57 protein-coding genes and 2 pseudogenes (1 of these 59 only partly in view) are annotated in these 53,601 nt (G+C 73.4%); 26 read left to right on the forward strand and 33 right to left on the reverse strand.

What is annotated here, in order from left to right; all coding sequences use genetic code 11:
- The first annotated feature begins 130 nt into the window (after window positions 1-130).
- The 6 genes from ACFW1I_RS14160 (at window position 131) to ACFW1I_RS14185 (ending at window position 7,537) form a co-directional block, all read left to right on the forward strand.
- Window positions 131-1,636, forward strand: coding sequence for an ABC transporter substrate-binding protein (locus ACFW1I_RS14160; protein WP_384669723.1), 1,506 nt, complete (start codon window positions 131-133; stop codon window positions 1,634-1,636).
- A 795-nt stretch (window positions 1,637-2,431) separates the two neighbouring features.
- A complete protein-coding gene (locus tag ACFW1I_RS14165) occupies window positions 2,432-3,607 on the forward strand; it encodes an ABC transporter permease subunit (RefSeq protein ID WP_384669624.1) in 1,176 nt (391 codons plus the stop codon).
- Window positions 3,564-4,493, forward strand: coding sequence for an ABC transporter ATP-binding protein (locus ACFW1I_RS14170; protein ID WP_384669626.1), 930 nt, complete (start codon window positions 3,564-3,566; stop codon window positions 4,491-4,493). Before ACFW1I_RS14165 ends, ACFW1I_RS14170 begins: the two co-directional genes overlap by 44 nt.
- On the forward strand, window positions 4,490-5,164 hold the full coding sequence (locus ACFW1I_RS14175; RefSeq protein ID WP_384669628.1) for an ABC transporter ATP-binding protein: 675 nt from the start codon (window positions 4,490-4,492) through the stop codon (window positions 5,162-5,164). Before ACFW1I_RS14170 ends, ACFW1I_RS14175 begins: the two co-directional genes overlap by 4 nt.
- Entirely contained in the window at window positions 5,161-6,387 is a 1,227-nt protein-coding gene (locus ACFW1I_RS14180; protein ID WP_384669630.1) for an MFS transporter, read from the forward strand. The genes ACFW1I_RS14175 and ACFW1I_RS14180 overlap by 4 nt, the downstream gene beginning before the upstream one ends.
- A 100-nt stretch (window positions 6,388-6,487) precedes the next feature.
- Window positions 6,488-7,537, forward strand: a complete 1,050-nt coding sequence (locus ACFW1I_RS14185) for a hypothetical protein (RefSeq protein ID WP_384669724.1) — start codon at window positions 6,488-6,490, stop codon at window positions 7,535-7,537.
- A 48-nt stretch (window positions 7,538-7,585) separates the two neighbouring features.
- On the opposite strand, the gene ACFW1I_RS14190 is transcribed toward ACFW1I_RS14185, so the two are convergent.
- Complete coding sequence (locus ACFW1I_RS14190; RefSeq protein ID WP_384669632.1) at window positions 7,586-8,410, reverse strand: class I SAM-dependent methyltransferase; 825 nt, start codon at window positions 8,408-8,410, stop codon at window positions 7,586-7,588.
- Between the two features lie 149 nt (window positions 8,411-8,559).
- On the opposite strand from ACFW1I_RS14190, the gene ACFW1I_RS14195 reads away from it, so the two are divergent.
- Window positions 8,560-9,174 carry a TetR/AcrR family transcriptional regulator gene (locus ACFW1I_RS14195; RefSeq protein ID WP_384669634.1) on the forward strand — a complete coding sequence of 205 codons (615 nt, stop codon included), beginning with the start codon at window positions 8,560-8,562 and terminating at the stop codon, window positions 9,172-9,174.
- Between the two features lie 22 nt (window positions 9,175-9,196).
- On the opposite strand, the gene ACFW1I_RS14200 is transcribed toward ACFW1I_RS14195, so the two are convergent.
- Window positions 9,197-10,474, reverse strand: a complete 1,278-nt coding sequence (locus ACFW1I_RS14200) for an FAD-dependent monooxygenase (RefSeq protein ID WP_384669636.1) — start codon at window positions 10,472-10,474, stop codon at window positions 9,197-9,199.
- A gap of 72 nt (window positions 10,475-10,546) precedes the next feature.
- Between ACFW1I_RS14200 and ACFW1I_RS14205 the strand changes: the two genes are divergently transcribed.
- Window positions 10,547-11,107, forward strand: a complete 561-nt coding sequence (locus ACFW1I_RS14205) for a TetR/AcrR family transcriptional regulator (RefSeq protein ID WP_384669637.1) — start codon at window positions 10,547-10,549, stop codon at window positions 11,105-11,107.
- A gap of 60 nt (window positions 11,108-11,167) precedes the next feature.
- Here the strand turns inward: ACFW1I_RS14205 and ACFW1I_RS14210 are convergent, their stop codons facing one another.
- From ACFW1I_RS14210 to ACFW1I_RS14220, 3 genes are all read right to left on the reverse strand, one after another.
- The gene (locus ACFW1I_RS14210) at window positions 11,168-11,455 is read right to left on the reverse strand and encodes a hypothetical protein (protein WP_384669638.1); all 288 of its coding nucleotides are present in this window, start codon (window positions 11,453-11,455) and stop codon (window positions 11,168-11,170) included.
- Between the two features lie 89 nt (window positions 11,456-11,544).
- On the reverse strand, window positions 11,545-12,096 hold the full coding sequence (locus tag ACFW1I_RS14215) for a YciI family protein (protein ID WP_384669639.1): 552 nt from the start codon (window positions 12,094-12,096) through the stop codon (window positions 11,545-11,547).
- Window positions 12,097-12,212: 116 nt separating this feature from the next.
- Entirely contained in the window at window positions 12,213-12,506 is a 294-nt protein-coding gene (locus ACFW1I_RS14220) for a hypothetical protein (protein ID WP_384669640.1), read from the reverse strand.
- A gap of 304 nt (window positions 12,507-12,810) precedes the next feature.
- Between ACFW1I_RS14220 and ACFW1I_RS14225 the strand changes: the two genes are divergently transcribed.
- The 3 genes from ACFW1I_RS14225 (at window position 12,811) to ACFW1I_RS14235 (ending at window position 15,251) form a co-directional block, all read left to right on the forward strand.
- Window positions 12,811-13,482 carry a DUF4097 family beta strand repeat-containing protein gene (locus ACFW1I_RS14225; RefSeq protein WP_384669641.1) on the forward strand — a complete coding sequence of 224 codons (672 nt, stop codon included), beginning with the start codon at window positions 12,811-12,813 and terminating at the stop codon, window positions 13,480-13,482.
- 84 nt (window positions 13,483-13,566) lie between these two features.
- Window positions 13,567-13,947 (forward strand): hypothetical protein, encoded by a 381-nt coding sequence (locus tag ACFW1I_RS14230; RefSeq protein ID WP_384669642.1) that lies wholly within the window; start codon window positions 13,567-13,569, stop codon window positions 13,945-13,947.
- Between the two features lie 107 nt (window positions 13,948-14,054).
- Window positions 14,055-15,251 (forward strand): S8 family peptidase, encoded by a 1,197-nt coding sequence (locus tag ACFW1I_RS14235; RefSeq protein WP_384669643.1) that lies wholly within the window; start codon window positions 14,055-14,057, stop codon window positions 15,249-15,251.
- Window positions 15,252-15,545: 294 nt separating this feature from the next.
- Here ACFW1I_RS14235 and ACFW1I_RS14240 read toward each other — a convergent pair whose 3' ends face one another.
- Both ACFW1I_RS14240 and ACFW1I_RS14245 read right to left on the reverse strand, forming a co-directional pair.
- Window positions 15,546-16,964 carry a protein kinase gene (locus ACFW1I_RS14240; protein WP_384669645.1) on the reverse strand — a complete coding sequence of 473 codons (1,419 nt, stop codon included), beginning with the start codon at window positions 16,962-16,964 and terminating at the stop codon, window positions 15,546-15,548.
- Window positions 16,965-17,099: 135 nt separating this feature from the next.
- The gene (locus ACFW1I_RS14245) at window positions 17,100-17,984 is read right to left on the reverse strand and encodes a DUF1963 domain-containing protein (protein WP_384669646.1); all 885 of its coding nucleotides are present in this window, start codon (window positions 17,982-17,984) and stop codon (window positions 17,100-17,102) included.
- Window positions 17,985-18,093: 109 nt separating this feature from the next.
- Between ACFW1I_RS14245 and ACFW1I_RS14250 the strand changes: the two genes are divergently transcribed.
- Window positions 18,094-18,615 carry a GNAT family N-acetyltransferase gene (locus tag ACFW1I_RS14250; RefSeq protein WP_384669648.1) on the forward strand — a complete coding sequence of 174 codons (522 nt, stop codon included), beginning with the start codon at window positions 18,094-18,096 and terminating at the stop codon, window positions 18,613-18,615.
- Window positions 18,616-18,644: 29 nt separating this feature from the next.
- On the opposite strand, the gene ACFW1I_RS14255 is transcribed toward ACFW1I_RS14250, so the two are convergent.
- A complete protein-coding gene (locus ACFW1I_RS14255; RefSeq protein ID WP_384669650.1) occupies window positions 18,645-19,928 on the reverse strand; it encodes an MFS transporter in 1,284 nt (427 codons plus the stop codon).
- Entirely contained in the window at window positions 19,925-20,545 is a 621-nt protein-coding gene (locus tag ACFW1I_RS14260) for an ArsR/SmtB family transcription factor (RefSeq protein ID WP_384669651.1), read from the reverse strand. The genes ACFW1I_RS14255 and ACFW1I_RS14260 overlap by 4 nt, the downstream gene beginning before the upstream one ends.
- A gap of 151 nt (window positions 20,546-20,696) precedes the next feature.
- Here ACFW1I_RS14260 and ACFW1I_RS14265 point away from each other — a divergent pair, with 151 nt between their 5' ends.
- On the forward strand, window positions 20,697-21,398 hold the full coding sequence (locus ACFW1I_RS14265; protein ID WP_384669652.1) for a hypothetical protein: 702 nt from the start codon (window positions 20,697-20,699) through the stop codon (window positions 21,396-21,398).
- A gap of 149 nt (window positions 21,399-21,547) precedes the next feature.
- Here the strand turns inward: ACFW1I_RS14265 and ACFW1I_RS14270 are convergent, their stop codons facing one another.
- Window positions 21,548-22,504, reverse strand: a complete 957-nt coding sequence (locus ACFW1I_RS14270) for a GlxA family transcriptional regulator (protein WP_384669654.1) — start codon at window positions 22,502-22,504, stop codon at window positions 21,548-21,550.
- Between the two features lie 128 nt (window positions 22,505-22,632).
- Here ACFW1I_RS14270 and ACFW1I_RS14275 point away from each other — a divergent pair, with 128 nt between their 5' ends.
- A complete protein-coding gene (locus tag ACFW1I_RS14275) occupies window positions 22,633-23,565 on the forward strand; it encodes an NADP-dependent oxidoreductase (RefSeq protein WP_384669725.1) in 933 nt (310 codons plus the stop codon).
- Window positions 23,566-23,726: 161 nt separating this feature from the next.
- Here the strand turns inward: ACFW1I_RS14275 and ACFW1I_RS14280 are convergent, their stop codons facing one another.
- Window positions 23,727-24,179, reverse strand: a complete 453-nt coding sequence (locus ACFW1I_RS14280; protein WP_384669656.1) for an Lrp/AsnC family transcriptional regulator — start codon at window positions 24,177-24,179, stop codon at window positions 23,727-23,729.
- A 136-nt stretch (window positions 24,180-24,315) separates the two neighbouring features.
- Here ACFW1I_RS14280 and ACFW1I_RS14285 point away from each other — a divergent pair, with 136 nt between their 5' ends.
- Complete coding sequence (locus ACFW1I_RS14285) at window positions 24,316-25,230, forward strand: SMP-30/gluconolactonase/LRE family protein (protein ID WP_384669726.1); 915 nt, start codon at window positions 24,316-24,318, stop codon at window positions 25,228-25,230.
- Between the two features lie 44 nt (window positions 25,231-25,274).
- Here ACFW1I_RS14285 and ACFW1I_RS14290 read toward each other — a convergent pair whose 3' ends face one another.
- Window positions 25,275-25,901, reverse strand: a complete 627-nt coding sequence (locus ACFW1I_RS14290) for a LysE family translocator (RefSeq protein ID WP_384669657.1) — start codon at window positions 25,899-25,901, stop codon at window positions 25,275-25,277.
- A 115-nt stretch (window positions 25,902-26,016) separates the two neighbouring features.
- Here ACFW1I_RS14290 and ACFW1I_RS14295 point away from each other — a divergent pair, with 115 nt between their 5' ends.
- The 3 genes and pseudogenes from ACFW1I_RS14295 (at window position 26,017) to ACFW1I_RS14305 (ending at window position 28,276) form a co-directional block, all read left to right on the forward strand.
- Window positions 26,017-26,472: an Lrp/AsnC family transcriptional regulator gene (locus ACFW1I_RS14295; RefSeq protein WP_384669660.1), complete on the forward strand. Its 456-nt coding sequence runs from the start codon at window positions 26,017-26,019 to the stop codon at window positions 26,470-26,472.
- 11 nt (window positions 26,473-26,483) lie between these two features.
- Window positions 26,484-26,915 (forward strand): annotated as a pseudogene (locus ACFW1I_RS14300) (RNA polymerase subunit sigma-24); the annotation flags it as partial.
- A gap of 230 nt (window positions 26,916-27,145) precedes the next feature.
- Window positions 27,146-28,276, forward strand: a complete 1,131-nt coding sequence (locus ACFW1I_RS14305) for a DUF3103 family protein (RefSeq protein WP_384669661.1) — start codon at window positions 27,146-27,148, stop codon at window positions 28,274-28,276.
- Between the two features lie 47 nt (window positions 28,277-28,323).
- On the opposite strand, the gene ACFW1I_RS14310 is transcribed toward ACFW1I_RS14305, so the two are convergent.
- The 7 genes from ACFW1I_RS14310 to ACFW1I_RS14340 all read right to left on the reverse strand — a co-directional run bounded on the left by ACFW1I_RS14310 (window position 28,324) and on the right by ACFW1I_RS14340 (window position 36,097).
- Window positions 28,324-28,716: a hypothetical protein gene (locus tag ACFW1I_RS14310; protein ID WP_384669662.1), complete on the reverse strand. Its 393-nt coding sequence runs from the start codon at window positions 28,714-28,716 to the stop codon at window positions 28,324-28,326.
- Between the two features lie 44 nt (window positions 28,717-28,760).
- A complete protein-coding gene (locus ACFW1I_RS14315; RefSeq protein WP_384669664.1) occupies window positions 28,761-30,284 on the reverse strand; it encodes an alpha/beta hydrolase in 1,524 nt (507 codons plus the stop codon).
- Between the two features lie 118 nt (window positions 30,285-30,402).
- Entirely contained in the window at window positions 30,403-30,921 is a 519-nt protein-coding gene (locus ACFW1I_RS14320) for a hypothetical protein (protein ID WP_384669665.1), read from the reverse strand.
- Window positions 30,922-31,035: 114 nt separating this feature from the next.
- Complete coding sequence (locus tag ACFW1I_RS14325; protein WP_384669667.1) at window positions 31,036-32,469, reverse strand: amidase; 1,434 nt, start codon at window positions 32,467-32,469, stop codon at window positions 31,036-31,038.
- A gap of 257 nt (window positions 32,470-32,726) precedes the next feature.
- Complete coding sequence (locus tag ACFW1I_RS14330) at window positions 32,727-34,256, reverse strand: flavin-containing monooxygenase (RefSeq protein ID WP_384669668.1); 1,530 nt, start codon at window positions 34,254-34,256, stop codon at window positions 32,727-32,729.
- A gap of 147 nt (window positions 34,257-34,403) precedes the next feature.
- Window positions 34,404-35,003 carry a hypothetical protein gene (locus tag ACFW1I_RS14335; RefSeq protein WP_384669670.1) on the reverse strand — a complete coding sequence of 200 codons (600 nt, stop codon included), beginning with the start codon at window positions 35,001-35,003 and terminating at the stop codon, window positions 34,404-34,406.
- A gap of 131 nt (window positions 35,004-35,134) precedes the next feature.
- Window positions 35,135-36,097 carry a contact-dependent growth inhibition system immunity protein gene (locus tag ACFW1I_RS14340; protein WP_384669672.1) on the reverse strand — a complete coding sequence of 321 codons (963 nt, stop codon included), beginning with the start codon at window positions 36,095-36,097 and terminating at the stop codon, window positions 35,135-35,137.
- A 253-nt stretch (window positions 36,098-36,350) separates the two neighbouring features.
- Between ACFW1I_RS14340 and ACFW1I_RS14345 the strand changes: the two genes are divergently transcribed.
- On the forward strand, window positions 36,351-36,860 hold the full coding sequence (locus ACFW1I_RS14345) for an SMI1/KNR4 family protein (RefSeq protein WP_384669673.1): 510 nt from the start codon (window positions 36,351-36,353) through the stop codon (window positions 36,858-36,860).
- A 114-nt stretch (window positions 36,861-36,974) separates the two neighbouring features.
- Here the strand turns inward: ACFW1I_RS14345 and ACFW1I_RS14350 are convergent, their stop codons facing one another.
- Window positions 36,975-37,556: a hypothetical protein gene (locus ACFW1I_RS14350; protein WP_384669675.1), complete on the reverse strand. Its 582-nt coding sequence runs from the start codon at window positions 37,554-37,556 to the stop codon at window positions 36,975-36,977.
- 145 nt (window positions 37,557-37,701) lie between these two features.
- Here ACFW1I_RS14350 and ACFW1I_RS14355 point away from each other — a divergent pair.
- Window positions 37,702-37,986: pseudogene (locus ACFW1I_RS14355) on the forward strand (transposase); the annotation flags it as partial.
- Between the two features lie 24 nt (window positions 37,987-38,010).
- On the opposite strand, the gene ACFW1I_RS14360 reads toward ACFW1I_RS14355, so the two are convergent.
- The gene (locus ACFW1I_RS14360; RefSeq protein ID WP_384669676.1) at window positions 38,011-38,517 is read right to left on the reverse strand and encodes a hypothetical protein; all 507 of its coding nucleotides are present in this window, start codon (window positions 38,515-38,517) and stop codon (window positions 38,011-38,013) included.
- Window positions 38,518-38,660: 143 nt separating this feature from the next.
- Here ACFW1I_RS14360 and ACFW1I_RS14365 point away from each other — a divergent pair, with 143 nt between their 5' ends.
- Both ACFW1I_RS14365 and ACFW1I_RS14370 read left to right on the forward strand, forming a co-directional pair.
- Window positions 38,661-39,296, forward strand: a complete 636-nt coding sequence (locus ACFW1I_RS14365) for a hypothetical protein (protein ID WP_384669678.1) — start codon at window positions 38,661-38,663, stop codon at window positions 39,294-39,296.
- Window positions 39,297-39,488: 192 nt separating this feature from the next.
- Window positions 39,489-40,181: a hypothetical protein gene (locus tag ACFW1I_RS14370; protein ID WP_384669679.1), complete on the forward strand. Its 693-nt coding sequence runs from the start codon at window positions 39,489-39,491 to the stop codon at window positions 40,179-40,181.
- A gap of 56 nt (window positions 40,182-40,237) precedes the next feature.
- Here ACFW1I_RS14370 and ACFW1I_RS14375 read toward each other — a convergent pair whose 3' ends face one another.
- Window positions 40,238-40,480 (reverse strand): DUF4253 domain-containing protein, encoded by a 243-nt coding sequence (locus ACFW1I_RS14375; protein ID WP_384669681.1) that lies wholly within the window; start codon window positions 40,478-40,480, stop codon window positions 40,238-40,240.
- A 400-nt stretch (window positions 40,481-40,880) separates the two neighbouring features.
- On the opposite strand from ACFW1I_RS14375, the gene ACFW1I_RS14380 reads away from it, so the two are divergent.
- On the forward strand, window positions 40,881-41,522 hold the full coding sequence (locus tag ACFW1I_RS14380; protein ID WP_384669683.1) for a hypothetical protein: 642 nt from the start codon (window positions 40,881-40,883) through the stop codon (window positions 41,520-41,522).
- A gap of 122 nt (window positions 41,523-41,644) precedes the next feature.
- Here the strand turns inward: ACFW1I_RS14380 and ACFW1I_RS14385 are convergent, their stop codons facing one another.
- From ACFW1I_RS14385 to ACFW1I_RS14410, 6 genes are all read right to left on the reverse strand, one after another.
- Entirely contained in the window at window positions 41,645-42,241 is a 597-nt protein-coding gene (locus ACFW1I_RS14385; RefSeq protein WP_384669685.1) for a hypothetical protein, read from the reverse strand.
- 77 nt (window positions 42,242-42,318) lie between these two features.
- Window positions 42,319-42,636: a DUF6221 family protein gene (locus ACFW1I_RS14390; RefSeq protein ID WP_384669686.1), complete on the reverse strand. Its 318-nt coding sequence runs from the start codon at window positions 42,634-42,636 to the stop codon at window positions 42,319-42,321.
- The gene (locus ACFW1I_RS14395) at window positions 42,633-43,766 is read right to left on the reverse strand and encodes an MFS transporter (RefSeq protein WP_384669727.1); all 1,134 of its coding nucleotides are present in this window, start codon (window positions 43,764-43,766) and stop codon (window positions 42,633-42,635) included. The genes ACFW1I_RS14390 and ACFW1I_RS14395 overlap by 4 nt, the downstream gene beginning before the upstream one ends.
- Window positions 43,767-44,044: 278 nt before the next feature.
- Window positions 44,045-44,605 (reverse strand): dihydrofolate reductase family protein, encoded by a 561-nt coding sequence (locus ACFW1I_RS14400; RefSeq protein WP_384669688.1) that lies wholly within the window; start codon window positions 44,603-44,605, stop codon window positions 44,045-44,047.
- Window positions 44,606-44,719: 114 nt separating this feature from the next.
- Entirely contained in the window at window positions 44,720-45,514 is a 795-nt protein-coding gene (locus tag ACFW1I_RS14405; protein ID WP_384669689.1) for a hypothetical protein, read from the reverse strand.
- Window positions 45,515-45,635: 121 nt separating this feature from the next.
- Window positions 45,636-45,998: a hypothetical protein gene (locus tag ACFW1I_RS14410; protein WP_384669690.1), complete on the reverse strand. Its 363-nt coding sequence runs from the start codon at window positions 45,996-45,998 to the stop codon at window positions 45,636-45,638.
- 332 nt (window positions 45,999-46,330) lie between these two features.
- On the opposite strand from ACFW1I_RS14410, the gene ACFW1I_RS14415 reads away from it, so the two are divergent.
- The gene (locus tag ACFW1I_RS14415) at window positions 46,331-46,729 is read left to right on the forward strand and encodes a hypothetical protein (RefSeq protein WP_384669691.1); all 399 of its coding nucleotides are present in this window, start codon (window positions 46,331-46,333) and stop codon (window positions 46,727-46,729) included.
- Between the two features lie 78 nt (window positions 46,730-46,807).
- On the opposite strand, the gene ACFW1I_RS14420 is transcribed toward ACFW1I_RS14415, so the two are convergent.
- From ACFW1I_RS14420 to ACFW1I_RS14435, 4 genes are all read right to left on the reverse strand, one after another.
- The gene (locus ACFW1I_RS14420; RefSeq protein WP_384669693.1) at window positions 46,808-48,409 is read right to left on the reverse strand and encodes a radical SAM protein; all 1,602 of its coding nucleotides are present in this window, start codon (window positions 48,407-48,409) and stop codon (window positions 46,808-46,810) included.
- Window positions 48,406-49,944, reverse strand: coding sequence for an AmmeMemoRadiSam system radical SAM enzyme (gene amrS / locus ACFW1I_RS14425; protein ID WP_384669694.1), 1,539 nt, complete (start codon window positions 49,942-49,944; stop codon window positions 48,406-48,408). The genes ACFW1I_RS14420 and amrS overlap by 4 nt, the downstream gene beginning before the upstream one ends.
- A gap of 228 nt (window positions 49,945-50,172) precedes the next feature.
- On the reverse strand, window positions 50,173-50,607 hold the full coding sequence (locus ACFW1I_RS14430) for a hypothetical protein (RefSeq protein ID WP_384669696.1): 435 nt from the start codon (window positions 50,605-50,607) through the stop codon (window positions 50,173-50,175).
- An 83-nt stretch (window positions 50,608-50,690) separates the two neighbouring features.
- Entirely contained in the window at window positions 50,691-51,086 is a 396-nt protein-coding gene (locus ACFW1I_RS14435) for a RidA family protein (protein WP_384669729.1), read from the reverse strand.
- Between the two features lie 170 nt (window positions 51,087-51,256).
- On the opposite strand from ACFW1I_RS14435, the gene ACFW1I_RS14440 reads away from it, so the two are divergent.
- On the forward strand, window positions 51,257-52,228 hold the full coding sequence (locus tag ACFW1I_RS14440; protein ID WP_384669697.1) for a helix-turn-helix transcriptional regulator: 972 nt from the start codon (window positions 51,257-51,259) through the stop codon (window positions 52,226-52,228).
- 10 nt (window positions 52,229-52,238) lie between these two features.
- On the opposite strand, the gene ACFW1I_RS14445 is transcribed toward ACFW1I_RS14440, so the two are convergent.
- Window positions 52,239-53,210 carry a DUF2332 domain-containing protein gene (locus ACFW1I_RS14445; RefSeq protein WP_384669699.1) on the reverse strand — a complete coding sequence of 324 codons (972 nt, stop codon included), beginning with the start codon at window positions 53,208-53,210 and terminating at the stop codon, window positions 52,239-52,241.
- Window positions 53,211-53,350: 140 nt separating this feature from the next.
- Between ACFW1I_RS14445 and ACFW1I_RS14450 the strand changes: the two genes are divergently transcribed.
- A protein-coding gene (locus ACFW1I_RS14450) for a GNAT family N-acetyltransferase (protein WP_384669701.1) crosses the window boundary here: on the forward strand, window positions 53,351-53,601 show its 5' portion. It continues 1,534 nt past the right edge of the window; the window shows 251 of its 1,785 coding nt (coding positions 1-251); its start codon is at window positions 53,351-53,353; the stop codon falls past the right edge of the window.

Genomic DNA, 53,601 nt, shown 5'->3' on the forward strand with positions numbered 1-53,601 from the left:
CGCCTCCGGTCGATCGGCCGATCGGGGTCCGCCGCACCCCACCCCCCCCCGCTTATCGGTAATGATTTTCATTCTGATAAAGTCCGGGGCCTCACTCCCCCGCACCACCCCGAGGACTCCCGTGTCTCCCCTGCCCACCAGCACCTCCGCCCTCCGCCGCCGCGTCCTCGCCCTCACCGCGGCCGCCACCGTCTCGGCGCTCCTCAGCGGCTGCTTCGCCGGCGGCGAGGAGGTGTCCGGTGAGGGCGGCGACGGGCGGATACGGGTCGCGATGATGCAGCCCCCTCGCTCGGGGCTCTCCCCGCTCTCCGACGACGCCTTCAAGCTGTCGCGCTGGTCCACCGCGGAGACCCTGGTCCGGCTGGACGGAGACGGCGACGCCCTCCCCTCCCTCGCCACGGACTGGCGGCAGCAGGGCCGGACCTGGACCTTCACGCTGCGCGACGGCGTCACCTTCCACGACGGCAGCCCGCTCACCGCCGCCGACGTCGTCCGCTCGCTCTCCACCGCCGCCACGGCCTCCCCCAAGCCGCGGATCCTCGACGGCGTCGAGCTCACCGTCCGGGCGGCCGGACCCCGCTCGGTCACCGTGACCACCGCGACGCCCGACCCCCTCGTCCCGCACCGGCTGAGCTCCCCCCAGCTGTCGATCCTCGCCGCCAAGGCCTACCGGGGCAGGACCGTCGACCCGGTCGGCGCCGGAACCGGGCCGTTCGTCCTCGTCCGCGCCGACGGCACCGCGTCCGCGGTCCTCGACCGGTACGACCGCTACTGGGGAGGCAGGGCCAAGGCCGCCGGCATCGACGTCCGCTACGTGCCCGACGGGACCGCCCGGGCCGCGGCGCTGCGCAGCGGCGAGGCCGACATCGTCGAGGCCGTGCCCGTCTCCCAGGCCGGGCTGCTCGACCCGGAGCTCGTCACCGAGGTCCCCATGCCCCGGACCAACACCCTGTACCTGAACACCGAACGCGGCGCCTTCCGCGATCCGGCGCTGCGGGCCGCCGCCCGTGCGGCCGTCGACACCCGAAGCCTCGTCTCGGGCGTGTACGAGGGCCGGGCGGACCGCGCCGACGGGCTGCTCGGACCCGCGCTGCCCTGGGCGGCGAAGCTGCGCACCCCCGTCCGGCACACTCCGGCGGCCGCCCCGAAGGGCGCCAGGATCACCATCGGCACGTTCACCGACCGCGCCGAACTGCCCGAGGTCGCCCAGCTGCTCCAACAGCAGCTGCGCAAGGCCGGGTTCGAGGTCGAGCTGGACGTACGCGAGTACGCGCACATCGAAGCCGACGCCCTGGCGGGGAAGTTCGACGCCTTCGTCCTCTCCCGCGCCACCGTCCTCGACTCCGGGGACCCCGCCGCCTACCTGTACAGCGACTTCGCGGGCGACGGCTCCTTCAACCTCTCCCAGCTCTCCGACCCCGCCGTCGACGCCGCGCTCACCACCGCCGCAGCGACGGCCACGGGCGAGGCCCGCAGGAAGGCCGTCGTCGCCGCGGAGGCCGCCGTGCTCGCCACCGACGCCGCCGTGCCGCTGCTGCACGAGCGGGTCATCCAGGGCGACGCCGCGAACGTCGTGGGCGCCGCGCACGACCCGCGCGAGCGCGAACTGGTCACCGCCGACACCTTCGTACGGTGAAGGGCCCCGCGCGGGTCGTGCCGCGCCCGTCGGCCGCCGCCCTGCGGGCCGGGGTCGTGCGGTTCGTCGCCCTGGCCGCCGTCGTGACCGCCGTCGGGCTGCTGCCGTGGCTCTCCGGCAAGGACCCGGCGCTCACCCTGCTGCGCGCCCGGTCCGCCGAACAGGCCCCGACGCCCGAGGCGCTCTCCGCCATCCGCGCCGATCTCGGCCTGGACGCCGGCCCGGTGGGCCTGCTCGGCGGGTGGCTGAACCGGCTGCTCCACGGCGACCTGGGGGTCTCGTGGGTGTCGGGCGCCGAGGTGCTGCCGGCCGTCGGCGCCGGGCTCGGCGTCTCGCTGACCCTGATGGGCGCGGCGCTGCTGACCGCCCTCGCCGTCGGAACGCTGCTCGCCGCCCCCGCGCTCCTGCGGGGCCGGGCCACCGGCGGCACGGTCGCGGCGGTGCTCGCGGCCGTGCCCGAGTTCCTGTTCGCCCTGGTGCTGCTGCTCACCGCCGGCGTATGGCTGGGGTGGCTGCCCACCTCGGGCTGGGCAGGCCCCGCCCATCTGGTGCTGCCGGCGGTGGCGCTCGGCGTTCCGGCCGGCGCGCTCCTCGGCCGGCTGGTCGCGGACGCCCTGCCGACCGTCCTCGGCGAACGGTGGGTCGAACTGTGGCGGGGCGGGGGCCCCGGCCGGGGGGGGGGGGGGCGGGCGCGCGCGCCCCCGCCCCGCCCCCCGGGCTCCCGGGGGGGCGCCTGGGGCGGGGGGGGCGGCCCCCGCCGGGGGGGCGACGCCGGGCGCGGCGCCCCCCCGGGCGATGCCCGCGCTCGCCGGACAGTTCGGCATGGTGGCCGTCGGCCTGACCGGCGGAGCGGTCGCCGTCGAGACCGTGTTCGCCGTGCCCGGGATCGGCCGTACGGCGCTGGGCGCCGCCACCTCCCAGGACCTGCCGCTGCTCCAGGGCTGCGTCCTGGCCCTGCTCGGGCTCGGCCTGCTCGCCGGGGCCGCCGCCGCGCTGGTGCGCCGCCGGCTGCTGGGCTCGACGGCACGGGAGGCCGGGCTCGGTCTGCCCGCGCCGGCTCCGCGGCGGATCCCGCTCGCCGTGCCGGTGGGACTCGCGGCGGTCCTCGCCGGGGTGATCGGCTGGGGGCTGCTGCGCGATCCGTACGCCGTGGACGTGGCGGCCCGGCTCGCCGCGCCGTCACCGGGGCATCCGCTCGGCGCGGACGCGCTCGGCCGTGACGTGCTCGCCCGGCTCGGGCACGGCGCGGCGACCACGGTGGGCACGGCCGCGGCCGTCACGTGCGTGAGCTGGCTCGTCGCGGTGGCGCTCGGCTTCGTGCCCGGTGTGGCGGCCGGGCTCGCGGACGTCGCCAACGCGCTGCCGCCCGTCCTCACCGGGCTGCTGGTCGCGGCCGTGGCCGGGCCGGGAAGCGGGGCGGCGGCGCTCGCCGTGACCCTGGTGTCCTGGCCGCCGCTCGCCGCGCACGCGGCGGCGCTGGTCCAGGAGATCCGGGCCTCCCGCTTCCTGCAGACCCAACGGGCCATCGGCGCGGGGCCGTTGTGGGTGTGGACGCGGCACGTCCTGCCGTCGGTGGCCGGGCCGGTCGCCCGGCACGCCGTCCTCCGGCTGCCCGGCATCGCGCTCGCGCTGGCCTCGCTCGGCTTCCTGGGGCTGGGCGCGCGGCCCCCGTCGCCCGAATGGGGGCTGCTGCTCGACGAGTCGGCCGACTACGTGGAGCGGGCGCCCGTCCCCGCCCTCGCCCCGGCGGTGGCGCTGGCCCTGCTCGCGGCGCTCGCGGTCTGCCTGTCGTCGTCCGTCGGCGGACCGCGCGCCCGCACGCACCCCCTTCTCCGCCCTCTCCGTCTTCGTCTCTCTTCTCCTGTCGCTTCGAGGAAAGTCCGGCCCCTTGTCCCGCCCCACGCAACTCCCCCTGCCCGAAGCCCCCATGCCCCTGCTGCGGGTGCGCGGACTGCGGATCGGCTTCCCTGACGGCGAGGCCGTGCGCGGCGTCTCCTTCGACGTGGCCGCCGGTGAGGTGTTCGCCCTCGTCGGCGAGTCCGGTGCGGGCAAGTCCCTCACCGCGCGGGCGCTGCTCGGGATGGTCCCGCGCGGGGCCGACGTCCACGGGCGGATCCTGCTGGACGGCGGCCCGGTCACCCCGGCCGATCTCGGCCGCCGTCTCGCCTGGATCCCGCAGGACGCGATGTCGGCCCTGTCGCCCGTGCACCGCGTCGAGGACCAACTCGCCTTCGCCGTGCGGTCCGTGACAGGTGCGGGGCGGCGCGAGGCGTCGGCCGTGGCGCGCCGTGCGCTCGCCGGGGTGGGTCTCGGGCCGGAGGCGGCCGGCGCGCTGCCGCACGCCCTGTCGGGCGGCATGCGGCAGCGTGCGGTGATCGCGATGGCCCTGGTCAACGGGCCGGCGCTGGTCGTCGCCGACGAGCCGACCACCGCGCTCGACCCGGAGCGCCAGGAGCAGGTGCTCACGCTGCTGCGGGAGCGCTGCGCGGCGACGGGCGCCGCCCTGCTGCTCGTCAGCCACGACCTCGCGGCGGTACGCCGGCACGCCGACCGGGTGGCCGTGACGTACGCGGGGAGGATCGCCGAACAGGGCGCGACGGAGCGGGTGTTGGGGCGCCCGGTGGCTCCGTACACGCGAGGGCTGCTGGCCTCGCTCCCGCGCACGGGGCTGCCCCGGCGTACGCGCCTGCCCGTCCTCGCCGGCGCTCCGCCCGCCCTGGGCGCGATCGGGACGGGGTGCGCCTTCGCGCCCCGCTGCCCGCACGCCGCCGGCGTCTGTCGGCGCGAGGAACCGGCGCTCCGCGAGGTGGACGGCCGCGCGGTGGCCTGCCACCACCCCGCCGGGGAGGCCGCGTGAACGCGCTCCTGGAGGTCCGCGACCTCGACGTACGGTACGGAGCGCGGCGGGTCGTCGACCGGGGGTCGTTCACCGTTGGCGCCGGGGAGGCGGTCGGGCTCGTCGGCCCCTCCGGCTGCGGCAAGTCGACGACGGCCCTGGCGGTCCTGGCGCTGCTGCGGCCGCACTCCGGTTCGGTGCGCTTCGCCGGGACCGAACTGACCGGCCTCGGCGAACGCGCGCTCCGCCCGATGCGCCGTCGCTTCCAGCCCGTCTTCCAGGACCCGTACGGCGCGCTCAGCCCGCGCCGCGAGGTACGGCAGCAGATCGCCGAGCCGCTGCGGGTCCACGGGCTGTCGTCGGCCGTGGACGGCCCGGCCCGGGTGGACGAACTCCTGGAACGCGTCGGCCTCTCGCCCGCCCACGGGCGGCGGCTGCCGCACGAGCTGTCCGGCGGCCAGTGCCAGCGCGTCGCCATCGCCCGCGCGCTCGCGACACGGCCCGAGCTGCTCGTCCTCGACGAACCGACCTCCGCCCTCGACCCCTCGCTGCGCGCCGGGATCCTCAACCTCCTCATGGACCTCCAGGACGGCCTGGGAGTCGGCTTCCTCCTGATCTCCCACGATCACGCGGCGGTCCGGCACGTCAGCGACCGCGTCCTGACCATGAAGGACGGCAGGCTCCTCCCGTGACGCCGCTCGCCCGCCTCCTGATCGGCAGTCAGTTCGCCTTCAACATCGGCTTCTTCGCCGTCCTCCCCTATCTCGCCGATCACCTGGCCGGGACTCTCGGACTGGGCGGCGCGATGGTCGGGCTCGTCCTCGGGCTGCGCACCTTCAGCCAGCAGGGACTGTTCGTCGTCGGCGGCCTGCTCACCGACCGGTACGGGCCCCGGCCCGTGGTCCTGGTCGGCTGCGCGCTGCGCGTCGCCGGCTTCTGCCGGCTCGCGGAGGCCGCGAGCGCCGGCGCCGTCATCGGGGCCGTCGTCCTCGTCGGCTTCGCGGCCGCGCTGTTCTCGCCGGCCGTCGAGTCCGAGATCACCCGGGAGGCGCTGCGGATCGAGGACGCGGGAGGCCACCGCCGTACGCGTACCCTCGCCCGCTTCTCGGCCGGCGGACAGGCCGGCGCCCTGCTCGGCCCGGTCGTCGGCACCGCCCTCCTCACCTGGGGCGGCGCCCACGCCTTCCGCCTGGCGTGTCTGACCGGGGCGGGGGTGTTCGTGCTGGTCCTCGCCGCCCACGCCCGGCTGATGCCGCGCACGCGGACGGCCGGCGCGGGCGGAGGCGTGGGGCCGGTGGCGGCGGGCCGGCTGGTCCTCGGCGAACGGCGCTTCCTGCGCGTGGCGGGCGCGTACGCGGTCTATCTGCTGGCGTACAACCAGCTCTATCTGGCGCTGCCGGCGGAACTCGACCGGTCGATGGGCTCGCAGACGGCGCTGGGCTGGCTGTTCGCGCTCTCGGCGGCGCTGGTCGTGGCCGGTTCGGGACCTCTGGAGAGGCTGGCCGTCGCACGCCTGGACCACTCGGGCATGGCGCGGGCAGGACTCCTGCTCGTGGCTGGGTCGTTCGCGACGGCGGCGCTGCTGCGGCCGGTGGGAGGCGTGGGGGCGGCCCTGGCATTCACGGTGCTGCTCACGCTCGGCCAGATGCTGATCCTCCCCGCGACCCGGGCCATGCTCCCCGAGCTGGTCGGCCACCGGCATCTGGGCCTGTTCACGGGAGCCCTCTCCTCACTCTCCGGCCTGGCCGTCCTGGCGGCGTCCGCCCCCGCCGGCGCCCTGCTCGACCACCCCGGGCCCCTTCCCTGGCTGATCCTGAGCACCCTCCCGCTCCTCGCCGTGGGCCTCGTCCCGGCCACGGGCGAACGGCGGCGCACGGCACGACGCCCGCGTGCCGCCGGCCGGACGGGCGCGTGACGGCCTCGGCGCCCGCCGCCGCCCGTGAAATCCGATGGAGCCCCGGGCTCCGACGAGGCACCATCACCCGGAACCGGGGTGAAGGGGAGCTTGTTTGGACGTGTTCGTGTGTGCCGGGTGCGGTACGGAGCTGACGGCGCCCCTGTCGCGGGTCGCCCTACCCGTGCACGCGCACCACGGCGGGTGGGAGGAGCTGCATCCGCCGCTGATGGAGCCCGCGACGTACGCCGTCGAGCCGCTGCCCACCGGGCCGCCCTGGCGGCCGTGGGAGGAGGTCGGCGAGGAGGAGGCGGCCCGGCAGGGGGTGTACGTGCCGGTGCCCCACGTCTCCTTCGGGACGCGGGACCGGATCGTCATCGCGCCGGGCGACTCCCGGTCCATGACGCTGATCCTCGACAAGTGCGACGGCTACTGCCGGGGCGTGGACGGCCGCAGCGGTCCCAACCTGGCATGCGACGGGTGCGGGCGCGCCGTCGCGACCCGCGTGGACGACTGCGGCGACTGGCAGGCGGTCTGGCTGGAGCCCGACAGGGTCGCGCGCCGCCCCTCGGGCCGTCCGGGCGGTCCGCCGCCCGGCTGGGACGACCTCACGCGCCCCGAGCACCGCGTCCCGCCCGTCGAGCCCGACGGGCGGTGGAGTCTGCGCTGGCACGCGGCGATCGGTGTCGCGCTCGCCCACCTCGTCGCGGCCGCCGAGGACCGCCCGGTGGCCCTCCCCGCCGGTCCTGTCGCCGAGTTGTTGGAGCACGCCGTACGGCAGTACCTCCCCACCGGCCCCGACGCCCTGTCCACGGCCCTGGCCGGTCCGGCCCTTCCGCCGCCCCGCCCCCGCCCCGACCTCCTGCTCGTCCCCCGCCACCCGCTCACCGGCGCGCCCTGGCGCCCGTCCCACGACGAGGGGCCCGTGGTGCCGCTGGACAGCGGGGTCTGGGCGTACCTGGCCCACCCGGGCGAGACCTCGCCGATCCCCGCGACCGGCGTGCTCCCGGAGGGCGTACTCCGCGACGACTACCCGCTTCCGCCGAGCCCCGCCTGCTTCCTGCCGGCCCATCACGGGGCCTTCGAGGCCACCCTGGTCGGACTGCCCGCCGCACGCGCCCTCCGGCAGCGCGGTGCCCGGTGGCCGGCTCGGATCCCGGACGCCCGGTGAGCGGCGTCGACGGGCCCCGAACTGGTGGACGCCGACGCCTGGTCGAGGTCAGCGGGTGCGCGTCGCGACGACCGCCAGGGTGGCGTACCGCATCGTGAAGCTGCCTCCTGCCGCGTCGATGGCGGCGCCGACGCCGGCCAGGACGGCGTCCAGGTCGGGCTGCGGGAGGCGGGTGAAGGCGCCCTGGGTGGGGAGCTGGTCCAGCCACTCGTCGCGGGTGTAGGTCCGCTCCCAGTCGAACCGCCACCGCTCGGCGTCGGCGAATGCGTCCACCTGCCGTATGCCGTCCGCCGCCTTGGCACAGAGGGCCGTGTAGCCGTCGACGGCCGGCACCGCGGACTGGCGGGCGGCGAGCGAGTCGGGCAGCACCCGGCGGTGGACCTCGGCGAAGGCGTCCGCGACGGCGGGCGAGGGCTCGCCCGCGTTCCAGAAGAGGGCCAGCGGGCCGCCGGGGCGCAGGACCTGTGCCGCCTTGGCGGCGCCGGCGACCGGGTCCACCCAGTGCCAGGTCTGTCCGGAGACGACGGCGTCGAAGGCCCGGCCGGCCGGTTCCCAGGCTTCGAACGCCGCCACCTCGACGTCGAGTCCGCGACGGCGGGCCAGCTCGGCCATCCGGGCGTCGACGTCGACGCCCAGGACGCGACAGCCGGCCGCCGCGAACTGCCGGGCCACGATGCCGGTGCCGCAGCCGACGTCCAGGACCTCGCGTCCGGGGCCCGCGGCGACGATCCGGTCCACCAGCGCCTGGGGGTAGCCGGGGCGGGCACGGTCGTAGCGGGCGGCGTCCGAGCCGAACGACTCCGCCACCTGACGGTTCTCATGGGAGCTGCTGCGGGCGGGGCGAGGGGCTCGCTCCGGCGGTAAAGTGGGCATGTGCCCACTATGAGTGGGCGCATGCCCACTCGTCAATCCGGTCGGGCCGGTTTGGTTGGATGGCCGGTCGGCCGGCTTGGTTGGTCTGGTTTGGTTGCTTTGGTCGGCCGGTCGGTCGGTCGGTCGAGAAGAGAACGGGGAGTTGCACGATGCCCACGGGAGTAGCCATGCGCGATGCGCGTGGCCAGCTGTTCGACGCCGCCGAACGCGTCCTGCTCCGGGACGGGCCGAGCGCGCTCACCAGTCGGGCGGTCACCCTGGAGGCGGGGTGCGCCAAGGGCGTCCTGCACCGGCACTTCGCCGATTTCGACGCCTTCCTCGCGGAGCTCGTCCTGCACCGCATCGAACGGATCGAGGACCGGGCCGCCGCCCTGCGCGCGTCCGCCGGGACCGGCACCGTCGCCGACAACCTCACGCAGGCGCTGCTGGACCTGTTCGAGTCGGTCGCGGTGGCCGTCGTCAGCCTCGTCACCTCGCGGGACGGACTGCGCGCCCGCCTGCGCGAGGCCAGGCCCGCCGGCGTCCCGCTCCTGACCGACGCCGCGACGGCGATCGCCGCCTACCTCACCGCCGAACGGGCCCTCGGCCGCGTCACGTCGGACGCCGACGTCGACACGCTCGCCCCGACGCTCATCGGCGCCGCCCACATGCTGTTCGCGGACCGGCAGGGCGTTCCGCCGGAGGCGGGTGACGTCCGGAGGGTCGTCACCGCGGTCGTCGCGGGCGCGGTGCAGGAGCCGCCGGGCGCCCGCGACGCCGGGTGACGGGGCGGAAGGCGCCCTCGGGTCAGTCGAGCCGGGGCGGGGCCCAGGCGTGGTGCCGGAGGATCATGCGGGTCGCGGCACGGGAGGGCGTCAGCCGCATCGCCGTGTTGCGCAGGGCGACGGCCACGGGGTGGGCGAGCTGCTGCCCCATCCACCCGGCCTGCCGGGCGGCGCGCGCGACCGCCTGACTGCGCGGGCGGCGCTCGGCGTCGTAACGGACCAGCGCCGCCTCGACGGTGGGCTCGGCGGCGAGGGCGGCGGCCAGGGCGACCGCGTCCTCCAGCGCCTGGCAGGCGCCCTGCCCGAGGTGCGGGGTCATCGCGTGGGCCGCGTCACCGAGGAGCGCGATCCGGCCGACGGCGTACGACGGCAGCGGTGTGCGCAGTTCGTTGACGTCGTGGTGCAGCACCGCTTCGGAGCGGGTCGCGTCGAGCAGGGCGGGGATCGGCTCGTGCCAGCCGTCGAAGCGCCGGCGCAGTTCGGCCAGCGGGTCGGCGAACCGCACCCCGGCGGGGAGGTCGAGGACGGCGTGCCACTCGGCCCGCCCGTCCGTGAAGGCGATGTGCCCGAACTCGGCCCCGCGCCCCCAGGTCAGCTCGAAGTCGGTCCGCAGGTCGACCGGCCGCTCGGTGAGGGCGCGCAGCACGGTCGAGCCGCTGTGCACGGGGCCCGGGTGGGCGGGGAAGAGGAGGCCGCGCAGCTTGCTGCCGATGCCGTCGGCGGCCACGACCAGGTCGGCGTCCAGGATCCTGTCACCGCAGTGGACTTGAAGCGGGCCGGATCCGGCGGGCCGGGCCGGGGCGGTCGCCGGGGCGGCTTCGAGGTCGATGGCCGGGGCGGCGCCAGGCGCGAGTGTCGAGGTGGCGCCAGGGCCGGCTGTCGGGGTGGCCCCGGGGACGACCTCCGGGCCGGTCACCGAGTCGACCTCCGCGCCGATCAGGAGCGCTTCGGCGGGCAGGCCGGCGCGCAGCAGCCGGTGCAGGGTGGAGCGGGGGATGCCCATGATCGGCGTACCCACCGCCCGTTCCAGCGCCGCGCCGTCCATCCGGGTCAGCCAGCTCCCGCGCGGTGTGCGGGTGCCGCCGCTGTACTGGCCCCGCGAGGCGTCCCGTACCCCCGCGCCGACGCCCAGCGCGTCCAGCGCGCGGAGGCCGTTGGCCGCCAGCGAGATGCCCGCGCCGGCGTCGTCGAGCACGGGCGCACGCTCGACGACCGTCACGTCCCACCCGACGCGGCGCAGGCCGATCGCGGCGGCCAGCCCGCCGATGCCGCCTCCGACGACCACTGCTGTGTTGCCCATGCCTCGCCCTCGACTTTCTACATCTGTAGAAGGAGGAGGCTAACCGAACCTCTACAGGTGTAGAAAGGGGGCATGGTTTCCGACCGACGCACGCTCCTCGCCGACGCGGCCCTCGACGTCCTCGCCGACGAGGGCATCCGCGGCCTGACCCACCGGGCGGTCGACCGCCGGGCCGGCCTGCCGCCCGGCACCACGTCGGCCTACTACCGCACCCGGGCCGCGCTGCTGACCGGCCTCGTCACCCGCCTCGTCCAACGCGACCAGGCGGAACTCCACACCATGGCCGAGGAACTGCCGCCCCTGCGCACGGTCGAGGAGCTGGTGGACGGCATGGCGCTGCTCGCCCGCCGGCGGCTCACCGGCGAGGGCCGCCGCCGCTCACTGGCCCGTTACGCCTGCGCCGTCGAGAGCGTGCGCGACCCGGAGCTGCGCGACCTCCTCGTCCCCCGCGAGAACGCCGGCCGCGAGGCCGTCCGTCTGTTCCTCGCCGCGCACGGGGCGCCGGACCTGGAGAACCGTACGCACACCCTGCTGACCTGCATCGACGGCCTGGTCTTCGACCGGCTCGTCAGCGGGGGCGAGGTACCGCGCGAGGCACTGGAGGGCCTGGTCGCGGCGGCCCTGCGCCCCTGACCGCCGCACCGCCGCCGCAACGGCCGCCGCGAACGCCGCCGCCACGAGGCGGGGCGGAGATCAGCCGAGACCGCGGTGGGCGGCCCACATCGCCCCGGCGCGGCCGGCCGCCTCGGAGACGAGAGCGGCCAGTTCGGGCTTGTCGGGGACCGGGAACGAGACGTACGCGCCCCGCCCGCCGGCCACCGGCCGGCCGTACGCCTTCACGGCGAGGTGCCCGTCCGGGAGAAGCCGGACGTTGAGGGTGGTGAGGGTGAACTCCTCACCGCGCCGGCTGTCCGCCCAACGGAGCGCCTCGGGGATCGTGACGTTGATCGCCAGAGCGCTCACTTCCAGGTCGCTGCTCATGAACGGATGCTCTCACGCGCGCCGGCGGCGGAGCGCGCGGTGCGGGGTGCGCGGTGCGGGGTGCGGCTCGGCGCACAAGGGACGCGCGGTTACGACGGGCGTCCGCCGAACTCCCAGTTGTGCACCTCGACGTCGGCGTACCGCTCCGCCGTCAGGACGGCGCGCGCCGCGTCCGGGTCCGGCGCGCGGACCAGCGCGGCCGTGCCCAGCCAGGTGGAGCCGTCGTCGGAGAGCAGCGGACCGAAGGCGATCAACTCGTCCTGGTCGCACGGCGCCGCGGCGTCGACCGGCTCCCCCGAGCCCAGGCCGATCACCAGGTACCGGTTCCCGCCGTCCGGGCCACCCGGGAACTCCCACATCGTGCGGCCCAGCAGGTTGCGCCACCGCCGCAGCAGTACGTCGCGATAGGCGCCGGCCTGGTACCCCGGCTCGTCGAAGGCGAACGCGCGGGCGGCCGCCGGATCGGGCACGTCGAGGATGTGGACACTGCCGGTGAGCGTCTCGCCGTCATCGGCGAAGGTCGGACCGCGGGCGATCAGCGCTTCCGCGTACCGGTCCATGTAGGCCCAGTGTTCTTCGCGCAGCTCGTAGCGCAGGGGCAGCGACCCGACGCGGTCCCGGTGGTAACAGAGGAACTCCATGCCCTCACGATCTCCCGCTCGGGCGCGGCACGTCGAGCGGCTTTCGAGGGCCGGCCCGGTCTCCCGCGCGGAAGCGACGCACCACGCCCCACGTCCTCCCCGGGGCGGGCCGGGAGTCAGACCGCGCCTCCACTGCCCTGCGCATCCCCATCCTCATCCCGATCCCCGTCCCCGTCCCCGTCTCCGTCTCCGTCTCCGGGGAGGTGGAAGTAGACGGTCGCCGACCGCCAGGGTCCGTGCTCGGTCGTCTCCGACGCGATCACCACGTCCTGGATCTCGGCGGGGCCCAGCGCCTCGACGGCGTCCGCCAGCCGCCTCAAGAGAGCCGGAACGCTGTCGCAGCCCGGCCCGGCGGGGTTCGCCAGCGAGAAGTGGCGCACGGTCCAATGCGGCGCCGGTGTGTCTTTCACCGCCCGATCGTACGTCGGAGCCCGAGCGGCGCACCCCGTACCTCGCACCCGTCACAGCGGGGCGAGGCCGATGACCGGCGCTCAACCCCGAGCCCAGATGGCCGACATAGCGTTCACCTTCACTCCATTGCAACACTCAGGCATATGTCGTTGCATCAATCCAGGCCCCATTGCAATGAATTCCTGGCCTTGACCTGGAATTACCCACACTCCACGCAACATTGACGTTGCATCACTATGGAAAGCAACGTAGCTTTTCTCATGTCGGAAACGCCGACCACGACTCCACGGGAGAAGCCACACCATGCAGACCTTCGCCACCACCGCCCCGATCACCACCATCGTCGACATCCCCGCCGGCCACCTCCGCTTCATCGCCGCCGACCGCTCCGACGCCACCGTCGAGGTCCGTCCCGCAAACGCCGCCAAGAGCCGTGACGTGAAGGCCGCCGAGGACACCACCGTCACGTTCACCGACGGCGTGCTGCGGATCACGGCCCCCGTGGCCAAGAACCAGCTCTTCGGGCAGACCGGCTTCGTCGACGTGACCGTCCAGCTCCCGGCCGGCTCCAGCGTCCAGGCCACCGCCGCCGCGGCCGACCTGCACGGGGCCGGGCGCCTCGGCGACGTCACGTTCGACGCCGCCCAGGGTCCGGTCAGCCTCGACGAGGCCGGGAGCGTCCGCGTCTCCCTCCAGGACGGCGGCATCGCCATCGGCCGCCTCAACGGCTCCGCCGACCTCACCACCGCCCGCGGCGACCTGACCATCACCGAGGCCACCACCGGCACCGTCACCCTGACCACCCAGGCCGGCTCCATCACCGTCGGCGCCGCCCCGGGCGTCTCCGCCACGCTCGACGCCGGCACCACCCTCGGCCGCATCCAAAACACCCTCCAGAACGCGCAGGGTTCGGACGCCGACCTCGCCATCCGCGCCACCACCGCCCTCGGCGACATCACCGCCCACAGCAAGTGACCCCTCGCGGGCCCGCACCCACGGAGCCGTCGGCTATCTTGAACGCGTTCACACTGAACGCGTTCAAGATCGTGGGGGTGGGGCATGGAAGGCAACGTCGTCCGGAGCGGGCAGACCACGCTCGCCGTGGCCGCCGCCGTCTCCCTGCTGCCCGCGCTGGCCATCGGCCTGCCCAGCGGGCTCGGCGGCCTCTACTTCCTGGCCGCCCTCCCCGTCGCGCTCCCGTTCTTCCTCCGGCGCGCACCACGGGCCTTCGCCCGGGCGTGTCTCGTCGTCGGGACGGTCCTGTCCGTCTGGGTGGTGGTGGGCTTCGTCGTGGGGATGTTCCTTCTGGTGCCGGCCGCGGCGCTGCTACTGACGGCCGCGTTCCTGGATCCCTGGACCCGGCCGGGCGCGTGGGGAGTGCTCGCCGTGCCGGTCGTGCCGACCGTGTCCGGTCTGCTGCTCTACGGCTTTCCCGGCTGACGACCGCCGCCGCGGCGGAGCGCATTGCGGTGATGTTTCGGTTATCCACCCGAACAGACAATAAATGTCCTAGTAGGTGATCGTTTCTGCATGATGCCCTCCCCTCTGTGAACACACGTACCAGACTCGCTCTCGCGAGTGCCGCCCTGTCCGCGCTGACCCTGACCGCCCCGACGGCGATGGCTTTCGGCTCCGCCGCCGGGCCGGATCCCGTGCCCGCGCCGCTCGTCACCGCCGCCAACGCGGTGCCCGGGAAGTACATCGTCACCCTCGACCGGACGGTCGACGCGGCCAAGGCCGCCGAGCGGCTGAACCTCAAGCCGACGTTCGTCTACGAGAAGGCCATCAACGGGTTCGCCGTGCCGCTGAGCGCGACGCAGCTGGACATCGTCCGGAAGACGCCCGGCGTGACGTCCGTCGAGGAGGACGCGGTGACTGTCGCGCCGCCGCGGCCGACCGCTCCGGCCGGCGCCCGCAGCCCGGCCGCTTCGTGGGGCCTGGACCGGATCGACCAGCAGATCCTGCCGCTCGACAACGACTTCACCACCGAGGGCAGCGGCGCCGGCGTCACGGCGTACATCCTCGACACCGGCATCGACTACGCCCACGACGAGTTCGGCGGCCGCGCCGCCTTCGGCTTCGACGCGATGGGCGACGGGCGGGCCGGCCAGGACTGCAACGGGCACGGTACGCACGTGGCCGGCACGGTCGCCGGCAGCACCTACGGGGTCGCCCGGAAGGCCAACCTGGTGAGCGTCCGCGTCCTGGGCTGCGACGGCCGGGGCTCGTACTCGGGGATGATCGCCGGGTTCGACTGGGTCGCCCGGAACGCCCGGCAGCCCGCCGTCCTGAACGGCTCCCTGGGCGGTGACAGGTCCACGGCGCTCAACCAGGCCGCCACGGCCCTCCGCTCGGCGGGCGTGCTGCCCGTCATCGCGGCCGGCAACAGCGCGAAGGACGCCTGCACCGTCTCGCCCGCCTCGGCGGACGGCACGCTCACCGTCGCGGCCTCCAACACGTGGGACGAGGAGACGTCCTTCTCCAACTACGGCCGGTGCGTGGAGATCTACGCCCCCGGCCAGGACATCGTGTCGGCGAGGATGGGCGGCGGGTCCGTCGCCCTGAGCGGTACGTCCATGGCCGCCCCGCACGTCGCCGGTGTCGCCGCGCTGTACAAGGCCGAACACCCGACGGCCTCACCGGGCGAGGTCGCCGCGTGGCTCGACGAGCAGTCGTCGAAGGACCTGCTGACGAACGTCAGCACGGGCTCCCCCAATAAGCTGCTCTTCACCGGCGGCCTGTAGCCCACGCCGCCACCCGGGGCCCAGGCCGACGACGGCCTGGGCCCGCGCCGTCGCGACCACCGCGCCGCGCTGCGCCAGGTGCGCCGGGTACGCCGGGTACGCCGGGTACGCCGGGTACGCCGGGTACGCCGGGTACGCCGGGTACGCCGGGTACGCCGGGTACGCCGGGTACGCCGAGTGCGCCTACCCGCCCAGCTCCTCGACCAGCGCGTCCGCCTCGTTTCGCGTGAAGCTGCCGCGGATCTGGATCTCGTTGCCGGGGATGGCGGCGGTGACCGACGGAGCACTGATCAGTCAGTCACCGAGGACGATGGCGATCTGGTTCTGCGGCGCCTGACGGCCGGCCGCCTTCTCGGTCAGCGCGGTGAACCGCCGCCCGTCCTCCTCGTGGAAGGTCACCTGGACCGAGAACTGGGTGTCGAACTGGGTGCGCACCTGCTTCAGCTGCTTCACGCTCATGCGGTCGCCGTCCCGCGTGGAGATCCGGTAACAGGTGGCCGCCTTCTCGTCGTAGAAGGTCGGCGGCGCCAGTCTGTCCGTGCACGCCCCGGCCTCCGCCTGCTCCACGAGCGCCAGCCTGAGGTCCTGCCGCACCGGATCGGGCGTCTCGCCGCGCCCGTTCAGCAGGTAGACGATGCCACCGCCGGCCAGCAGCGCGACCGCCGCCACACCCAGCAGCGGCCCGGTGCGCCGCCGCTGCCGCACCGGCGCCGGCCGCGGCAGCCGTCGCGTGCGCGCCGGGGCGACCGGTGGGGTGCGGGCCGTGGCGCCCTCGGGGTCGAAGCGCCGCCGGGCCGCGTCGGCCTCTTCGGTGCGTCGCCGCCGGTGCCGCTCGATGGCGTCGGACCAGCCGTCCGGCAGCCAGTCGGCGGCCCCGTGCGCCCGGGGCCGGGCGGCGAGCACCGGCTCGATCAGGGCGAGCAGGGCGCCGGGGGTGGGGCGGTCGCCGGGGGCCGGGGCGAGGCACGGCAGGACCAGGTCCCGCGCCCCGTCGGGCAGCCCGGACAGGTCGAGGTCGGCCTCGGCCGCCCGCAGCAACTGCTCCATCGCCGTGCCGTCGCCCATGCCCCGGTACGGGCTGCGGCCGGTGACGAGGAAGAAGAAGGTGGCGCCGAGGGAGAAGACGTCCGACGCCGGGGTGGTCGGCTCGCCGCGCGCCTGCTCGGGGGCGGCGAACGGGATCGTGCCGAGCGCGGTGCCGGTACGGGTGAGGTCGGCGGCCTGCGAGATGCCGAAGTCGATCACCCGGGGCCCGTCGCCGGGCAGCAGGATGTTGGACGGCTTCACGTCCCGGTGGACGAGCCCGGCGGCGTGGATGCCGATCAGCGCCTCGGCCGTGCCGGCCGCGATCCACGGCAGCGCCTCGGCGGGGAGGGGCCCTTGAGAGACGACGAGGTCCCTCAGGGACGGGGCGGGGATGTACTCGGTGGCGATCCAGGGCACCTGGGCCTCGGCGTCGGCCGCCACGATCCCGGCGGTGAAGGGGCCGTGCACCCGCTGGGCGAGCGCCGCCTCGCGGGCGAAACGGCGCCGGTCCTCGGGGTCGACGATCCCGTCGTCGGAGGTGAGCAGCGTCTTGACGGCGACCGTCCGGCCGCCGCGCGAGCGGGCCAGATAGACGCGGCCCATGCCCCCGCTGGCCAGCTCGGCGAGCACCGTGTACGGCCCGATCCGCTCCCCCGGGCGCACGCTCCCCGCCCACCCCTCCCGCATGACGCCTCCCCCTGTGGCCGGCCCGGTCACTCCTGCGAGCCCAGGGAGCAGGCTAGGTGCCGCGGCGACAACCGGTCCACCACACCCACGAGTTGCCCCTGCGGGGCCTCGTCGGTGCGAACGGGACCCCGAGGGTCAGGGGCAGTCGAACCAGTGGCCCACCGATCGGTCGGGGCAGGTGCGGCACTCGAATATGTACACGCCTCCGGCGTCCCCGAGCTCCAGTCCGGCGGGGTTGTGGGCCCCGTCGTCCCGCGGTCCGCCCACGGCGCGGCCGTCGCCCGTCCGGTCCTCCTCGGGGAGCCACGTGCGCCAGGACGCGCCGTCGTACTCCCAACTGGCCACGGTCAGAAGGTGCTCCATCCGGTCGCCGCACGCCTCGCAGTCCGGCCAGACCGGTTCCTGGGTCCAGCTCGGGTAGCCGCCGAGCTTGATCCCGGGCGCCTCCGCCAGGTGGTGCTCGTACCGGAGGCCGGTCTCGGCGTGGAGCGCGTCGAAGCGGCTCTCCAGTGCGTCGTACGCGTCCCGGGAGAGGTCGCCGCCCGGGTACTCGGTCACCTTCTCCGGGTGCACGACGCAGGGAGACGGGCACCACTCCTCGGGCAGGCCGTCCGCCGCCGGGGTCGGGCGCACGGCGCCGACGGCGGCGGAGTCCCGCCAGTGCACCCGGGGCAGCGGGTAGCAGTACTCGCCGTGGGCGTACGGGCACCACAGCACCTGCAGCAGGTCCGTGCCCTTGGGGAAGGGCAGGCCGGGGACGTCGGCGCGGCGGATCTGGACGATGGGGACCATGGGCGTGGCGGGCTGGAGGTGGCTCGTGGTGTCGGTGTCGTAGTGCTCCTCCTCGCACACCGGCCACGCCTCGGCGGCGGGCCACATCAGGGGTCCGCCGACCGAGCTGTCCGCGGGGCCGGGCGTGCCGGGGCGCGGGTGCAGACGTACGGACTCGCGGCGGAGGGGGGCCAGCTCGGGGAAGAGCGCCTCGACGTCGACGGGGCGGGCGGGTGTGCGACGGGACATGCGACCGACTCTAGGACGGGAGTACGACAACGAGCCGGGGACCGCTGTCCGCGGGGCCCTTTGGCCCCAGGCGCCGGCAAATGCGTTGCCGTGCCGAGGCGGTGATCGCATGCTTCCTTGCGTGAGCATTCAGGACGACTCCGCCACGGCCGCCGTCACCCTGCCCGTCCACGTGCGCGATCTCCTGCCCGGAGACCTGCCGGCGTGCGCCTGGTCGGGTTCGCCGACCCACGTCCGGCACGTGGGGCACGAGCTGGCGCGCGCCGCGGCCGGGGAGGTGGACTACCTGGCGGTCTGCACTCCGGCGGATCTGCCCGTGGCGATCGGCGGCGTCGACTACCGGGTCGCGGAGGGGGCCGGCACGCTGTGGCAGCTCGCCGTGATGCCGGCGCTGCAGTCCTGCGGCCTGGGGAGTCTCCTCGTCCGAGCGGCCGAGCAGCGGATCCGGGACCGTGGGCTGCGGAGGGCGGAGCTGGCGGTGGAGGAGGACAATCCCCGGGCGCGCGCCCTGTACGAGCGCCTGGGCTACCGCGCGTACGGGCGCGAGCCGGACGCCTGGGACGAGGAGGCGCCCGACGGGTCGGTCCGGCGCCACGAGACGATGTGCGTGCTCCTGCGCAAGAGCCTCTGAAGCCCGCCCGGCGGGGCCCGCGCCCTCCGTCATGTCGCCGCCCGCGGTTTCCGGGCGCCCCGCCCGCGCGTGCGGTCCATCTCGCGCCATTCCGGCCGCAGGCCCGCCAGGTTGGTGGTGAGGAAGTACGCGGCGCCGCAGGCGAGCAGCGTCGGAACGAGTCCGGCGGCGGCCACCGCCGCGCCGGCGATCAGCCCGCCGAGGGGGATGCCGGCCCAGGACAGCGCGTCGCCGAGCGCGTTGACCCGGCCCAGCATCCGGCGCGGCACCCGCTCGACGAGGACGGCTCCGAGCACGGGGTTGACGAAGCCGGCGCCGAATCCGCCGACCGCGAAGACGGCCAGTACCGCCCCGAGCGGTGCGTCGGCGGCGAGGATCAGGAAGCGCGGCGCCCCCAGGAGAAGGAACCCGGCGAGCACCACCATCCGCCGCCGCAGCCGGTGCGCGAGGACGGCGGCGATCAGGCTCCCGCCGACCGCCGCGGCCCCCATGACGCCGCCCGCCAGGCCGATCGCGGTCGGACCGTGACCGGACTCCCTGGCCCAGACGGGGACGAGCACCGAGGCGAACGCGGCGTCCAGCAGGTTGGTGACGCCGAGCATCACGATGACGGTGAGCAGCAGCGGGTCGCCGCGCAGGTAGGCGAGGCCCTCGCCGAATCGACGCCAGTAGCCGGTGCTCGCGGCCTGTGACGACGGCTCGTCGGCGGTCCGGCCCGTGCGGCGGGGCAGCGCGAGCCTGACGAGCACCGAACCGAGGGCGAAGCAGGCCGCGTTGACGGCGAGTCCGGTCAGGGGGCCGAGCAGTGTCACCAGGGCTCCGCCGACCGCCAGGCCGACGGTGGAGGCGAGCCGCTCGACCGCGCCGGCGAGGCCGGTGGCCCGCTCCAGCGGCACCCGGCCGCGCTCGGCCGCCTCGGGGACCATCACCTCCTTGGCCAGGTCGCCGGGGCCTCGGGCCGCGCCGATGACGGCGACCAGGGCCAGGAGTACGGGGAAGGTGAGCAGGTCCAGGGCGTGGAGCAGGGGGACCGCCGCGGCGGCGGTCGCGCTGGCCAGGTCGGTGGTCCAGGAGACGGCCCGGGGGCCGATCCGGTCCACCAGCGGCCCGGTGAACGCCTTGACCACCACGTAGGGCGCCATCTCGCAGAAGGCGACGAGTCCGGTCCGGGTGGCGCTGCCGGTCGTGACGAGGACGAACCACGGCAGTGCCACGACGGAGATCCGTGTGCCGGTGAGCGAGACGGTCATGGCGGCCAGGACGCCGACCAGGGGCCGTAAGGACCTCTTTCCGGGTGCGCCGCCGGTCGTCATGTCGCGGGCACGTCGAGTTCGGGCAGGATCTGTGTGATCACGGCGACCCGCTCGGCCCCCTCGGGGGCGCTTGCCGCCGTCTCCGGCAGGTCGCGCCGGTAGCGGGCGATGACCGCCGCCAACTCCCGGTACAGCTCGCCGGTTTCCTCGGGCGTGAGCCGCAGGGCCCAGTCGCTCAGGTCGAAGGTGTGGCGCCATGCGGGGGGCATGGTCTGGAGTCCGTTCAGGGTCTGCTGCGTCCGCAGGGCGTAGAGGGCGGCGACGGACTGCTGGTAGGCCAGCGCGGCCTCGGGCTCCCGTTCGGCCAGCTCCGGGTCGTCGAACCAGATCGTCCGGTGTACCGAACGCCACCAGCGTTCCCGTGCGTTGCCGCGTTCGGTGTCCTCCTCGACGAAGCCGGCCGCGCCGAGCTGCCGCAGGTGGTAGCTGGCCGTGCCGGAGTTCACCCCCAGCCGCTCCGCGAGGCGGGTGGCCGTGGAGGGGCCGTGCTTCCGCAGCAGCCCGACCACTTGCACGCGTATCGGGTGCGCGAGGGCGCGCAGCCCCTTGGCGTCCAGGACGACCGAGTCCTGGTCGACGACGGATGGACGGTCCGGCCTGTTCTCGGCATCTCCCATGCGGCACACGGTAGTTGGCGAAGACTTCTTCGCAAAGACTTCTTCGCGAAGATCTCTTTGCGAAGACCTCTTTGCGAAGAGATCTTCGCGGACAGACCTTCGCGGTTCGGGGCGCTCGCCGAGGACGGCGGGCTCGTAGGAGACTCGGGTCATGACCTCACGCTTACGACGGCGACCCGGCGAGGCCGCCTCGTTCCTGTTCACGCTGCTCGTCATGGCGATCGCGTCCCGCCGCAGGGGACCCGGCCGGTGCCGTCTCCGGAGGATCGCCACCTCGGCCGAGGTCCGGCGGAGCAGGGAACTGGCCGAGCGGCGGCTGCGCGCGCGGGCGGCCGAGATCGAGGAGGGGTCGCCGTGGGGGCCGCCGCTGCGAACGAGCCTGGTGGACGTCTGCTCCCGGGGCGGCGGCAGGAACCTTCTCGATCAGAACGCGCCGAGGCAGCCCGCCATGACCTGCGTGATGCGGCTGCACCTCTACTTCGTCGTCGACCGCCCCGTGCCTCAGGTCCTCGAGGACCTCCGCGCGATGACGGCCCCCGTCGCGTGGTCCGCGAGCACGATCGACAGCACGCTGCGGCACTACCCGAACAGGACCGCCGGGACGCCCTACACCTGGCCGCCGTCGATCAACTCCCGCACCGGAGGTGAGCGGTTGGCCTGGGACGCTCCCGGCGACGACCCGAAGGCGAAACTCCCGGAACCCTGCCCCCGCCACAGGACGGTCCTCCGCACGTGCGTGTCCGACCCCGCCGACCTCACCCTCGCCGCGTTGCGAGAGCGCCCGGGGACCCTGTTCGTTTGGACCCTCACCACGGGGTACGAGGAGGTCCACTCCCCTGCCGGGCGCCGGTGATGAAGCGGTCGCACAGGCCGGCGGGCCTTCGATCGGACGCGGCGGACGGGCCGACCGACCGTCAGGAAGGTGGCGCACCGCGTGCGTTCCGGCATCGTCGCCGTCACCGTCACCGTCATGCTGAGCGATCCCGCTCCTGCCCACCGGTGTCAGCGCGTCGCGGCGGTGCCCCGGAAGGTGCGCCGGTAGGCGAGGGGTGAGACGCCGATGGCGGCGTGCAGGTGTTCGCGGAGGGAGGTGCCGGTGGCGAAGCCGACCTGGCCGGCGATGTCGTCCACGGCGAGGTCCGTGGTCTCCAGGAGGTGTCGGGCGCGGCAGACGCGCTGCTGGATCAGCCAGCGGCCGGGGCTCGTCCCGACCTCCTCGGTGAACCGGCGGGCGAAGGTGCGCAGGCTCATCCGGGCGTGCCCGGCGAGTTCCGTCAGCGTCAGGGGTTCGTGCAGGTTCTCCAGCGCCCACTGGCGGGTGGCGGAGGTGCCGTGCCCGGCCGCCGGGGGCACCGGGTGCTCGATGTACTGGGCCTGGCCGCCGTCCCGCCACGGCGGTACGACGCAGGCCCGGGCCACGTGGTTGGCGACCGCGGCGCCGTGGTCCCGGCGTACGAGGTGGAGGCAGACGTCGACGCCGGAGGCGGCGCCCGCCGAGGTGAGGACGTCGCCGTCGTCCACGAAGAGCACGTCCGGGTCCAGGGCCACGTCCGGGTACCAGGAGCGGAAGACGTCGGCGACGGCCCAGTGGGTGGTGGCGGGCCGGCCGTCGAGCAGCCCCGCGGCCGCCAGGACGAAGGCGCCGGTGCAGATCGACACGATCCGCGCCCCGGGCCGTACGGTCGCGAGCGCCTCGCCCACGCGCGGGGGCAGCTCGCGCGAGAGCCGGGAGACGTCGAAGGGCGGCAGCAGCACCGTGTCCGCCGTCGCGAGCACCTCGGGCCCGTGGCCCACCGTGACCGAGTAGTCCGCGTTCGTGTCGACGGGGCCGCCGTCGACGGAGCAGGTCAGGACCTCGTAGCGGTCCTGGAGGGTGCCGAAGATCCGGCTCGGGAGGCCGAGTTCGAAGGGGTACACCCCGTCCAGGGCGAGGACGACGACGCGATGGAGAGCGGTCATGGCACGATCCCGTCGGAAGATGGCATTCATGCCATGGTACGACCCCGGGGTCCCCGGCGAGGCTGGTGCCCATGACGCACACCACCAGTACCGCCACCGCCACCACCCCCGCCGCCGCCGCCGCCACGATGCGCGCCATCAGCCAGGACTCCCTCGGCACCCCCGAGGTGCTCCACGAGGTCGTCCTCCCCCGGCCCGCGCCCGGCCCGAGCGAGATCCTCGTCGCCGTGCGCGCCGCCGGGATGAACCCGACCGACTGGAAGCACCGCGCCGCCGGCATCTTCCTGAACCGCATGCCGCTGGTCCTCGGCTGGGACGTGTCCGGCGTCGTCGAGGCCGTCGGCTTCGGCGTCACCCTGTTCAAGCCGGGCGACGAGGTCTTCGGGATGCTGCCCTACCCGCACGGCGTCGGCTCCCACGCCGAGTACGTGACGGGCCCCGCCCGCGCCTTCGCGCGCAAGCCGGCCGACATCGACCACGTCCAGGCGGGCGCGCTGCCGCTCGCCGCGCTCACCGCGTACCAGGCGATCGTCGACACGGCCGGGGTCCGCTCCGGACAGCGGGTGCTGATCCACGCGGCGGCGGGCGGGGTCGGCCACCTGGCCGTGCAGATCGCCAAGGCCCGTGGCGCGTACGTGATCGGCACCGCCAGCGCCGCCAAGCACGACGTCGTGCGCTCGCTCGGCGCGGACGAGGTCGTCGACTACCGCACCACCGACTTCCGCGAGGTCGTGCAGGACGTCGACATGGTGCTCGATCCCCTGTCCGGCGACACCCGGTCCCGTTCGCTCGACGTGCTGCGCCCGGGCGGTGTGCTCGTGTCGCTCCTGCCGGGGGCGGATCCGGAGGAGGCCGCGAAGGCCGCCGCTCGCGGGGTCCGCGTCGAGACCCTTCTCGTCGAGGCGGACCACGCGGGCATGAACGCCGTCGCGGACCTGGTCGCCTCCGGCGCGCTCCGCGCGCACGTCGAGGCCGTCTTCCCGCTCGCGGAGGCGGCGAAGGCGCATGCGCTCGGCGAGACGGGCCGGACGACCGGCAAGCTCGTGCTCACCGTCCCGTAGCCCGCCCGCGTGCCGTAGCCCGCCCGCGTGCCGTAGCCCGCCGGCCGTCCCGCGGCCCGCTCGCCCTCGCGCAGCCCGCTCGCCGGTCGTGGCCCCGCTCGCCGTAGCCCCGCGCGCCTCCCCGGCGGCGGGGCCGCGGCGGGCCCCGGCCCCGGGAGGGATCAGGTCCCGTCGGCGGTGAGCGGGGAGAGCGGCCGTTCGAAGAAGGTCTCCAGGACCACCGTGGCCTGCGTGCCGCTGACCCCGTCGACGGCGTAGATCCGGCGCAGCACGTCCTGCAGTTGTTCGGTGGTCGCGGTTCTGACCTTCACCAGCACCGAGGCGCTGCCGGCGATGATGTGCGCCTCCACGATCTCGGGGAGCGCGGCGAAGTCCTGCGCCGAGTCGCCCATCCAGGACGTCGAGTCGACCATCACGTAGGCCAGGACGCCGCTGCCCACGGCGGCCGGGTCCACCTCGACCGTGGTGCGCCGGATGACGCCGCGCTCGCGCAGCTTGCGCACCCGCTCGTGCGCGGCGCCCGCGGACAGTCCGACGGCCTGGCCCAGCGCGGCGTAGGGCTGGGTGGCGTCCTGCTGGAGCAGGGCCAGCAGCGCGCGATCGATATGATCCACAACTCTCCTTCGGTATCTCCTTGCGGGGACCATATCCCATCTTGCAATGTTCACCTCATGCCGATTCTCCTTCGGCGCACGGTGGACTTCCTGAGGAGTGGATCCTGTGAGCGGCGAGCGCCCCGGGCGGTACGAGATGCTGGACGACCGCTTCCGTACCGGGCGGTGCATGAACGGTGACGAAGCGCTGGAGGTCCTGTACACCGGCTGCCGCTGGGCCGAGGGGCCGGTCTATGTGCCGGCCTGGCGCCAGGTGGTCTGGAGCGACATCCCGAACGACCGGATGCTGCGGTGGGACGAGGAGACCGGCTCGGTCGCCGTCTTCCGCCGCTCCGCGGGGCACACCAACGGCGACACCCTCGACCGCGAGGGCCGGCTGATCACCTGTGAGCAGGGCAACCGCCGGGTGACGCGGACCGAGCACGACGGCACGGTCACCGTGCTGGCCGACCGCTGGCAGGGCAAGCGCCTCAACAGCCCGAACGACGCGACCGTGAAGTCCGACGGCTCCGTCTGGTTCTCCGACCCGGACTTCGGCATCACCAGCGACTACGAGGGGTACCGCGCGGAGAGCGAGATCGGCTCCAACAACGTGTACCGGATCGATCCGGCCACCGGTGAGGTGCGGCTGGTCGCGGACTGCTTCGGGGCGCCGAACGGGCTGGTCTTCTCGCCCGACGAGCGGCAGCTGTACGTCTCCGACACCCGCGCCGGCCGCATCTGGGTCTTCGGCGTGCGGGACGACGGCACCCTGTCGGACGGCGAGGTCTTCGCCGAGGCCGGGGCCCGCGAGAAGGCCCGCTTCGACAACCTCCGCTTCGACGAGGGCGGCCGGCTGTGGGTCGCCGCGATGGACGACGGGGTGCACTGCTACGACCCCGACGGCACCCTGATCGGCCGGCTGAACGTGCCCGAGGCGGTCGCCAACATCTCGTGGGGCGGCGCCAAGCGCAACCGCCTCTTCATCGCCGCGGAGACCAGCCTGTACTCGGTGGTCATGGCGGTCACCGGCACGCACCCGACCGGACCGGGGCGGCGGCCCTGGCTGTAGGCGGTCGCAGGTCCTGCCCCCTGGGGCCGGGCGGGGCCGGTCGCTCAGCCCGCCAGGCGTTCCAGCAGCAGAACGGCGCCGATGGCGATCATCATGGCTCCGCTGACGCGGGTGACGGCGCGGGCGGCCGAGGGGCGGGAGCCGAGGACCGTGCGGGCCAGGACGGCGACGGCGACGGCGAGGTAGACGACGGCGCACGCGGTCAGGTGCACGGTGCTGAGCAGCCCGGTCTGCGCGGCGACCGGCCAGCCGGTCACGGGGTCGATGAACTGCGGGAACAGCGAGAAGTAGAGCAGCAGCGCCTTGGGGTTGAGGCCGCTGGTCCCCGCCCCCTTGAGCAGGACCCGCAGCGGGGAGGCGTCCGCCCCCTGCCCCGCCACCTCGGGCGCCGCGGCCGGCCGGCGCAGGAGTCCCCAGCCGAGCCACAGCAGGTATCCGGCGCCCGCGACGGTCAGGGCGGTGAGCGCGGCCGGGGAGCTCGCCACGATCACGGCGAGGCCGGCGACGGCCACCAGCGCGTACGCCGCGTGGCCGGTGAGCAGCCCCGCGACCGCGGGGACGACCGAGCGGTCGCGCAGACCGGCGGAGATGGCGTACGCCCAGTCGGCGCCCGGGGTGACCACCAGGAGCAGGTCCACCGCCAGGAAGGCCGCCAGCGTCGTCGTGTCCACGTTCGTTTGTTCCTTCTCGCACCTGTTGTTCCGGGAGGGAAGGCTAGGCGGGATTCACCCGAAGATGTTTGCGTCTTTACCCCTTGATCACGGGGTTCGAGGGAGAATCTTCTCCATGGACGCACTTGACCGGAAGATTCTGACCGAGCTGCAGCTCGACGGCCGGCTGACCATCACCGAGCTGGCCGGCCGCGTGCGGCTCAGCGTCTCGCCCTGCCACCGCCGGCTGCGCGACCTCGAACGCGAGGGCGCGATCCGCGGCTACCGCGCCGTGGTCGACCCCGCCGCCGTCGGCCTGAACTTCGAGGCCCTGGTCTTCGTCACCCTGCGCTGGGAGACCCCGGACACCGTCACGGCCTTCGAGGACGCCGTGGCCGCCGTCCCCCACGTCCTCCAGGCACAGCGCCTCTTCGGCGAACCCGACTATCTGCTGCGGGTCGCCACCACCGACCTGACCGCGTTCCAGCAGCTCTACGACCAACGGCTCGCGCGACTGCCCGGCGTCCAGCGCCTGACGTCGACGCTGGTCATGAAGAACGTCATCGACGACCGTCCACTGCCGGAGAGCTGACCCGTCGCCCGGAGCTGATCGCCGAGGGCGTCGGGATCCTGCGGGCGGCGCTCGCCCGCGACCGGCTGGGCGAGTTCCGGGCCCAGGCCGCCATCGCCGCGCTCCACGCCGACGCACCGACCGCCGAGGAGACCGACTGGGTGCAGATCGTCGAGTGGTACGAGGAGCTCGCGGGCCTCACGGACAGCCCGGTCGTCCGGCTCAACCGCGCGGTCGCGGTGGGCGAGGCCGACGGACCGCGCGCCGGTCCGGCGGCACTCGCGGAGCTGGACCCGGCACTGCCCCGGTACGCCGCGGTGGCCGCGTACCTCCACGAACACGACGGCGACCTGACGACGGCGGCGCGCCTGTACGCCGAGGCCGCGCACCAGGCCCCGAACCTCGCGGAGCGCGACCACCTGACCCGCCGGGCCGCCCGGCTCAACGCCCGCCGGACGCACTGAGGGGATCACCCGGGCGGCCGCCCGCCCCGCTGCCCGCCTGGCCCGGTGTCCGCATCAACGCCCTTGCCCTCCCTGGCCGTTGATGCGGTCTATACGCGTAGACGGATCGTGCCCCATCATGGTCGCGCTCCACCACGGCACCACCTCGCACCGGCCGCACATCCGCGGCCGGTGTCCGCGGCGTGCCCCGACACCCCGGGGGCGGCCGTCCGACTTCGCTGGAGGATGTCTTGTCCGTCAGAAAGCAGCTCCGCACGGCCCTCTGCGGCCTCGCCCTCACCGGCCTCCTGGTCGCCGCCGCGCCCGCCACCGCCGTGGCGACGCCCGCCGCGAACGGTGCGGCCAAGGTGTCGCCGGTGGCCGCCGCCGAGGACACCGCCGCCCGCGCGCTGGCCCGCTCGCTCGCCGACTCCACCTGGCGGGCCGAGGCGGGCCGGGCCGTCGCGGGCGGGGCGGAGACGGGCCTCGGGGCGCTGGCCGGGGCTTCCCGCACCCGGGCCGCGGCGTCGCTCGCCGCCACCGTCGCCGCCGCGGACCGTGCCGTCGTCACGGCCAAGGGCCTGCCCGCCGGCACGGGCGGGCTGCTCACCGTGACGCTGACCGGTGCCACGGACTCCGGACGGGCCCCGCTGGTCGCCGTCGAGCCGTCCGACGACGAGGCCACCGCCGTCACCGCCTACGACACCCACGGCCGGGCGCACACCCTGGACGCCTCCCGGACCCCCGACGTACCGGTGTACGTCGTCGGCGTCGACGGGGAGAAGGCGGTCGAGGCCGGCATGCGGGTCCTGGAGCGGGAGCTGGCCGCAGCCGGCGTCACCACGGCCGCGGCGAGCACCCCGAACGCGACGACCGCGACGACGAGCAGCACCGGCTTCTGGACCTCCCGCATCACCTCGGTGCGGCTCTCCGACGACAAGGAGACCTGGATCAAGGGCGATGCCGAGATCTTCAGCATCGTCAGCGGCTTCGGACTCGACGGCAAGGTCCGCGTCGACACGGTGACCCACCCGTACCTCGACGACGCGGGGACCACGTACTACCCGAACCAGATCCTGGTGAACTGGTCGCTGTACAAGTACAACCTGGCCGACGCCGTGATGATGGAGGACGACGGCGACACCAACTACTCGGCACTGGCCAAGGCCATCGCCACCGCCCTGCTGACCATCGCCGACCTCGGCGCCTACATCCCGCTCGTCGACCCCGTCATCGACGCGATCCCCTCCTCCTTCTGGACCGACGACGCCGACTTCGTGGACGCCTGGTACACGCTCGCCCGGGAGATGACGGGCACCCGCGACGGGGCCGGCGCCAACGGCCGGTTCACGTTCGACCGGTACTGGGTCTCCGCGCTCTGACGACCGCCTCGCCCAGGAGGGCACCGACGGGCGGACCTGACCGTCTGTCAGCGTGAGGTGCGGGCGTCGCCCGCGGGCGGGAGCGGGTGGCGCCAGGCGCCCGTCGTTCTGAGGAGGATCCGGCGGGCCAGGGTGCGCACCTCGGTCCAGGGCCGGTCGGCGACCAGGGATTCGGCCCAGGGGGCGGCGCGGTGGGTGGGGGTGAGGTCGGCCAGGCGGTGGCCGAGTTCCCGGAGGTCGCTCGTGTCCTCGGGGGTGAGGACTCCGCGTTCCGCGAGTCCCGCGGAGACGCGGCAGACCAGTTCCACTTCCTCGGCGACGGACGCCGTGTCCAGGTCGCGGTCGGCCGTCCAGGCGCGCTGGTCGTGGAGGTCGGCGGCGAGGAGGGCCATCCAGCGCAGGGTCCAGGTGCGCAGGCGCTCGTCGTTGAGGAGGTTCATGTCCGCACGATCTCACCGGGCGGCCGCGGGCCCGACACCGCCCCTCAGCAGCGGATGTCGGTGGCCGGGCGTTCTCCCGTGAGCAGGAAGCGGGTGACGGTCCGGTCGCCGCAGGCGTTGCCCGCCCCGCCGGCGCCCACCAGGTAGACGCCGTGCCCGCCCCGGTCGACGGAGACCATCCGGGCGCGGTCGCCGAGCGCCTCGCGCATCTTCAGGCCGGAGGAGTGCGGGGTGGACGGGTCCCGCAGGTTCTGGATCATGAGGATGTTCGACGGGCCCTCGTCGGTGAGGCGGACCGGCTTCTCCACCGCGCCGCCCTTCCAGAAGGCGCAGGGCGTGACGTTGACGGGCATCCCGCCGGTGAGCGGGTGCCGGGCCCGGTCGGCCGCCACCGCACGGGCGTACGCCGGTACGGAACGGGGCCAGTCGACGTCGTTGCAGACGACGCCCACGGTGACCGCCGCCGCCTCGTCCGGCATCGCGCCGGTCAGCTCGGGCGGCAGCACGGGCACGCCCCGCGGGTCGAGGGCCTGGGCGGCGAGCCGCGCGAAGCCGGGGAAGGCGGCGTCGGAGTAGAGCGCGACCTGGAGGGCCTGCCGGAAGGCGGCTCCGGTGAGCGGCGCGCCGGGGGCGGCGGTGGCGCGGGGCGTCCGGTCGAGCCGCGCCGCGAGGTCGAGGACGAGCGCCCGTACGGCCTCCGGGGTGTCGGCGAGCCGCAGGCCCTCGGCCGCGCGGTCCGGGTGGGAGGCCCAGGCGGCGAAGTCCGGGAAGCTGTCCTCGGCGCCCTTCGCCATGTCGGCGAGCCAGCCGTACGCGACCCGGCGCGGGTCCGGGTCGGCGCTGCTGTCCAGGACCCAGCGGTCGGTCCGGCCTGGGTGCTCCTGGGAGTACCGGGCGGCCACATAGGTGCCGTACGAGTTGGCCCACGCCGACAGCTTCTCCTCGCCGAGCGCCTGCCGCAGGAGCTCCATGTCCCGCACCTGGTTGGCGGTGGTGAGGCTGCGCAGCATGGGGCCGCCGTCGCGGGCGCAGGCCTCGGCGATCCGCCGCGCCCGCTCGGCGTTCGCGCCGATGGTCCCGTCGGCGGCCGGCCAGGACCGCAGGGTCACCATCCACCGGTCCTGCTCCGCGAGCCCGCACCGCGCCTTGGCCGAGCCGCCGACCCCGCGCGGGTCGAAGGCCACCAGGTCGTACGCCCCTCCGGTCTCCTTCGCGAGCGCGGCCCCCTTCTGGGCGAGCCGCTGCACCCCGGAGCTTCCGGGCCCGCCCGGGATCACGAGCAGGGTGCCGCGCCGGGCCTCCGGGCGGGTGCTGCCGATGCGGGAGACCGCGAGGTCGATGCGGGGGCCGGTGGGGTCGGCGTGGTCGAGCGGCACGGACAGGGTGGCGCACCGCTGCCCGTCGGCCGGCTTCACCGAGGCGGGACACTCGCCCCACTGGAGCCGGCCGCCGGAGGCGTCGCCCGTGGCGTTCGCGGGGCCGCCGACGGCGACGAGGCCGACGGAGGCCAGTGCGGCGACGGAGAGGACGGAGGCGGCAAGGGACGTGCGTACGCGGCGTGTTGTCATGCCTCCACCCTGCCGTCCGGCGGCCCGACGCCCCATCAGGCCACCGGGCCTCCGGGGGTGGGGTCAACCCCCGTGTCGGGCGGTCCTGTTGTCCCCCTCCTCCGGCCGCGCGCAGGCGTCAGGGAAAGTACAGGCCCGCCTTCTCCAGCACATGGCCGGTGAACAGCCCGCCCCAGACGACCCTGCCCCGGTACATCGTGGTCCGGACGGCGTCCGGGGCCGTCTGGACCGTGAGGGGGCGGCTGACGACTGTCGTGTCGACGGTCCGCGCGTCCTGCGCGGCCCACTGGGCCGCGGCCGGTTCGACGTGCGCGCTCACGAGCGCGGGCAGCACCAGGGTCACGTTGCGGGCGCCCGGTATGCCGCCGCGCAGGCTCTTCGCCCGGCTCATGGCCCAGACGGTGAACTCCTCCAGGGTGGCGACGTCCACCCGGGGCACGGCCGCGGCGAAGACGAACAGCTCGGACTTGGTCCCGAACCACCGTGCCTTGCGGTCCGCGCGCTGCGCGGCCACCACCGGGCGGCCGTTCCACTCCGGCGACGTCACCGCGCAGGCGTCGGCCGTCAGGCGCCCGGCGAGGCCCGCCAGGTACGTACCCGCCGCATCGGCGGACGCGTCAGATGCATGCTGAGTCATGACAGCAGATCCTCCAACAACCCACGGAGCGCGGGGAAGAGGAGGACCGAGCAGAGGAAGGCGACACCTGGCCGCCCCGCCGCCGCCGGACGTCACCCGCCGCTCGCCCCTCGTTCAGAGAGCGGGGCGCCGGCCGCCCCACGGACGGACCGCCTCGATCGCCGCGGCGACGCGGAACACGGCGGCGTCGTCGTAGGTGCGCCCGACGATCTGCACCCCCGTCGGCACGCCGTTCGCGGCGATTCCGGACGGCACGCTGAGCACCGGGCAGCGGCCGGCGATGTTGAAGACGGTGGTCATCGCGGCCTCCAGGTACGAGTCCAGCTCGACGCCGCCGATCACGACCCTGGTCGAGAGGTAGTCGTCGTCCGCCCGCAGCGCCGGGATGGCGGTCGTCGGGCAGAGCAGCACGTCGTGACGGTCGAGCAGCAGACCGAGCGTCCGCTGTATCCCGGCCTCCAGCTCCAGGCCGCGCAGGAAGCTGCCGGGCTCGCGGACGGCCTCGGCGGCCCGTTCGGCGAAGTCGAGCGCGTACCCGGTGAGCAGATCGCGGTGCTCCTCGGCGACCGAGGCGACGTACGGGCCGAAGACCGACCCGAAGTGGATCATCGCGGCCTCCATCACCTCCGCGCGCCGGACCGGGACCTCCACCTCCTCGACCACGGCCCCCGCCGCGCGCAGGGCCTCCGCGACCGCGCGGGTGTGCGCCTCGACCTCGGGATCGACGGGCCAGTCCCCCAGCGTCACCGACAGGGCGACCCGTACGCCGTCGACGCCCTCGAAACGGTCGGGCAGCGTGACCTTGGGCCGCAGGGAGACCGCGTCGAGCGGGTGGGGTCCCGCGATGACGTTCTGCAGGAGGGCGCAGTCACCGACCGTCCGCGCCATCGGGCCGTCGTGGCAGTACGTGTCGAGGTTGAACGGCGCCATCGCCGGGACACGGCCGTACGGCGGCTTGTAGCCGACCGTCCCCGTGAAGGAGGCGGGGATGCGGATGGAGCCGCCGATGTCGGAGCCCGTCGCGAGCGTCGTCTCCCCGGCCGCGAGCGCGGCCCCGGCGCCGCCCGACGAACCGCCCGGACTGAACTCCAGGTTCCACGGGTTGCGCGTCACCCCCCACAGCCGTGACTGCGTGAACGCGGCACAGCTGAACTCCGGGGTGGTGGTCCGCGCGTGCACGATCCCGCCCGCCGCCCGCACCCGCTCGACGACCGGGTGCGTCGCGTCGGCGATCTCGTCCCGGAAGGCGAGCGAGCCGTCCGTGGCGCGACGGCCCGCGAGGGGCTGCTCCTCCTTCGTCGCGACCGGCAGGCCCTCCAGCGCCCGGGGCGCCGCCCCCTTCCCCGCGTACCGCGCCTCGGCCTCGCGCGCGTCGACGAGCGCCTCCTCGAAGGTCTGCTCGGCGAGGGCGTTGACCTTGGACTCGACGGCTGCGGCGCGCGCGATGACGGCTTGCATCAGCTCGACGGGCGACAGCGAACGGTCCCGGAAGCGGCGCAGGGCTTCGGTGGCGGGCAGGTAGGCGAGGTCGGTGGTGTCGGCGGTCATGCGCGGGTCCCTTCCCGAAGCGACGGAGAAGCCGGATAGGCCGGAGAGCCGGAGAGGCCGGAGAGGCCGGAGAGCCGGTGAGGCCGGAGGCGTCGGGGGAGTCGCGACCGGGTGAACGACGCCCCCGACGGCATCATCGAACCGTCACCCGCCCCACGCGTCAACGGTGTTGACGTAAGGCGGGGGCGGGGCGGAGACGGGTCGGGGCGGAGACGGGGCGGGGCGGGGCGGAGACGGGGCGGGTCCGTGGCGCGGGGTCAGGGAGCGGCGGGCCGGTTCCCCGTGGGACCGGCGGTGCGCGTGGCCGGGCCCGAGAAGCGGAGGTGGCCGTCGGCGATCGCGGCGCGCCGGAGCAGTCTGCGGTCCTCGCGGTAGCTCGTCGACGTCACCCACGGCGCGTCCGGGCCCTGCCGGGGCAGCCGGTCGAGGGCCCGGCGCACATACCCGGCGCCGAAGTCGAGCATGGGGCGGGTGGCCAGGCCGGGTGCGCTCTCGGGCCGGGCGGTGTCGTGGCCGTACCGGTCCATGTGGGCGAGGAGCCGGCAGACGTACTCGCAGAGCAGGCCGATCTTGAGCGTCCAGGAGGCGTTGGTGTAGCCGATGGCGATGTTGAGGTTGGGGATGCCCGAGAGCATGGTGCCCCGGTGGAGGAGCGAGTCGGCGGGCGAGACGTGCGTCCCGTCCACGGTGAGGCGCATGCCGCCGAGGAGCTGGAGCGTGAGGCCGGTGACGATGACGATGATGTCCGCGGGGAGTTCCCGGCCGGACCGCAGCAGGATCCCGTCCTCGGTGAAGGTGTCGATCCGATCGGTGACGACGGAGGCCCTGCCGGCGCTGATGGCCTTGAAGAGATCGCCGTCCGGGTCGGCGCACAGGCGCTGGTCCCACGGGTCGTACGGCGGGTCGAAGTGTTCGTCGACCGGGAAGCCGGCGGGCAGGAGCCGGGTGTTCGCCGCGCGGATCAGCTTCCGGGTCGCGGCCGGGAAGCACCGGGCGAAGCGCCAGACCACCTGCTGCCGGGCGATGTTCTTGCGGCGCGTCACGGCGTGTCCGCGCCGGTCCCCCAGCACGCGGAGGAGCAGCCGGGCGACCTTGTCCTCCTTCGAGACGGGCACGACGTACGTGGGTGTCCGCTGGAGCATCGTGATGTGCGCCGTGTCGTCGGCCATGGCGGGGACGAGGGTGACGGCGGTGGCACCGCTGCCGATGACGACCACCCGCTTGTCGCGGTGGTCGAGGTCCTCGGGCCAGTGCTGCGGGTGCACGATCTGCCCGCGGAAACGGTCGCGGCCCTCGAAGTGCGGCGTGTGGCCCTCGTCGTATCGGTAGTAGCCGGTGGCGCAGAAGAGCCACCCGGCGGTGAGCTCGACCCGCTCGCTCGCACCGGTCTCCGGGTCGGTGCGCTCGACCCGCACCGTCCAGCGCGCCGCCTCGGAGGACCAGTCGGCGGCGACGACCCGGTGGTGGTAGCGGATGTGCTCGTCGAGGCCGTTCTCGGTGGCCGTCTCCCGTACGTAGGACAGGACGCGGGAGGCGGTGGCGATGGACTCCCGGTGACGCCATGGCTTGAACGCGTAGCCGAAGGTGTAGAGGTCGGAGTCGGACCGGATGCCGGGGTACCGGAACAGGTCCCAGGTACCGCCGGAGGCACCGCGCCCCTCCAGGATCGCGAACGACTTCCCCGGATGCCTGAGCCGCAGGTAGCGGCCGGCGCCGATCCCGGAGATCCCGGCACCGACGATCAGGACGTCGAGGTGCTCCACGGGCGGCGGCTGGTGCGCAGTCATAGGGAAAAGAATGCGCCACGCGGGGTTTGGGCCCGACAGCGGAGTGCCGGTGGCGGTGCCGGTGCGGGTGCGGGGGGGCGGGTGCCGGCGGATTGCGCGGGGTGACAGCCGTCCCCACCCACCGGGAGGGACACCGTCACCGTCCCCTCACTCCCACTCCACCAGGTACCCGTGATGCCGTACGCATCCCCCGTCGGCCGTCAGGACCGGTTCGCCGGAGTACCAGTCGGGGCGCAGCGACACCTCGACGCCGTGGTCGTCCGTCGCGCTGACACCGGCCGGCCCGGCCCCCGGCTCCCCCTGCTCCCGCGCGGGGATGTCCTTCACGTCCAGCCCCCGCGCCGCCCACTCCCGCCGGAGCGTGCCGAGAGCGGCCCGGTACCGGGCGTCGCTCGCGAAGTCGGGCTTCCAGGTGACGACGGGCTGGTCCCGGGTGACGCCCTCCGCGTCCACGCCCAGGTCGTCCTTGCAGGACGCCCCGCCCATCTCCTTCCCGTAGATCACGGAGTCCGGATCGGCCCCCAGCAGCCGCACCGCCCCCTCGCCCGCCTCCTCGGTGTGCCGCAGGTGCTCACGGAACGCCGCCTCCGACCGCACGGGACCGCCGGCCATCGACTCGCAGCCCTTGGCGAGCACCGCGATGAGCCCCACCACGGCCACCATGCCCAAGGTCAGAGCAGCGATACGGACCCGGTGCGGCGGCTTCCGGTCGACGGCGGGCGAAGCGGGGAGGGGTGACGTGCTCATGAGCCGATCCGACCAGACACCCGGGGCGGGAGGGCACCGCTCCCCTACTCAGAAACGGCCTGAGTACGCACCCCGGCCCCCCGCCCAGACGTCCGGCGCACTCCCGCCCTCCCACGACACCTCCAGCAGCCTCACCAGATCCCGTGCTCCAGCTCCTCAAGGGCGACGTTCCACGCGGAGTCCTCGACGACGAACGGCGTGGGATCGACGGCGCCCACCACCCGCCGGAAGCGCGCGGACAGCTCCTCGGGGTCGACGTCCGCGTCGTGGTCGTTTTCGAGGCGCCGGAACTCGACCAGGGTGAAGAGCAAGGAGTCGACGTCCCGGTGGAGTTGGTGGTACCCGCCCTCCCCCTCCGGGAAGGCGTACACCTTCCCCGATGCCGGATCGAGCGCGACGAGTGACGCGAACAGGTACCCGAGCACCCACCAGCTCCGGCTCTCCACGGGACAGCTCCACCCGTCAGGAAAGGCGTGGCCTCCGAGGGTGAGGGTGTCGCCGCTCTCGGGCCAGGTACCCGGTACCGCGTTCCGGGAGATGAAGACGTCGGAGTGCGGCAGCCCCACGCTGCTCAGCAGGTTGGCCGAGTGACCGTCACATGCGGAGCCGTCGGCGGTCCGGGGCACGTAGACGATGCTGCGCAAGCCATAGGCATCGAGCATGCGCCGCGCGCTCACGTGTGACTCGAGGGTGCGACCGCAGAGAGCCAAGAACCCTTCGATGTCGCGTTCCAGGGCGGGCGGCACGTCGGTCAACTCCGAGACGATCAGGCGGACCTCCCGCCCGAGTTCCGGGAAACCACTCCAGACGTCCGCACTCCTGGTGAGCACGGCGGCCAGCAGGTCGCCCGCGTACACATCGCCTTCCGCCAGCGGGTTGGCCCGGAGGACCTCCACCGCCAAGGGCAGGAGAGAGGCAAGGCCCACGTCTTGCCTGATCAGGAACCGCAGGTCCTCGACCGTCAGGCTGCCGATCGGCTTGCGCCGCAGCTCACGCACGGTCGCCATCAGCCGGGTATCACCGTCCGACGGGACCGACCCGCGGTCACGCTCAAGCTCCTCCAGGGAAAGGCCACGGTTCACGAGTCGCGTCACCGACCGATCGTCCCATGTCTGATCTCCATCACGGCCCAGATCCCGTCGCAGCCATGAACCGCAGCCATCTGTTGGGAAATCAGGTGGATGGCAGGAAATACCACGCGATCCCCTCACGATCCCCTCACGATCCGGAACGCACCGACGGCGCTCAAGCCGGAGGCCGGTAAGGTCGATCACCAGGGGTGCGGGCGGGCATCGATCCTGATTTCCGCCTGCACCCTTCCCTTCTGTGAAAGGTCTTTGCATGTGGGTGCAGCGAGTACTCGAATTCACCGGCTGGGAGGCTTCGACCTCCTCCTCCGTGGACTGGGCAGGGGTCGAGGAAGAGCTTCGCATTCCGCTTCCGGCGGACTTCAAACAACTGTGTGAAAGTTTCGGTGGAGGAACCTTCTGCGACTCCGTCCATTTCCTCGGCAACACGGAAGGGTCTTACTTCAATCTTCTCCTGCCGTGGCGAGCACCCATTCCCCTTCCTGCGGAAACCGGTCCGTACCAGGAGTACACCCCGGGCGGAAAGGGGTACATCAAATGGGCCTCGACGGAATGGGGTACGGAATACTGCTGGCTTGTCGACGCGCAGCAGCCCGGTACACCTCCTGTCCTCGCACGGGGCGAAGCCGGCGAGTGGTGCGCGTACGACATGTCGACGTCGGAATTTCTCTACAGGGTCCTGGCGGACAAGGACTTCCTGCCGTTCGGCATCGCTCGGTACGGCCTTGACCCGACGTTCCAGCCGGGCCCCGGGGCTCACGGCGGCTGACGGGAGGCGAGGCGGGGTCGGTGTCACGCTGAGCTGGTCAGATGGAGGGCGAGGACGGCTTGGACAAGTGCGGTGATGCGGACCGGACGGCGGGGTGCACGAGCACCGAGTTGGTCACGGGTGGACGCCCGCCCGCGCAGCCAGATACTCGACGCCGCGGTGGCCGGACTGCTTGGACACGTAGACGTGGACCGCGTGCCGGCCGGACGGCAGTGCAGGGTCGGCGTGGTCGCCGCGGAAGGCGACCTGTACCGCGTCGTGGCGGGAGCCGTGCAGGCCGTGCTCGGGTCTGTCCGGCCAGCGACCTGACCATACGAGGAAGACCGCGTTGCCGTCGTCGCCCAGTGCCGCGATGACCCGGTCCTCGGCCGTCCCCCGTACGAACCCCGCCGTCATTTCGAGCGGCAGGTGTGACTCCAGTTCACGATCGTCCATGACCGGCACGTCCGGTTCACAGCCACCAGCGCCGCAAGGGGGTCGCGCGCCGGGATAAGGGCGGTGCACAAAGCGGGCGTTCGGCAGGGACGCCGCCATTCGCCGGACCTCGTCGACGCTCTCCAGGTGCGTCAGCAGTTCCGCCTCGTCGCCGCGGTGTTCCATCAGAGCGCACAGCCGCATGGCCTGGCGGTACGCGTCGGCGGCATCAGTGGTGACGTGGACACAGCGTGTGTAGCCGGCCAGGCAGTCTTCGCACATGGCCGAATGGTGCCACCCGCCGGTCCGGACTGTCGCCCGGAATCGTCGGCGGACTCCGACGGCGAGGGGCGACCGTCGGCGTGGCTCCCACGATGCGATGCCTCGACGAGCAAGCCGTGCAAGCGGTGGAGGTTGAAGGTGTCGAGGTGGAGAAGCAGGCCGTCGCAAACGTCGCATCGGTGTCGACACACTCGACCTCCTCCTGGCTGTCTTGGTCACCGCAGCCAACGTCTCCGACAACGCCGGCGGCATCCAGGTGCTCTCACAGATAGCCCATGCGCATCCGCATGTCACGTTCGGCCGGCTCATGCACCACCGGCGCCTCGCCCGCGACTACGAAACCCAACCACACCGCTCCGAAGCCATGATCAAGCCGGCGATGGTCGACCGGACAAGCCGCCGGCTGACCAGGGAATCCCCGCCGGGCTGACGCTCTACCTGAACCCCGAGTACATCAATGGAACGGGTAGAGGCGCTGGCGCGGACCGGGAGGGGCGAAGCTCACCCCGTTCTCGTCGAGTGCGTTGAACACGGTCACGCGACCCGTCTCGAAGGCGAAACTGATGTCGACGTTTCCCTGAGCGACGTCCCTACCCGTCCATTCGAGCACTTCGGCCCCCACGAGCGGCAACCCCCGCAGAGCCTGCAGCTCAGGAAAAGGTTCGGGCCGCCACTCGAGGTCGAAGCCGGGCCACCGGACTGGACGGGTGGGGTCGATCATGTTCCACGTCAGGGATAGATCGCCCAGCTTCTGATAGTTGATTTCGACCTGCTGGCCATCGAAGTCGAACAGCACCGGGCAGTCGCAGAACCACTCGTCATCCCTGAGGTCCCAGACCATCCAGACTCGCGTGAGAGTCCGGCCAGCAAGACCACGCAGACGGCACCCATGTTCCTGTACGACGCCACCACGGCTGTCCAGCCATTCCGGTTGGTAGCCCGCGATGCCGAAATCGAACATGACGTCATCTTGCCAGAGGCGCCCTTTCTCGGATCAAAGCAGGCCCGAGCGGCGACCAACCGTCGACTTCCCAAACAGCCCTACCGGGACAAACGCTCTTAAATGCATGCCCCGGCGATGACAGGCCGTGGCAACATCACCGGATGTCCAACGACGTGGCCTACCCCGTCTTCCGTACTCCCGACCCGGAGCTCGCCCTGTCTACGGCGCGCCGTCTCATGGAGTTCGGCCGCTGCGAGTACACCAACGTCTCCCTCTACGCAGAGTTCCGCTCGGCCGACGAGGCGTGGCGGGCGGCGAAGGAGCTGCCGGAGGGTTGGTTCCGGGGGCAGGAACTGGACGGGGAGTTCGACCGCCGGGTGCCGTTCGAGGACCTTCCCGCCTGGCTCGTGGGCGTCCTGGGGGCGGGACTGCCGACGGACCCGGCCGCGTACGAAGGGCGACTTCCGGTGGACTACGAGTTGCCCCACCAGGCGGTCGGCAGCGTCGAGGACGCCTTCACGGCCGGAATCGGTCCGAGCGTGGGCGAGATCAACTGGCAGGACCTGTGCTGGCCGGATGCGCCCGAAGTGGGTCTTCGGGGCGAGTCCAAGCACGCAGAGGTGACGCTCCTCCTCAACACCGGCACCCGCGGGTACGACGAGCCTGCCGACGACCACACCGTCCTCCTCCACGTTCGCGACGCCGAAGTCGACGGCCGCCAGAGCAGCGAACCGTACGTCCACTGGCTCGCCGCGCAGGTGGGCCTCACGGTCATCGGGCCCGCGCAAGGGTGCTGATGGAACCCACCGACCCTGGGAGCAGCTCCCATGACTCATCCGGTGCCAGCCGCTCGACGATCTCCGCCACCCGCCTGCCGGCCACCCGGCCACTGGGGCCCACATGGGCCGGACCGATCGTCCGCTCAGCGCTATCGTCTTCCGACACGAGACGTAAGCCGGGGGGGAAGTGTCTTGAGACAACGGATTCTCATGAGCGCCGCAGCCATGTTGCTGCTGACATTGGCCGGTTGTACGTCGGGGACGGAACAGCCTCGGGACTCCGCGAAGCCCGCGCCGGCGAAGTCCTCGGCCACTGCCCGGCCGGCGGTTACGCAGCGGCCTTACGACAGGATGCCGGCGCGGCCGCTGGGCGAGGCGGCGGTCAGCGATCGTGACCAGGCTTTCCTGCAGGCGGCGTTCGCGATCCAGATGCCGGGAGGACACAAGGTTCCACCGGCCGACGAGGTGGTCGTGATCCGTCGCTTGGACGCCAGGAACGGGGAGCTGGCCTGGATGTCCGACGGACATACCTTCTGCTACGGCAAGATCCGGGAAGGCTACAGCTCGTACAGGTGCGGCGGACTTCCTGAGGAGGCACCGGCGCCCGGACTGCTTCTCACGGTCCCGGGCGAGCCTGACCGGGCGCCCAGCGACGACAATCAGGACGAGGTCCGCGTCGTGAGCTTCGTGATCGCCGAGGGCGGTGCGCAGCGTTTCGACCACGTCAAGCGCAGCAAGGGGACGGGGCCGGTGCACCAGGCGGTCGCGAGGTTCCCTTCCGGTCGCATGGTCACCTTCCTGACCTTCGACCGTGCCTACGGGTGGGGGCCCGTCGACCCGGAGGCCGAGATCTGCAGGAGCGACCGGAAGATCTGCTTCCCGCCCGATGACCTGCCGCACTGACACGGCCGTGTGCGGCGGTCCGCAACGCACCGTCCCATGAGGGCCTGCGGTCGGGGTCAGTCCCACCAGAGGGACCACATCGTCGAGCGGGCCATCGTGTCGCCGGTCTTCACCGGATCGTGCACCGCGTCGTGGCCGTAGGCGCGCAGCTCCGCGGCGGCCTGCGCGGCGCCCCGCGGGTCCAGAGGCGGCAGGTCGACGGCCAGCTCCAGGTAGGAACCCTCGGCGCAGAAGAACTCGGCGCCCCACTGCTGTCGAGAGGCGTCAGGCCTCGGTCGCCGTACCCGGCCCAGCCCCACGTCGTGGAGACGAACGGCAGAAGCACCGGCACCTCGTAGCCACCGCGTGCGGGCACGAGATTCACCCACCGCAGGTCCTTCTCGGAGAAGTCCCGGGTGCCGGTCGCCCACTGCGACACCCCCTGCGACGGGCGCTCCACGGCCGGTGCGAGCAGGGGTGCCAGCCGGTCGGGGTCGTAGTCGGACCGCCAGAGGTCGACATCGTCGTTCGCATCGGCGACCTCGGACGCCCAGGACCTCGACACCCGCCGCGGTCACAGACCACTCGGTCTCGGCGGTGGGAAAGGACATCCGCAAGCGGTGGAGGGGGTCATCGGAGGAATCAAGCGGCGGGCGGAGGACGAGGTCATACTGCCTCATCGAACGGCAGGTCAGACGGGCGCTCGGCCCCGAACAGACCATGCCCGGCCTCTACCCCGACAACCGCCGCGTCCGCCCCACCGGCCGCATGATGTTCTACCACTTCGGCGAACTCACCCTGCGGACCGGCAACGTCACCGCCCCGCCCACCGTCCAGATCACCCGCGGTGTCCAACTCCACGTCCTCGACCTACTCGACACCGACATCGGACAAACCCGCTGGCCCCAGAGAGCGCGAGAGCTGTCAATGATGGAGGCAGGTGCACCGCCCGACACTGGGCGCGGGCAGACTACGCACATGAAGCTCCCCGCCGAAGCCGTGGCCGCCGCTGCGCTGCTCGAGGTCGTAAGGATCTCCGAACTTCCGACAAAGCGGGGCACCCCATATCCCGGCAGTGTGGTCGCCCACTGGATCGGGAGCGAGGCCGTCAGCGCTCTGGCCTTGATCGAAAGCTTGCCCGGCAGCGAGCAGCACCGCTGCGGCTTCTCGCCGGGCTGGAGTGTCCGGGCGTACGCGGACACTCTCGACCTGGTGCTGTTCGAGGCGGCGTTCTGCTTCAGCTGCCATGAGGTCCGTATGCATGGAACCGCCGTGCCCCCCGCACTCGCCACGCAGTTCTTCGACGCGGGCGCCCCGCAGGCGCACGCCCTCCTGGCGCTCTTCCGCGAGGCAGCCCCGTAACCGGCCGACCACCGAAACCCTGAGCCTGGACCCCCGCGCAACGCACAGGTTCGGGCGGCACGGTCCGGAGCGCCAGGCTTCGTGTTCGTGGCCACATGAGGCGGTGGCCGAGACGTCGCCGCCTACGGCTGCTGTGTGGCGTGGGCCGCTTCGGGGAAACCCAGTGCATCCAGCAGCGCATCGAAGAGGTCCTCTGCGAAGGTCTCTTCTGCGCGCAGCAGTTCCTCGATGCGGGACTGCTGCACCGCGGCCTGGACACCAGCTTCTGACGCCCACGCGAGAGCGCCTGCGGCGTCGGCCGGCACCTCTGCGTCGAGTTGTGCACGCTGACGCCCGAGGGCTTCCTCGAACTCGGGGGTGGCCGGCCACAAGCTCTCGTCGTCCACGTCCTCAGGCGCCTCGACGAGGAGGCCGGCGGCGTTGGGCAGGTTCAGCCACGCCTGCCAGCGGTGGCCGCCGGTGTCCAGGCCGGTCACGAGGGCGACGCTGCTGTCGGAGACATCGGCCACGCAGGCCGGTGCACCGGTCCACTCGACCAAGGTGGACAGGTGCTCGTCCTCCCAGATGCCCTGCTCCAGCTGCAGGGGCTGCCAGCCGCCCGGCCGCGGCCGCCCGTCGTACACGTCGCCGCTCAGTTCTGGAGCGATGGTGCCGAACAGGGGTGCTTCCAGCAGTGGGCGCTCGCTGCGCGCAAAGACCAGATGGCCGGAAAAGCCCATGGAACCTCCTCGTCGCTTACCAGCGCACCTTACGAGCAGTCACTGACACCACGGGTGGCGGCGGTGTGAGGGGCGGGTCAGGGACGGGGTGGGTAGTCGGGGTGGTCGGTGTAGGGGGCGGCCAGGTCGTGGAGGTCGTGGTGCGGCCAGGGGTCGTGGCGGTGGCGGTTCAGGATGCGTCGTTTCGCCTCGATCTCGCGGAGGACGCGGGCCGGGTCGTGCAGGGCCACGTGTCGGGCGATGGTGGGGTGGAAGCCGGGGAGGTCGGTCTGGCAGAAGTCGACCGTGTGGCCGGTGGCGGACCACTCGCCGCAGCCGTCGCCGTCGCAGCGGCGCGCCAAGGCGGCCTCCTCGTCCAGTCGTGCCTCGATGAACTTCGCCAGGTTTTCGTTCATCGGGGCATGCTCGATGGTGCGGGGTGGCGGGCCGGTCGGTCGCCGATGAGGAGGACGGCGCAGGCCGTGGAGGTGAGGAGGCCGCCGGTGAGGAAGGTTTCGCGGGGGCCGGCCAGGGACAGGACCAGTCCGCCCAGTGCGGCGCCTGCCGCGATGCCGGCGTTGTAGGCGCCGGAGTTCGCCGCGAGGGCGATGTCGGTGCGGGCGGGGGCGCAGTGCAGCATGGCGTTCTGGGTGGTCATGAAGACCGGGCCCAGTGCGGCGCCCATCAGGAGGAGGAAGGCCGTCGTCGCCACCGGGTCGGTGCCGGTGGCGTAGAGGCCGAGCATGGCCGTCGCCTGGGCGGCCACGGCTGTCGTCATGGTCGCGTGCGGGTGCCGGTCCAGCTGGGTGCCGGTGAGGGTCACTCCCGCCAGGCAGGCGATGCCGATGAGCATGAGCAGGACGCTGACGGTGTCCGGAGCGAAGCCGGTCACCTCGTCCAGGAACGTCACGAGGTAGGTGAATCCGGCGAAGGCGCCCGCCGCGGACAGCGCGCCGGTCGCCAGGACGATGCCGAACCTGCGGGCGTCGGGGTCGGTGGCGTAGGCGGCGGGTTCCTCGTCCGGGCGGGTGGTCGGCAGCAGGGTGGCGATCGTCACCAGGGAGATGCCGCCGAGCAGCGCCAGGAGGGCCACCGGCACCTGCCAGTCGGTCTGCCGGCCGAGCCATGTGCCGGCGGGCACTCCGAGGACCAGGGCGAGCGAGCCGGCGACGGACAGCGCCCCGACCACGCGTCCGCGGACCTCGGGCGCGAACAGGCCGACCGCCACCGGCCCCATCACGGCCCAGAACAGCGCCTGGGCCAGCGCGGTGAGCAGTCTCGCCCCGAGGAGCACCGCGTAGGAGGGCGCCGTCGCGGCGGCGAGGCTGGAGATCACGAGTGCGGCCAGGAGTCCGGTGAGGACGTGCCGTCGTGGCACCGCCCTGACCGCGTGCGCGAGCGGGACGGACGCGACGGCCACCGTCACGCCGTAGCCGGTGACGAGGAGGCCGACCGCCGAGACGGAGACCCGCAGGCCGGCGGAGATGCCGTCGAGGAGTCCGATGGGCAGGTTCTCGGCGGTGTTGAAGGTGAACGCCGCCAGCATCAGGGCCGCGAGCACCGCCACGCCGCGCCAAGGGGCCGCGCGGCGCGGGACGACCGTGTGCCGCTCGTCTCCCGCTCGCTTCCGCCGCGTCGATTCCGTCGCACCGTCCATGGTCCCACCTCACCAAGCGCGGCGGCTCGTCGCAACGGAGTAACGGTCGTGCCGGTCGTGTCGGTCGTGTCGGTCGTACCGGCCGTGCCGGTCGTGTCGGTCGTGTCGGTCGTACCGGCCGTGCCGGTCGTGTCGGCCAGGGCGTCTGCCTCGGCGGGCGTCCGCCGCTACCGCGCGACGCGGTAGCGGACGTACAGCACCCGTCCTTCGAAGGTGCGGGTGTCGACGAGTTCGAGGTCCACCCTGCGCTCGTCCCTCGGGAAGAACGGGATGCCGCCGCCCACGAGCAGCGGGTGGACGCGCGCCCGGTACTCGTCGATCAGGCCCAGCGCGGCCGCCTCGGCGGCGAGCGTGGCGCCGCCGATGGCGATGTCGCCCTCCCCCGGTTCGGCACGCAGGCGCGCAATCTCCTCCGCCAGGCCGCCGGAGGCCAGGCGGGCATTGCCCTGGACCGTCGTCAGCGTCCGGGAGAAGACGACCTTGGGGAGGGGGTTCCAGAGCGCGGCCCATTCGCGCTCGGCGTCGTCGAAGGTCGACGGGTCGGCGGTCTCCCAGTACAGCATCGTCTCGTAGAGCCGTCGGCCCATCAGGTGGACGTCGACCTCGCGGATCTCGTCGATGAAGGACCGGAAGACCTCGTCGCCGGGGTCCGTCCAGGCGAAGTCGCCGTCGGGTCCCACGATGTAGCCGTCCAGGGAGACGCCCATGGAATAGGTGACGTTACGCATCAGGAGAAGACCGCCTCGGGTATCGGCTCGCCGGTGCGCCGCTGGGGCACGTCACTCCACGAAACCACACCGTCGGGAGATCCTGGGCCCATCGCCCGCCGTGTTCCTCCGCGGTCAGTACCGGTAGTCGGGCCAGTGGGGGTCGTCCCAGCGGGCCGGGCCGGTGACGCCGAGGAGTCGTACGCGGTGGAGGAGGTCCTCGGGTGCGCCGTGGGCGCGGAGGCGGGTGGGCGCGTGGCGGACGAGCCAGGCGGTCAGTTCGGCGTACGTCTCCTCCTCGTCCTCCCAGGTGCTCCAGGGCAGTCGGTCGGCGAGCAGGTCGTGGTCCCAGTGGTCGATGGCCTCGGCGAGGTGCCGGGCCGCCTCGGGGGTGGACGTCGCTTCCCAGGCGGCCAGCCAGGGGGTCAGCGTGCCCGTGGCCTCCGCGGCCACGACGAGGACGTGGTGCGCGGGGACGGCGGGGGCCGGGTCGGTGAGCGTGTGCTCCCACCAGGCGCGCAGGAACGCGTCGACCGCGGCGGTCTGCTCGGCCGGCCAGTTCCGCCAGTCCGCCATGGCGAAGGCGCGGCCCACGCTCTCCAGGTCGGCGTCGGTGTCGACCCGGCCGCCGACGAGGGCGGCGGCGAACTGGGGCAGGATCCGGCGCAGCACGGATCCCCTGTGCGTCCAGTCGGTCGCCTGCCAGGTGCGCCGCAGGAGGTCGGGGTCCAGTTCCACGTCCGCCGTCTTGAGCCGCGCGAGCTCTTCCGCGCTGCCCCAGTGGCAGACGCAGTTGTCCTCGTCGGGGTGCGCGGTCATGCCGCGGAAGGTGTCGGCCAGCCCGTCGAGGGCCGCCTCCAGCCGGTGCGCCGTCGGGGACGGGGCCGGGGGCGCGGGTCGGTTGCCGGCGGGGGCGGGGTGGTGGGACATGGCGTACGCCTTCGGGGACTCCGGGGGCCTTCGCCCGCCGGAGGTCACCAATCTACCGGCGGGCACGCCGAAGGGCCGCCCCTTTCTTCTCAGGTTCCTCTCGGGGCGGCCCTGGGGCGGGCTACTGGGCGGCGACGGGTGCGTCGAAGCGGACCGAGCGGAGTTCCAGGGTGTCCTTGGCGGGCTTGCCGTGGGCCTTGAGGCGCCACTCGGGGCCCTCGCAGTTCGCGCCGACGTAGACGGTCACGGCGGTGTCGGTGTCGTTGTGCGGGCCGTAGCCGGGGAGTTCGTCGTCCTCGCCGACGGCGTGGAGGTTGATGCACTTGCCGCTGTGCGGGTCGTGCAGGGTGACGGTCTGCTGCTGGCCGAAGCCGTCGACGTACTTGTAGTGGAAGTCGCCCTGGGCGGCCTGGGCCGAACCGGCCGTGGACAGGACGAGGGCGAGGGCGCCGAGCGACGCGCCGAGGGTGCTGCGCAGCTTCATAGCGGGGTGGTCCCTTCAAAAGATGATCAAGGAAGCAGGGGTCACCTTAGGGAGGCGGGACGGGGGCGAATCGATCCGCCGATGCGGCGGGTGTCGCGTGTTGCCGCACCATCACCCGTTCGGCCCCGCCGGAGTGGCGTACGGCGGTACCCGCGACCCGACCAGCGACCCGACCGGCGTCCCGGTCTTCGTCGGACCGACCGTTCCCCTTCCGCCACCGCCCCCGTCGCCGTCTCCGTCGCCGCCCCCGTCACCGTCCATATGAGCGGCGGGGCGGATGTTCCGCGTGTCGACGCGAGCAAGATCCGCTGGCGAAACGTATCTCTCATTCCATGACCCATGACATGGAACACTCGCTGTACGTACACCTGCGCGAACGCTTCGGCGACGAGGCCGGGTGGCCGGAGGCGACCGTGCTGATCGCGCCCTATCTGCGGATCGTGGTGGACGCGCTGGGGCCGGAGGACGCCGTGACGTTCCTGACGGCGGTGCGCGGGGCGCTGGACGAGGAGACCTCCCGGGCAGGAACGATTCACCTGGGGTTCGGCGCGCACCTCTGGTCCCGGCTGGACGCCGTCTCCTGGGACGGTTCGCCGGCCAGGGCCTCGGCCTGGGAGGCGGCACTGGCCATGCACCGGCTGGCGATGCTGATGCCGTCCGCCGGCCTGGCGGAGCTCGTCGACGTCGGCCTGCGGTCCTGCCGGATGCTGCGCGTCCCGGCCGGGCGGTAGCCCCCCTGCCCGCGGCTCCGCCGCCGGAGACACCGGGAGTGCCTGCGGCGGCGGAGTGTGCGCACGGGCCGTGGACGGTCAGCAGAGGATCTGGAAGGGCGCGTGGTCGGCCCCCGTGCCGGGGACGGCGGCGGGCCGGGTGCTGGGCAGGACGGGGCGGCCGCAGGAGACGAAGAGGTCGTCGTAGCGGGTCCGGGAACGGGCCCGGTACGCGGGCGTGGACCGGGCCAGCATGCGGACGACCTCCTCCGCCAGCATCACCTGGTACTGGCACGACTCCTCGTTGAGGACGTTGAGGTCTCCGGTCGCGACGTGGTTCTCCTGGCGGCAGCCCCCGCCGCACAGGTAGCGGGCCCAGCAGCCGCCGCACACCGGGTGCTGGTCGACGGTGCGCCGCCATTCGGGGTGCGCCCGGGTGAGGCCGTGCTCGCCGGTCCCCACGTCGAAGCCCTCGTCGCCGACCAGACGGTGGCACGGGCTGATGCTGCCGTCGGGCGAGTGCGTGTAGTAGGTGCGGCCGCCGGAGCAGAAGGCGAGGGCCGCCGCGCCCTCGGTGATCATCTGCACGGTCCTCTCGTACTCCAGCACCCCCTTGAAGCGGTTTCCGGGGTCGAACAGCTTCGGGTAGTGGACGAGGAAGTCCTTGAACTGCTCGACGATGCCGGGCTGGAGGAAGTGGTTGATGTACCGGATGCCGCCCTGCGGTTCGGACAGCGTGCGGTCGCCGAGGGTGAGGGCGACGGGGACCGTCGTGCCCGCGCGGACCGGGTAGACGCCCGGGTAGATCTGGAAGTGGTCGAAGAGGTCGAGCCGCCAGAGGTCGAGCACGCTGTCCTTGAGGGTGGGTTCGGCCGTGGCGATCGTCATCCGCGCGACGAGCGTGACGGCGTCGCCGCACTCCTCCCGCAGCCGCCGGACGTTGCGGACGATCCTGTCGTACGACCCCTTGCCGTTCTTCGAGGGCCGGTTGGCGTCCTGCACCCGGCGGCCGCCGTCGATCGAGACCGACACGATGAAGCGGTGCTCCCGGAAGAGCTCCACGGTGCCGGGAGGCAGGAGGGTGAGGTTGGTGGAGACGCGGTGCACGAACCGGGTGCCGTCGCGTTCCGTGATCTCGCGGGCGCGGGCGCAGATCCGCTGGATCACGGGGAGGTTAGCCAGCGGCTCGCCGCCGAAGAACTCGAAGCGGACGCGCTGGTCCGGGGCCGCGTGGGTCTCGACGAAGTCGAAGATCCAGGCGATGGAGTGCTCCCCCATCGCCTCGGTGATGCGGCCGTAGTCGCCGCCCTCGGCGAAGCAGTAGGTACAGGCGAGGTTGCAGACGTTGGTGAGGTTGACGTTGACCGCGAAGTCGGCGCCGTCGGAGAGCGCGCTCTCGGCCAGCAGCCTCCTGTGGGTGTCGTCGCCGACTCCGGCGGTCGCCCGCAGCCGGTCCCATGCCTCCCGTTCGGGCGGCAACAGGTGGTCGACGCCGGCTTCCAGGCGCCGGGCGGTGGCGGCCGGGGCGAGCAGCAGCCGGTGGTTGCCGGTGATCAGGACGGCGGCCATGTCCTCGCCACAGCCGTCGCCGTCGCCGTCACCGTTGCTGTTGCTGTTGCTGTTGCTGTTGCCGAGGGGGAGGACGCGGTAGTCCGTGCCGTGTCTCAGGCGCGGTTCCCGGTGGCGGTCGGGCGTGGTCATGGCCGCGTGCCCGGGCGGAAGAGGGGCAGCGGCGAGACGTCGCCGTTGAGGGTGCCCTCGGCCGCCTCCACCGTGGGGAAGTGGGCCCGGTCGAAGACCTGGTGGAGGCTCGACGCGCAGTCGCGCGGTACGGCGACCTGCACTCCGGTCTCGCCGGGCGTGCTCTTGGCCGCGATGGAGCGGAAGCTCTCGTGCGGCGCGAGGTGGACGACCTCCCACGCCGGGTCGGCGGCGGCGTCGCCGTAGCGGCGGGAGTAGGCCCTGACCGGGGTGGCGGAGGTGTTGCGCAGCTGCACGTGGACGGCCCGTACGTCTCCGTGCCAGTCGAACGCGGCGACGGACAGGTCCTCCCCCGGCGGCAGGTCCCTGACCCGCTCGCGCGGGCGGGCGTCCGGCAGCAGGGTGATGCCGGAGTGGCCGCCGCAGCCGGTGCAGAGGGCCTTCGCGTCCACCCCGACGAGGTCGGCGTTCAGTCCGTAGCGGGTGACCTGGAGCCGTCCGCAGTCGCCGCAGCGGGTGTCGGTCGCGGCGGTGTCGTAGACGTTGCCGAGGTAGACGTGGCGAAGGCCCATGTCGAGGGCGGTGCTGCAGGCCTTCTCCAGGCGGTCGACGGGGGTGCGGATCGTCCGCGTCATCTTGTAGTCGGGGTGGAAGCGGACGAAGTGCGTCGGTACGTCGGGGCTCAGGCGCTCGCCGACGAAGGTGGCCATGTCGCGGGCGGTCTTCTCGTCGTCGCTGAGGTCGGTGACCATCAGGGTGGACACCTCGACGTGCTTGCCGGCCCGGAACACCCGCTCCGTTCCTTCGAGGACGGGCTCCAGCCGGCCCTTGGTGATCCTGCGGTAGTACGCCGGGTCGAGCGACTTGATCGACACGGAGAAGATGTCGATGACCGGGAGGAGTTCCTCGATCGCCTCGCCGGTGATGAAGAAGGCGGACTTGTAGAGGTTGACGATGCCGGCGGCCTTCGCGAGCGCGGCGGTCTCCATCACGAACTCGTGCCACACGACCGGGTCGTTGTACGTCCAGGAGATCACCCTGATGCCGTGCCGGACCGCGATGTCCACGACCTCCTCGGGCGTGTAGTGGTGGACGTCCTTGTCCTCCACGTAACGCGCCTGCGAGGTCTTCCAGTTGTGGCAGTAGTCGCAGTTGAGCATGCAGCCGACGTTGCCCATGGACAGGATCCGGGCGCCGGGCGCGTAGTGGAACACGGCCTCGGTCTCGATGGTCTCCTCGGTGGCGTGCACCGAGCGGCCGTAGTTCAGGGTGACCAGCCGCCCGTCCCGGTTCGCGCGCACCCGGCAGAAGCCGTGTTGGCCGGGGCGGATGCGGCAGTTCCTGGGGCTGAGGTGGCAGCGGACGACGCCGCCGTCGAGGCGTTCCTCCAGGCGGGCGGGGCGGGGGTCGCTGTTCCAGGTGGTCGCCGCGGCCGGTGTCGCAGCCTGCTTCGGGGTCGGGGCCGGGGGTGGGGGTGGGATCGGTGTCGGGGTCGGCGTCGGGTTCGCTTCCTGGTTCGGGGTCCTGTTCGTCACATGCTGTCCTTCCGAGAAGGAGGTGACCGGGAGGACGCGGCCCGCACGGCCGGGTGTCCTGGGATGATCCGCCCCAGGAACCCCCGTTATGCCGGATGAGGATTGTTGAACATTCTGAGCCGCGCCTGGCGACGAGCATGACCGAGCCCTGTCTCCGCCGTCAAGAACCCGGACCATGGCGAGCGGGGGTGCGGGCACGGGCCCATCACCCCCTGAAACAGGGCTCTTTCAGTCCCCCGTGAGGCCCCAGAAGCACCACGCGACCGGCCGGCCCCCGGCGTCGTGGACGGCCGCGACGCACCCGGAACCGCGGTCGACCGGCGGGAACCACCCGTCACCGGCCCGCCGGAGAGCCCGCTCGACCGCCTCCCGTACGGGCTGCGCCGTCCCGAACAGCTCGGCCGTCTCGGCCGGTTCGATCACCCGGACGTCGCCGGGCTCCTCCAGGTCCTCCTCGCAGCGGACGACCCGCCGGACGTCCAGCACCGAATGCGCCGGCTCCTCGTCCAGCCGGCCGCTCGCCACGAGGGCCGCCGGCGTCTCGACGCCCCCTTCCCGGTAGTACACGGCGTCGGCGGCGAAGGCCGCTGCGCGCAGCTCGTCCAGTGCCTCCTGCGCATCCGGTCGGTACGGCGTGAAGTACGTCCATCTGCTCGCTCCCATGGGGGTGAACGCTACGCAGGGCGCGGGGCGTTCACCCCACCGCCCCGCCGCAGGCCATGGCTGGGCGGCGGGGCGGCCGGGCGTCACGCGACGGCGGTGCCGTCCAGTTCGACCAGCTGGCCGGGGATCGCCAGGCGCGTCACCCCGAGCATCGTGGTGGTGGGTGCCACCCGCGCGGCGCCCAGCCGGGCCGCGAGGACGCCGTAGTGCCGGAAGAGCAGGTCGACGTCGGTCGTGTAGACGTTGAGGCGGACGAGGTTCGCGAGGGTCATGCCGGCCCCGGCGAGGACGGCCTCCACGTTCTCGACGCTCAGCGCCAACTGGGCCGCCATGTCGCCGTCGTGGAGGGGTTCGCCCTTCTCGCTCATCGCGGTCTGGCCGGAGATGTACAGGGTGCGCGTCTCGCCGGTGACGACCTCGCCCTGGTTGAAGCCCTTCTCGACCGACCACGTCACCGGGTTCACCGGGGTGCGTTCCACAGCCATGTCGGCTCCGTTCCTCTCGTGTCGACCGCTCTCGTGTCGACGTGTCCCGACTGGTGGGTGTGCGGACGTCCGTCGGCTCGGCGGTCGCCGGCCTCGACGTCATGTGCGGGAGCCTGCCAACGCATCACGACATCCTTCGTCATGTATTCCGGTACGTTCTCCGCATGCGCGCCGACCGGCTGGTCTCCCTGGTCCTTCTGCTGCGCCGGCACGGCCGGCTGACCGCCGACGTGCTGGCCCGCGAGCTGGAGGTGTCCACGCGGACGGTGCTGCGCGACATCGAGGCGCTGTCCGCGGCCGGGGTGCCGGTCTACGCCGAGCGCGGGCGGCACGGGGGCTTCTCGCTGCTGCCAGGGTTCCGGACCGAACTGACCGGGCTGAACCACGAGGAGGCCCTCGCCCTGCTGACGGCCGGGTCGGGGCGCGGGGAGCAGGTGTTCGGGCTCGGTTCGGCCCTCGCCTCGGCGATGCGGAAGGTGGTCGACGCGCTGCCCGAGACCCACCAGGCCACCGCGAGCGACGCGGCGCGGCGGTTCCTCGTCGAGCCGGAGACGGACCTCCTCGCCCGCCGGCCGGTCACCGACGAGGTCCCGGGCACCACGATGGGCGAGGTCCGGCGCGCCGTGCTCGCCGGGCGCAAGCTGCGCATCCACTACGCGGCCACGGGCCAGGCCGCGCGGTGGCGCACCGTGGACCCGATCGGCCTGGTCACCGTGCGCGACCGGGCCTATCTGCTCGCCACGCGCTCCGGCGAGGACCGGACGTACCGGCTGTCGCGGATCCTGGCCGCCGAGGAGCTTCCCGAGCAGGCGGAGCGGCCGGGCCAGGTCGATCTGGACCGGATCTGGCGGGACCGGTCGGCGCGGTTCCTCTCCGGCGGCGACCACGTCACCGTGCTCCTGCGGATGGCTCCGGCCCGGCGGGAGGAACTGCTGGACACGGTGCTGGCCGTCCGCGCGGAGGAACCCGACGCGGACGGGTGGCTGCGGCTTCAGGTGGTCTTCCAGGACGCCCGGCACGCCGAGTGGGCGCTCTGGCGGCTCGGCACGGACGCGGAGGCGCTGTCGCCGCCGTCCCTGCGCGGCTCGCTGCGCGAGCGGGCCGCCAGGGTCGCGGACCTCTACGCGTCCTCGTGAGGCGCCGCCCTCACGGCGTGGGGAGCCACTCCAGGGACTGGCCGTGGGGGCCGGTGCGTGCGAGGGGCCGCTCGTTCAGGGCGAGGGTGAAGAGCAGGCCGTCGGGGTCCGGGAGGGGCGGGAGGCGGCGGTCGACGGCGGGCAGGACGCCGGGGGCCTCGTTCGAGATCCAGGGGCAGGCCAGGTCCCGCATGGTGGCGGCGAAGGACGCGCGCTTCTCCGGCGGGAGGTAGGCGAGGACCGCGCTGTGGAGGACGACCGGGGTGGCGCCCGCGGGGGCGGCCGCCACCAGGTCGCGGATCGTCGCGTCGAGGTCGCCGCGGACGAGCGTCGGGGGCTCGGCGCGGGCCACGCTCACGGCGTTCCGGAGGCGGGCCAGCCGCTCGTGCTGTTCGGGCCAGACGAGGCACTCCAGCCAGCGGACGTCCTGCGGGTCGGCCACGTCCAGCGGGTTCAGGTCGACGCCGGCCCGCCAGACGACCTCCGGCAGCCGCTCGGGCGGCGGCACGGGGCCGGTCGTGGCGCAGTCCAGGACGACCGGGCTGTCCGCGGCGCCGAACACCGCCCCGCCGTCGTAGCGGTAGCCGTAGCGGTCCGGGTAGAGGCAGAGGCCGGCCGAGGCGCCGACCTCGATGAGCGCCAGCGGCTGCGGCAGGCGGGCCAGGACCGGGAGCAGGACGGCGCAGCGGGCCGCCTCGTTGGTCTGGGTCCGCCGCTCCAGCATCGTGTCCCGTACCCGGGTCCAGTGCGTGGCGGTCCAGGTGCGGAAGGCGGTGTAATCGCCGTCCAGCGGGCCGTCCAGGAAGCGGACGGCGGCCAGCAGCAGGTTGGGCTGCCGCCGCTCGCCGGGGAGTTCGTCGATCAGGGCGAGAAGGCCGGGGTCGTCGGCCACTCCCCCGGCGAGCCGTTCGTACGACGGGGAGTGCCCGCGTGCCTCTCGCGCGGCGAACCGCCGGTACCGCGCCGCCGTCTCGCTCCCCATCCGCCTCACCGCGCCTTTCGTCCCGTCGCTGTCCGCCGTCCGTCCGCCCTGCGGCCGACGATCCGATGATCATGCCAGCTGCCTCCTCGGCGGGGCAGGATGACGGTGGTCGGCGTGAGGTGGGGGGAGGTCGGTGCGGGGTGGAGGTCAGGGACGCGGCGCCTGACGAGGCGGAGGCGCTGAGCGGGCTGGTGCTGCGGTCCAAGGCGTACTGGGGATATGACGCCGCGTTCCTCGCGGCGTGCGCTGATGAGCTGCGGATACGCGCCGAGGACGTCGAGGCCCGGCGGATCGTGGTCGCGCAGGACGAGCGGGCGCGCGTGCTGGGGGTCGCCTCGCTGGAGGGGGAGCCTCCGACGGCGTCGCTGGGGCTGCTGTTCGTGGAGCCGGC

It is taken from the genome of Streptomyces sp. NPDC058955 (genome assembly GCF_042741435.1).
Lineage (GTDB): Bacteria > Actinomycetota > Actinomycetes > Streptomycetales > Streptomycetaceae > Streptomyces.

Excerpts from the sequence above, each read along its gene's own strand:
- ACFW1I_RS14405 (WP_384669689.1), bottom strand. The coding sequence starts at position 45,514 with ATGTCCCACCACCCCGCCCCCGCCGGCAACCGACCCGCGCCCCCGGCC.
- ACFW1I_RS14250 (WP_384669648.1), top strand. The coding sequence starts at position 18,094 with ATGCTTCCTTGCGTGAGCATTCAGGACGACTCCGCCACGGCCGCCGTC.
- ACFW1I_RS14315 (WP_384669664.1), bottom strand. The coding sequence starts at position 30,284 with ATGACAACACGCCGCGTACGCACGTCCCTTGCCGCCTCCGTCCTCTCC.
- ACFW1I_RS14410 (WP_384669690.1), bottom strand. The coding sequence starts at position 45,998 with ATGAAGCTGCGCAGCACCCTCGGCGCGTCGCTCGGCGCCCTCGCCCTC.
- ACFW1I_RS14360 (WP_384669676.1), bottom strand. The coding sequence starts at position 38,517 with ATGTTCGATTTCGGCATCGCGGGCTACCAACCGGAATGGCTGGACAGC.
- ACFW1I_RS14400 (WP_384669688.1), bottom strand. The coding sequence starts at position 44,605 with ATGCGTAACGTCACCTATTCCATGGGCGTCTCCCTGGACGGCTACATC.
- ACFW1I_RS14390 (WP_384669686.1), bottom strand. The coding sequence starts at position 42,636 with ATGAACGAAAACCTGGCGAAGTTCATCGAGGCACGACTGGACGAGGAG.
- ACFW1I_RS14295 (WP_384669660.1), top strand. The coding sequence starts at position 26,017 with ATGGACGCACTTGACCGGAAGATTCTGACCGAGCTGCAGCTCGACGGC.
- ACFW1I_RS14335 (WP_384669670.1), bottom strand. The coding sequence starts at position 35,003 with ATGAGCACGTCACCCCTCCCCGCTTCGCCCGCCGTCGACCGGAAGCCG.
- ACFW1I_RS14245 (WP_384669646.1), bottom strand. The coding sequence starts at position 17,984 with ATGTCCCGTCGCACACCCGCCCGCCCCGTCGACGTCGAGGCGCTCTTC.
- ACFW1I_RS14265 (WP_384669652.1), top strand. The coding sequence starts at position 20,697 with ATGACCTCACGCTTACGACGGCGACCCGGCGAGGCCGCCTCGTTCCTG.
- ACFW1I_RS14260 (WP_384669651.1), bottom strand. The coding sequence starts at position 20,545 with ATGGGAGATGCCGAGAACAGGCCGGACCGTCCATCCGTCGTCGACCAG.
- ACFW1I_RS14270 (WP_384669654.1), bottom strand. The coding sequence starts at position 22,504 with ATGACCGCTCTCCATCGCGTCGTCGTCCTCGCCCTGGACGGGGTGTAC.
- ACFW1I_RS14285 (WP_384669726.1), top strand. The coding sequence starts at position 24,316 with ATGCTGGACGACCGCTTCCGTACCGGGCGGTGCATGAACGGTGACGAA.
- ACFW1I_RS14325 (WP_384669667.1), bottom strand. The coding sequence starts at position 32,469 with ATGACCGCCGACACCACCGACCTCGCCTACCTGCCCGCCACCGAAGCC.
- ACFW1I_RS14395 (WP_384669727.1), bottom strand. The coding sequence starts at position 43,766 with ATGCTGGCGGCGTTCACCTTCAACACCGCCGAGAACCTGCCCATCGGA.
- ACFW1I_RS14205 (WP_384669637.1), top strand. The coding sequence starts at position 10,547 with ATGGTTTCCGACCGACGCACGCTCCTCGCCGACGCGGCCCTCGACGTC.
- ACFW1I_RS14275 (WP_384669725.1), top strand. The coding sequence starts at position 22,633 with ATGCGCGCCATCAGCCAGGACTCCCTCGGCACCCCCGAGGTGCTCCAC.
- ACFW1I_RS14370 (WP_384669679.1), top strand. The coding sequence starts at position 39,489 with ATGAGCGCCGCAGCCATGTTGCTGCTGACATTGGCCGGTTGTACGTCG.
- ACFW1I_RS14165 (WP_384669624.1), top strand. The coding sequence starts at position 2,432 with ATGCCCGCGCTCGCCGGACAGTTCGGCATGGTGGCCGTCGGCCTGACC.
- ACFW1I_RS14230 (WP_384669642.1), top strand. The coding sequence starts at position 13,567 with ATGGAAGGCAACGTCGTCCGGAGCGGGCAGACCACGCTCGCCGTGGCC.
- ACFW1I_RS14330 (WP_384669668.1), bottom strand. The coding sequence starts at position 34,256 with ATGACTGCGCACCAGCCGCCGCCCGTGGAGCACCTCGACGTCCTGATC.
- ACFW1I_RS14440 (WP_384669697.1), top strand. The coding sequence starts at position 51,257 with ATGCGCGCCGACCGGCTGGTCTCCCTGGTCCTTCTGCTGCGCCGGCAC.
- ACFW1I_RS14385 (WP_384669685.1), bottom strand. The coding sequence starts at position 42,241 with ATGGGCTTTTCCGGCCATCTGGTCTTTGCGCGCAGCGAGCGCCCACTG.
- ACFW1I_RS14225 (WP_384669641.1), top strand. The coding sequence starts at position 12,811 with ATGCAGACCTTCGCCACCACCGCCCCGATCACCACCATCGTCGACATC.
- ACFW1I_RS14430 (WP_384669696.1), bottom strand. The coding sequence starts at position 50,607 with ATGGGAGCGAGCAGATGGACGTACTTCACGCCGTACCGACCGGATGCG.
- ACFW1I_RS14320 (WP_384669665.1), bottom strand. The coding sequence starts at position 30,921 with ATGACTCAGCATGCATCTGACGCGTCCGCCGATGCGGCGGGTACGTAC.
- ACFW1I_RS14210 (WP_384669638.1), bottom strand. The coding sequence starts at position 11,455 with ATGAGCAGCGACCTGGAAGTGAGCGCTCTGGCGATCAACGTCACGATC.
- ACFW1I_RS14420 (WP_384669693.1), bottom strand. The coding sequence starts at position 48,409 with ATGACCACGCCCGACCGCCACCGGGAACCGCGCCTGAGACACGGCACG.
- ACFW1I_RS14310 (WP_384669662.1), bottom strand. The coding sequence starts at position 28,716 with ATGAACCTCCTCAACGACGAGCGCCTGCGCACCTGGACCCTGCGCTGG.
- ACFW1I_RS14380 (WP_384669683.1), top strand. The coding sequence starts at position 40,881 with ATGCCCGGCCTCTACCCCGACAACCGCCGCGTCCGCCCCACCGGCCGC.
- ACFW1I_RS14365 (WP_384669678.1), top strand. The coding sequence starts at position 38,661 with ATGTCCAACGACGTGGCCTACCCCGTCTTCCGTACTCCCGACCCGGAG.
- ACFW1I_RS14190 (WP_384669632.1), bottom strand. The coding sequence starts at position 8,410 with ATGCCCACTTTACCGCCGGAGCGAGCCCCTCGCCCCGCCCGCAGCAGC.
- ACFW1I_RS14415 (WP_384669691.1), top strand. The coding sequence starts at position 46,331 with ATGACCCATGACATGGAACACTCGCTGTACGTACACCTGCGCGAACGC.
- ACFW1I_RS14215 (WP_384669639.1), bottom strand. The coding sequence starts at position 12,096 with ATGGAGTTCCTCTGTTACCACCGGGACCGCGTCGGGTCGCTGCCCCTG.
- ACFW1I_RS14240 (WP_384669645.1), bottom strand. The coding sequence starts at position 16,964 with ATGCGGGAGGGGTGGGCGGGGAGCGTGCGCCCGGGGGAGCGGATCGGG.
- ACFW1I_RS14195 (WP_384669634.1), top strand. The coding sequence starts at position 8,560 with ATGCCCACGGGAGTAGCCATGCGCGATGCGCGTGGCCAGCTGTTCGAC.
- ACFW1I_RS14255 (WP_384669650.1), bottom strand. The coding sequence starts at position 19,928 with ATGACGACCGGCGGCGCACCCGGAAAGAGGTCCTTACGGCCCCTGGTC.
- ACFW1I_RS14350 (WP_384669675.1), bottom strand. The coding sequence starts at position 37,556 with ATGTGCGAAGACTGCCTGGCCGGCTACACACGCTGTGTCCACGTCACC.
- ACFW1I_RS14200 (WP_384669636.1), bottom strand. The coding sequence starts at position 10,474 with ATGGGCAACACAGCAGTGGTCGTCGGAGGCGGCATCGGCGGGCTGGCC.
- ACFW1I_RS14170 (WP_384669626.1), top strand. The coding sequence starts at position 3,564 with ATGCCCCTGCTGCGGGTGCGCGGACTGCGGATCGGCTTCCCTGACGGC.
- ACFW1I_RS14445 (WP_384669699.1), bottom strand. The coding sequence starts at position 53,210 with ATGGGGAGCGAGACGGCGGCGCGGTACCGGCGGTTCGCCGCGCGAGAG.